Below are 56,364 nucleotides of genomic sequence, written 5' to 3' on the forward strand. Positions count from 1 at the left end.
TGTCGCCAAAACGCTCGTCGCCGGCCATGCCGAAGCCCGCCACCAGCGGATGCCTGCACCGTGCCGCAAACCTTGCTGCCGCTTCCACGCTTTCCACACCGAAATGGCGCACGCCGGTGACGATCATGCGGCTTTCGATGCCGGTCTTCGCCTTGGCGCGCTTCATGCCCTCGCCCAGCGCGTCCGTATAGGCTTCGGGGCTCAGTCCGGCGCGGCGGGCATGGTCGGGCGAGGTGAAGAACTCGGCATAGATCGCACCGTCGCGCGCCACGTTCGACAGGTGATGCTCGGCCAGCCTGGCATAATCATCTTCTGTGCGGAAAAGCTCGGCGGCGGCATCGTAGGCCTGGAGAAAGCCGGTGAAATCGTCCCACACAAAAACGCCGTTGCGGATGAAGGCGGACAGGTCCTTGCCATACTTCTGTGCTTGTTTGACAACCAGATCAGGAGACGCGGCGCCCTCGATGTGACAATGCAACTCTGCTTTCGGGACCATTCGCGCTTTCCTGCCGCCACGTTCGGCGCGTCTCTTCATCGCGCTTCCAAAACGTAGCGCTTCGACTGTGGCTCGGCTATGGTCCGGCCGGTTTAAGGGATAAATTTGATGTCAGACCAACGTGCCACCGCCGCCGGCGAGATGAACCAGTCCTATGGCTTCCAGCCTGTCGGAGACGGTGAAAAGCAGGGCCGCGTCAACGAGGTCTTCCACAAGGTGGCGCAGCGTTACGACGTCATGAACGACCTGATGTCGGCCGGTCTGCATCGCGTGTGGAAGAACGCGATGGTGGCCGCTCTCAACCCTCCGCGTTCCCGCGCCTTCGCCCATCTCGACGTTGCCGGCGGCACTGGCGACATCGCGTTTCGCGTGATCGAAGCGTCGGACGGCCTTGCGCAATCCACCGTGCTCGACATCAACGGCTCCATGCTGGAAGTCGGCCGCGACCGCGCAGCCAAGCGCAACCTGCTCAACAACTGCACCTTCGTGGAAGCCAACGCCGAGAGCCTGCCCTTCTCGGACCGCACGTTCGACGGCTATACGGTCGCCTTCGGCATCCGCAACGTGCCGCATATCGATGTCGCGCTGAAGGAAGCCTTCCGCGTGCTGAAGCCCGGCGGTCGATTCCTCTGCCTGGAATTTTCCGAGGTCGACCTGCCCTTCCTCGAACAGGCCTATGAAGCCTGGTCGTTCAAGGCCATCCCGCCGATCGGAAAGCTGGTGACGGGCGACGGCGAGCCCTATCAGTATCTCGTGGAATCCATCCGCAAGTTCCCCAATCAGGAGAATTTCGCGACCATGATCCGCGCCGCCGGCTTCGAGCGCGTTTCCTACCGCAATTATTCCGGCGGCATCGCAGCGCTGCATTCGGGCTGGAAGCTTTGATCGCGAGCATCCGATGAGCACGCCCGCCGCTTATTTCCGGCTCGCTCGAGCCGGCTGGATTCTGTTGCGCGAAGGCGTTTTCGCGGCCCTTCCCGGACAGGACCTCGAAGGCCTGCCACATCGCGGCTGGCGCGTCGCGCAGGTGCTGGCCCGCCGTCGCGCACCCGATGAGCGCGCGCAACGCCTGATCCGCGCCACGCAGCTGCTTGGACCGTCCTATGTCAAGCTTGGTCAATTTCTGGCGACGCGCCCCGACGTGGTCGGCAGCGATCTCGCGCTCGACCTGACCCAGCTTCAGGACCGCATGCCGACCTTCCCGCGTGAAGAAGCCGCGCTGATGATCGAAGGCTCGCTAGGCCGTCCGGTTTCGGACCTGTTTGCGCGCCTCGATCCGCCGGTGGCAGCAGCCTCGATCGCGCAAGTGCATCCGGCCGAAATCCTCGATCCGCTCGGCGCCCGCAAGGTTGCCGTGAAGGTGATCCGCCCCGGCATCCGCCAGCGCTTTCAGGCCGATCTCGGCAGCTTCTTTCTCGCGGCCCGATTGCAGGAGCGCTTCATCCGCGCCACGCGCCGCCTTCGCCCGGTGGAGGTCGCGCAGACCCTGGCGCAGACTACCAAGATCGAGATGGATCTGCGGCTCGAAGCCGCCGCCCTATCCGAGATCGCGGAAAACACCCGCAACGATCCCGGCTTCCGCGTGCCCAATGTCGATTGGGAGCGCACCGGGCGCGACGTGCTGACGCTGGAATGGATCGACGGCGTCAAGCTCAATGACATTCCGGCCGTGCAGGCGGCCGGTCATAATCTGCCGGCGCTGGCAACCACGCTGATCCAGTCTTTCCTGCGCCATACGCTGCGCGACGGCTTCTTCCATGCCGACATGCATCCCGGCAATCTGTTCGTGGAAGCCGACGGGACGTTGGTGGCGGTCGATTTCGGCATTACCGGCCGTCTCGGCAAAAAGGAGCGCCGCTTCCTCGCCGAAATCCTGTATGGCTTCATCACCCGCGATTATCGCCGCGTGGCGGAAGTGCATTTTGAAGCCGGCTACGTGCCCTATCATCATGACGTCGCGTCCTTCGCGCAGGCGATCCGCGCCATCGGCGAGCCGATCCACGGCCAGCCCGCCGAAACCATTTCCATGGCCAAGCTGCTGACGCTGCTGTTCGAGATCACGGAGATCTTCGACATGCAGACGCGGCCCGAACTCGTGCTTCTGCAAAAGACCATGGTGGTCGTGGAAGGTGTCGCGCGTACGCTCGACCCTGCCTTCAACATGTGGCGCGCGGCCGAACCGGTGGTCGGCACCTGGATCCGCGACAATCTCGGGCCGAAGGGCTTGGCCATCGATGCCCGCGACGGTCTGCACGCGATGGTTTCGCTCGCCCGCCAGGCACCGGAACTCGCCGCCCGCGCCGAGCGCCTGTCGATCGAGGTCGATCGCATGGCCGAAAACGGGTTGCGCTTTGATCCCGAGACGGCCCGCGCCATCGGTCGCGAGGAAGCACGGCGCACCCGGTGGGGCCGTGTGGCGTTGTGGGTCATCGCCCTGACCCTGATCTGGATCGCCATCCAGGTCACCTGAGCCGCCACCATGCGACCAGCCAAGATCGACATGATCCTTGCCGGCACTGTCCTGGTGCTCTGCGCTTTCCTGCTGGCTTTCGCCCATTAGGGGCTGCCCTCGCGCATTCCCCTCCCCCTTGAGGGGAGGGGTAAGGGGTGGGGGTACCTTGGCGCTAACACCGGCGACTGGGTGGCGAGGCACAACAGAGCGGACGCGTCGGCACCAAGCCCGCCCCCACCCCTGCCCCTCCCCTCAAGGGGGAGGGAGGATGTCGCGTCGCCCATCACTTAATCCTCCGCCTTGTGCCCTACTCCTGTCATGCTGCCTGCGCATGACCCCGTGCGGCGGCATCTTCCTCAAGGGAGTGCTAGGCCGCTCCGACGGCCAGGCTCCCACCTCCCCCTTGAGGGGAGGTCGAACCGAAGGTTCGGGTGGGGTCGCAACGTGGCCGACATACACTGCGGCTTGATCCCCCACCCTCCGCCCTTATCTCCGACGTGGTGCCCGCGCACTCCCCGTGCGGGCCGGAAATTTCTGCACGAAAGGAAAATCCATGGAAAAACGTGCGCTCGGCAAAACCGGGCTGGAGATCGCGCCGCTGGTGTTCGGCGGCAATGTCTTCGGCTGGACGGCGGACGAACAAACCAGCTTCGCGGTGCTCGACGCCTTTGTGGATCACGGCTTCAACGCCATCGACACCGCCGATGTTTATTCGAGCTGGGTTCCCGGCAACAAGGGTGGCGAGTCCGAAACGATCATCGGCAAGTGGCTGAAGGCCAACCCAGCCAAGCGCGATCAGGTCGTGCTCTTCACCAAGGTCGGGTCGGATATGGGCGTGCCGAGTCATAAGGGCTTGTCACAGCGCTGGATCGCGGACGCTGCCGAAGACTCGTTGAAGCGGCTGCAGACCGATCATATCGACCTGTACTTCTCGCACTGGCCGGACCCGGACACGCCCTATGAGGAAACGCTGGGCGCCTACCAGACGCTTCTTGAGGCCGGCAAGATCAAGTCCGTCGGCGCGTCCAACCTCGACGCTTCTCAGTTGCAGGAAGCACTGAAGGTGTCCGAAGCCAAGGGCCTGCCGCGCTACCAAGTGCTCCAGCCGGAATACAACCTCTACGACCGGAGCAAGTTCGACGGGCCGCTGCGCGATCTTTGCATGCGCGAAGGGCTCGGCGTCGTCACCTATTTCAGCCTCGCTTCCGGCTTCCTGTCGGGCAAATACCGCTCGAAGGACGACCTGAAGAAGAGCAAGCGCGGTGAAGGCGTCGGCAAATATCTGGACGATCGCGGCCTCAAGATCCTCGATGCGCTCGATCAGGTCAGCGAAAGCCACAATGCCGAGCCGGCGGAAGTGGCACTCGCCTGGATCATCGCGCGTCCCGGCCTCACCGCGCCAATCGCCAGCGCCACCAGCGTGGATCAGGTCGAAAGCTTTGCCAAGGCAGCCAGCCTGAAGCTCAGCCAGGACGACATCGCAGCGCTCGACAAGGCGAGCACCTGATCCTCAAGCCGGCGGTCTAAGCGCCCCGCCCACCTCCCCCTTGAGGGGAGGTCGAACCGAAGGTTCGGGTGGGGGTTAGCAACCTAGCCGGCTTTGCCCACGCTTCACGCACCGCCAGCGACCGGTTCCTCTTCCAGTACGGCATCGGACTGTCGTGAAACGCCGGCGCATCATTCGGCCATGCCCCCTCTCCGCTTCGTCATCCTCGGGCTTGACCCGAGTATCCATGCCCGAACAGTCGAAGCAGTGCCCGGCAGGTAATATCCCCGGCCGGCCCACCAACAGCCGTTCAGGCATGGATCCTCGGGTCTGCGCCTCCGCTTGCGCTACGGCTCCGCCCAAGGATGACGAGGAGTGCGTGAGGCTGGTGCAAGCCTCCCCACCTCCCCCTTGAGGGGAGGCCGAACCGAAGGTTCGGGCGGGGGTAGCAACGTAGCCGGCTTCCCCCACGCCTCACGCCCCGCCAGCGACCGGTTCCTCTTCCAGCACTGCGTCGGACTCGGTTTCGAGCTCTGGCGCGTCCTTGGGCTCGATGCCGAAGCGTGCCGCTACATCCGGCGCATAGCGCAGCAGGTCGGGCCGCAGGCGCATCAGAGCGAGATCCTTGGCCTTGGCTTCCAGCATCACGTCGAAATCCAGCCCCTCGGCAATGCGCATGAAGGTCGCGAACTCGAACGGGCTGCAGAAGTCGGCATGGCCGGTGAAGACCGGCGCGACATGCTTGACGACCTTCTTCTTGGTCTTCTTGTCGACATGGATCTGCTCGCGCAGTTCCGTGCGCGGCGAGGAGAAATGCAGCTTTGGCTGCTGTCCTTCCGGCCAGGTCTTGAGGATGGCTTCCAGCGTCTGGCGCATGTCGGCGCGCTCCGGGTTCAGGCACCAAAAATGCTGGTGGTCGAAGATCAACCGCACACCGGTATGCTCGTGGATCCACAGCACGTCCGCCGCCGAGAATCTGAGATCGTCATGTTCCAGCACCAGGCGGCGCCGCACCGGCTCCGGCAGGGTAGCCCAGGTGTCCACCCAGCGCTGGCGGGCGGCGGGAATGTTGCCGTAGGTGCCGCCGACATGGATCACCATCACCGCTTCCGGCCCAAGCTCCATGCGGTCGAGCATCTCGGCCTGGCTGGTGAGATCCCAGATGCTCTTCTTGATAAGCTCGGGGTCGGGGCTGTTCAGCACCACGAACTGCGAGGGGTGGAAGGACAGGCGGATGTCGAGTTCCTTCGACTTCGCGCCCAGAGCGCGCAACTCCGCGTCGCTCTCGGCCACCATGCCATGGAATTGCGGCATATCGGGATGCGTCGCATAGGGCGCGATGTCCGAGGACATGCGATACATCCGGATGTCGTGCTTCACGAGGTAATCGAGGATCGCGTCGATATATTCGAGCGACACTTTCAGGTGCGGATTGTTGGTCGACCGGCGGCTGTCGCCGCTCTTCAGGTCGTCGCGGCCCATGACCTTGACGGGAAAGCCAAGGCGCGAAATTCGTTTGTTCATGCCATTTCCGAGGATGCGGGCTGCGGCGCGCCGGATGCGTCGAAGCCGAGTGTGTTGAGGAAGAAGGTCCAATCGTCCCATCGCAGCGCGCCGCCGGAGGCCGCGCGGTGGCCATTGCCATATTGCTCATCCGCGCCCGGCGGGCGGTGTTGGGCGAGGAAGGCGAGGATGTCGGTGTCGTTGGAAGAGCGCACCGCAAAATGCACGAAGCCCTCGCGGTAGCCGGTATTGGCGGCAATGATGATCGCGTTCTTCAACCGCCCGCGCCATTGCTGCGCAATCAGCGGATGAACCTGACAGGGTGAGGAAAACTGCACCAGCGCGACATTGCCGGAGAATTTTGGGCCCACCTTGCGCGCGTCATCCAGCGCCTGCTTGACCTCGGCCTTGGCCGCCAGCAGCGCCTCGGTTTCCGCGAACTCACCGGACAGAACCTGCTTCGGCCCCTGTGCCTTCATCAGCAGATCGAAAGCCGGCGTTGCATCGCCCGAGCCGGTCCGACGCGGGGCGTTGATCAGAGAGGCTGCATTGCGCAGCGCGGTCACGCCGTAGGCCGATCGTGCTTCGGCCATTTCGGCAAAGCCGTAATCTTCCGTAAGGTCACCAATGATCCCGAGTGCCGCCAGCCAGAGCAGCCCCTCCTCAACCCCCGCCGCTTTCGCGCAGCGATAGGCAAGCAGGCTGGTTGTCGGCACAGGATCGTCGTTGAAGCCGGATATGACTGTGGCCTTATCAGGCACGCCGGTTGGCGCGTGATGGTCGATGATGATCGTGGGGATGTCAGGCAAATTTACCCGGTTCGAGACGCCGAGGTCGGCGATGATCAGACCGGTGGGCTGAAGCGCTTCCAACTCTCGCATGAAATCGTCGGAATAAGCATTCTCGCCCTTCCCGATGATGCGGATCGTGCTGTCAACGCCGCGCTTCAGCATCACGTTCTGCAGGATCGCGCCGGCAGAAAGCCCATCCGCATCGTTGTGGAACACGAGCAGCGGTCGTTCGCCGAGCTGTTCTACGGCGGCAGGAAAATCCTCGGGGCGATGGAAAGTGTGATCGGGCATGGGGCGAGAACGCAGCTTTGGCTCGAACGATCCGAACCCTGCTGGCTTCCCCTGCCATTCTTCGACGGGCTAAGTCTGGGTCATGAACAAACCGTTGATTCGATGACCGAAACCTCGCTCTACAAGCCGGTGAAGCGCTTCCTGGAAGGGCTTGGCTACCTTGTCAAAGGCGAGATCGGCCATTGCGATGTGGTCGGTTTGCGCGAAGGCGAGCCGCCGGTGGTGGTGGTCTGCGAACTTAAGATGCAGTTCAACATGGACTTGCTGCTACAAGCCGTAGACCGCGCCTCCGCCTGCGACGAAGTCTGGCTCGCCGCCAGGATGTCCAAGCGGGGCAAAGGGAGGGAACACGACGCCCGCTTCCGCAATCTGTGCCGCCGCCTCGGCTTCGGCCTGCTTGGCGTGACCGGTGCCGGCGGCGTCGAACTGCTGCTGAGCCCCGCAGCCCTTGCCCCTCGCCGAGACCCGCGCAAACGCTCGCGTTTGATCGAAGAACACCGCCGCCGCCGCGGGGATCCGGCGGAAGGCGGCATGACACGCCAGCCGATCATGACCGCCTATCGACAGGAAGCGCTTTCTTGCGCCGCCATGCTGGTGGATGGACCAAAGCGCCCTCGCGACCTCAGGCCGGCCAATCCCAACGCGCAGAAGATCCTACATCGTAACGTCTATGGCTGGTTCGTCAGCCCAGAGCGCGGCATCTATGACATTACAGATGCAGGCCGCGCCGCCCTGCTGCGCTGGCCGGTGGAAGCGCCGGCGCCTTAAGCGCGCGCGGCCTTCAGGATCGCTTCGGAGGCTTTCTCGGCGATCATCATGGTCGGCGCGTTGGTGTTGCCGGAGGTGATGGTCGGCATGACCGAGGCGTCCACGACGCGCAGGCCTTGAAGGCCATGAACGCGCAAATCCCTGTCCACCACGGCCATCGAATCTGACCCCATCTTCGCCGTGCCGACCGGATGGAAGATCGTGGTGCCGAGCCGTTGCGCGGCTTTCAGCAGGTCGTCATCGCTGACCGCCTCGGGTCCCGGCTTCAACTCCTTCGGCGTATAGGGCGCCATGGCCTGGGTTTCGAACAGGCGCCGGGCGTAGCGCAGTGATTCCACCGCCACCATCTCGTCTTCCGGCGTCGCCAGATAGTTCGGCGCGATCTTCGGCGTTTGGGCCGGGTCTTTCGAGCGCAGCGTCACCGAGCCACGGCTGGTCGGGCGAAGGTTGCAGACGGAAGCGGTGACGCCTGGAAAATCATGCAGCCGCTCGCCAAGCTTCTCGGTGGACAGCGGCTGGACGTGGAACTCGATGTTGGGCGTCGCATAGCGCTCGTTGCTTTTCGCGAAGATGCCGAGCTGGCTTGGCGCCATGGTGAGCGGCCCGGTGCGGCGCAGCGCAAATTCCAGCCCCATCCGCATGCGGCCGAACAGCGAGTTGGCGAACTGGTTCAGCGTCGGAATGCCGGTGACGCCATAGACTGCGCGGATCTGGAGGTGATCCTGCAGGTTGCGGCCGACGCCCGGCAGGTGATGTACGACATCGATCCCGTGCTCGCCTAGCGTCTCGCCATCGCCGATGCCGGACAGTTGCAGCAGATGCGGCGAGCCGATGGCGCCGGCGCTCAGGATGACCTCGCGCGCGGCCAGCGCCTGCATCTCCTTACCATTCACGCGATAGGCGATGCCGGTCGCACGACCGTCCTTCACCGTCACCTTCTCGACGGTCGCCTTGGTGGTGATCTTGAGGTTCGGCCGTTTGCGGGCGGGGTTGAGGAAGGCGCGCACCGCGCTCCAGCGTAAGCCGCCCTTCTGCGTGACATGAAAATAGCCGACGCCCTCATTGTCGCCGGTGTTGAAGTCGTGCGAATGGGGCAAGCCGATCTCTTGCGCCGCGTCGCGCACGGCATCCAGGACCGCCCATTTCAGCCGCTGCTTGTCGACGCGCAGCTCGCCTTCGGCGCCATGAAATTCGCTGGCGCCATCATAGAAGCGCTCGAACTTCTTGAAGACCGGCAGCACGTCGGCCCAAGACCAGCCGGTGTTGCCGGCCTGCGCCCAGCCGTCATAATCCTCAGCCTGACCGCGCATATAAATCATGCCATTGATGGACGACGATCCACCCAGGACCTTGCCGCGCGCATAGCCGATCGCCCGGTCGCCGAGCCCTTTCTCGACTTCGGTCTGAAACATCCAGTCGGTGCGCGGATTGCCGATCGTGTAGAGATAGCCGACGGGAATGTGGATCCAGTGGTAGAGGTCACGGCCGCCGGCTTCGAGCAAGAGAACGCGGGTGTTGGGATCAGCCGACAGGCGATTGGCCAGCACGCAGCCCGCCGAGCCTGCACCCACGATGATATAGTCGAAGCTCTCGGTTTCCCGCGCAGCCGCCATTCCAACCCTCCCGAACATGTCCTCCGGGTGGAATCATGAACCGGCTGGCACCGAACCGCAACGGGTCATGCGGCTGGATCGGGTTTTTGCAACGCGCTGTACCAGTCGGCATAAGGCGAGTTCACCGCCATCTTGCGGTTGTGATCGGGCGCGCCGTCCGTCCACCAGACGGGACCGCGCTCGCCTAGCGCGATCTTCGCCGCATCGACCCGGCCACGCGCCTGCTTTTCGGCATCGCCATCATGCGAACGGCGCGCCAAGGCTATGTCCCGGCGCGCCGTCATCAATTGTTTGACCAACAGGTCCCGCTCGGCCTCACCGAGATCGGGATTGCTCGTCCGCCAAAGCCTGCCCCGCACCACAAAGTACCGGCCATCCGGCGTGACCGGATACTTCATGGGCAAAACGCGGCCCGCTTATTCAGCCGGTGCAGGAAGGGCCAGCGGCTTGTCGTGCTTGGCCTGGCGTTCGCCATGCGTCTCCTTGTGGGCAAGGAAGGTATAGAACATCGGCACCACGAAGAGCGTGAACATCGTGCCGATCAGGATGCCGGTGACGATCACCAGGCCCATCGCGAAACGCGCTGCGGCACCCGCACCCGACGCGACCAGAAGTGGCGCAATGCCGAGCGCCATAGCGGCCGTCGTCATCAGGATCGGGCGCAAACGAACCTTGGCCGAAGCGATGATGGCCTCGAAGCGGTTCAGCCCGTGTTCCTCACGCTGCTGGTTGGCGAATTCCACAAGCAGAATGCCGTGCTTGGTGATCAGGCCGATCAGCGTGATCAGACCCACCTGCGTGTAGATGTTCAGCGTACCCAGCCCAAGGTTGAGCGGCAGGATCGCGCCGAAGATCGACAGCGGCACCGACATCATGATGATCAGCGGATCGCGGAAGCTCTCGAATTGTGCCGCGAGCACGAGATAGATCACCACGACAGCCGCGAGGAAGGCGATCAGGATCGTATTGCCCTGCTCGACCTCGAGGCGCGACTGGCCGGAATAGTCGATGAAGTAGCCGTCTTGCAGCAGCGGACGCGCAATGTTTTCGAGCGTCGACAGACCTTCACCCGTAGTGACGCTCGGCACAGGCAGGGCCGAGATCGTTGCGGAGTTGAGCTGGTTGAACTGCTCGATCGCCGTGGCCGTGACGCCGGTATTGATCGACACCACCGCCGACAGCGGCACCATCTCGCCGGTGGTGCTGCGAACAAAGAACTCACCCAGCTTCTCCGGATTGTTTCGATAGTCCTGAGGCACCTGCATGATGATGTCGTAGCTGTTGGAATCGCGGTCGAACTGCGCGATCGAACCGCCGCCGACCATCAGGCCAAGCGTTGCGCCGATCTCGCGAACCGAAATGTTCAGCGCAGCAGCGCGGTCGCGATTGATGGTCACGACAACCTGGTTGGCGTCATACTTCAGCGAGTTCTGCACCACGATGAAGCGGCCGGATTCCTGAGCCTGTTTTCGCACCTGCTCAGCCAGTTCATAAAGGCGGCTGGATTCGCCAGTGGTCTGAAGCACCAGCGAGATCGGCAGACCGCCGCCGGCACCCGGCAGAGATGGCGGCGAGAAAACGAGAGCTTCCACGCCGGCCACCTTGGAGATGCGGCCCTGGATGTCCTGCTGGATTTCGGCCTGCGATCGATCACGATCCGCCCAGTCCTTAAAGGCCCAGAGCGCGAAGGCCGAGTTGGTCGCACCACCCATGCCGACCACCGAGAAGTTCGCCCGCAGCTCGGGAATATCCTCGGTCAAACCGCGCATCTGGGTTGTGTAGGTATTGGTGTATTCGGCGGTCGCGTAGGGCGGTGCCGTCACCAGCGCGAAGAGCGCACCCTGATCTTCTTCAGGCGCCAGTTCGCTCGATGTCTTCGTGAACATGAAGCCGGTCAATCCAACCAGCACGATCACGATCAGCAGCGTAACCGGTCGATATTTCAGCGACCCGCTGACGAGACGCTCATAGCGATTTTCCAGCCGCGCGAAGGTGCGATCGACGAACTTCTGGAAACGGCTGTGATTGCCTTTCTTGAGCAGGCGCGCCGACATCATGGGCGTGATCGTCAAGGCGATGATGCCCGAAAGAACCACCGCGCCGGCAAGGGTGAGCGCGAATTCGCGGAACAGCGAACCCGTCAAGCCACCGGTAAAGGCGAGCGGCGCGAACACGGCCGCCAGCGTGATCGTCATGGCGACAATCGGGCCGGTGATCTCACGCATGCCCTTGAAGGCGGCATCACGCGGCTCCATCCCCTCCTCGATATGCCGGTGGATGTTTTCCACCACCACGATGGCGTCATCGACCACGAGGCCGATCGCCAGGACCATTGCCAGCAAGGTCAGGAGGTTGATCGAATAGCCCATCGCCAGCAGCACGGCGCAAACGCCGATCAGCGACAGTGGAATGGTGACGATCGGCATCAGAACCGAGCGGAACGAACCGAGGAACAGAAGGATGACCACGACAACGACGAACACCGCTTCGCCGATCGTCTTGAACACTTCCTCGATGGACGCGCTGATCTGCTCGGTGGAGTCATACATCATCGTCATCGTCATGCCCTCGGGCAGCGATGCCTGGATGGCCGGCAGTTCCTTGATCACCGCACTTGCGGTGTCGAGCGGATTGGCGGCCGGCGTCGGGAATACGCCGATAAAGGTGCCGGGCTGACCGTTGAACGTCACGATCGTGTCAGTGTTTTCGGCCGCAAGCTCGATCGTGGCGACATCGCGCAGCCGCACGACTTCGTCGCCCTCGGCCTTCAGCGGCAAGGCGCCGAACGCCTCAGGGTTCTGCAAGGTCGATTGAACGGTGATGGCGTAGGAAACGAGGTTGTTCTTGGTCTTGCCGGGTGCCGCAAGGAAGTTGGAAGCGGCAATCGCGCTCTGCACTTCAGATGCGGTCAAACCGCGTGCGGCGAGACGGATTGGATCGATCCACACGCGCATGGAGTAATCGGCTGCGCCGAAGATCTGGATTTCGGCAACACCCGGGATGGTCGACATGCGCGGGCGAATGACGCGCTCGATATATTCGGTGACCTGTTCATTGGTCATTTGCGGGTTCTGCATCGCCAGATACATCATGGCGAATTGCTGGCCCGTACCCTTGACGATGACCGGATCCTCGGCCTCCGTCGGCAGGTCGCCGCGCACCTGATTGACCTTGGCGATCACTTCCGTCAGCGCCGAATCCGGATCGGAGCCGAGCGTCATGGTGACGGTGACGACGCTGGCCGAAGGCGTGCTCTGCGACGTCACGTAGTTGATGTTTTCCGTGGTCGCGACGGCGCGCGAGATCGGCGCGGTGATGAAGCCCTGGATCAGGTCTGCCGATGCACCCGGATAGGTCGTCGTCACGGTGATGACCGTTTCCTCGACTTCCGGATATTGGCGCACGGCAAGATTGAACAGCCCCTGGAAACCCAGGAGCAGGATCATGAGGCCAAGCACCGTCGAAAGAACGGGCCGGCGGATGAAGATATCCGAAATGCTCATTGCTGCGACACCTGTGTCGGCTCACCGGACTTGGCCGGGTCGATCGTGTTGTCGATCGCAACCGGCGTGCCGTTGCTCAAGCGGTTCTGGCCGGCCGTGATGATCTGGTCACCAACATTGAGACCACCTTTAACCTCGATCTCCGCACCGTTGCGGCGGCCAAGCTGAACGAAGACCTGGGATGCCTGCTGCGTTGCCGGCGGCGTTTGCGGCTGGCCTGCGGCAGCGGCGGCGTCGCCCTGCTCTTCCTTCTGTTCCTTGTTTTCTTCCGCCTTCTTCTGCTCCATCGGACGAACGACATAGACATAGTCGCCATAAAGCGAGGTCACGACGGCCGTTTGCGGCAGGATGATGATGTCGTTTTCGGCAGGCAGCTGAACCTTGATGCGGGCGAACTGACCGGGGGTCAGGACATTGTCGGGATTCTCGATTGCAGCGCGGATGGAAACCAGGCGGCTGGCCGGGTCGATCTTCGGATCGATGCCGGTGATCTTGCCCTTGAATTCGCCGTCCTGGCCGTCAAGCGTCACGATCACTGGCTGATCGATGCGCATCTGGCCAAGGCGCTGTTCCGGCACGGTGAAGTCGGCGCGCATGGTGCTTACATCCTGCAGCGTCACGACCGCATCGCCTGGCGACAAATAACGTCCAACATCGACACGCGGGATGCCGACGGTGCCACTGAAGGGCGCGCGCAGCTGCTTCTGGGTCAACACGGCATCGAGCTTCTGGACCTGCGCAGTTGAAGTCTGGGCGGCAGCCTGCGCCGTATCCAGCGAAACGTTGGAGCCCACGCCGCGCTGCTGCAGTTCCTGCGCGCGCTTCAGCGACTGCTGGTCGAGTGCTGCCTGCGTCTTGGCGGCTTCGAGGTCGGCGCGCTGCACCGCGTCGTCCAGGCGCAGCAGAACGTCACCCTGTTTGACCTGCTGATTGGCCTTAAAGTTGATCTCGGTGATCACGCCCGCTGTTTCTACCGTCAGATCGACACCCTGATTGGCGCTGATCGTGCCGATCGCCTCGATGTTCGGCGTCCAGCTGCGCTTTTCGACAGCAACGGTCGAAACCGTCGCCGTCGGCACCGGCATATTGGCGAAGAAGTCCGTGATGGCCTTGTCGCGGAACATGTTGAAGCCAACGATCGCTCCTCCGACAAGGGCGAGCAGGACGATGGCAATCAGGAGGCGTTTGATCATGAGAAAAGCTCGGGTGGACGCGGGTTTCAATCAGTGAACTACCGCAAGGGTAGCAGAAAAGAGTTGTGTTGCAGTGCGGGATAGCTGTACCGTCTGGACGGTATTGTCAAGAGGAGCCCATGTCACAATGGTGACAGGACGCAACGAAACGCGTGACCGTATTCTGCAGGCGGCTTCCGAATTGGCCTGGGAAACAGGACCAGGCAATCTGTCGCTCGATGCGGTTGCGGCCAAGGCCGGCGTTTCGAAAGGCGGATTGCTTTACCACTTTCCCTCCAAATCGAGACTGCTGGAAGCCACCGTCGAAACTTTCGTGCAAGAGTATGACCAGACACTGAAGGCACGCGAAGCGGACCGACCGCCCGGGAGTCATGCGGTTGCGCACGCCTATCTCGACCTTTTCGTGGAACAGCACGTCTGCAAGCGTCCTCCGTCGTCGGGCATCCTCGCGGCATTGGCGGAAGACCCGTCCTTCCTCAATCCCGTGCGCCGCTACGAGCGCGAGCTGCTCGACCGCATCAAGGCCGATCTCGGCGATCCCGAACTGGCGATGATCCTATATTGTGCCATCAGCGGCTTGAAGAGCAGCGACCTGCTCAGCCTGGATGTCGCCAAGCCCGACGAGATCAAGAGCCTGATCGAACGGCTACGCGCGCTGATCAGCCAGCGCTAGCGTCAGGTGACTTGGGCGTTGCCCAGCGCTTGTTGGCCACGATGGTCTGCAGCGACACCGGCCGAAACCCTTGCGCGTCCACCCCGACATCGACCTGACGTGGCATTGGCTTCAAGCGCCCGTGTGAATGGCCATGCAGGTTGATCGACCTCTTAGCCATCCCATTCCAGGTGCGGAAGGCGTAGTGGCACAAGACGAGGTGATGCCCGTCGAGCTCAAGTTCGGCATAGTGCTGCACGCTCGCCCAACCCTGCGCAGCGGTTGTGGTTTCCGGATCGTTGTTGCCGATGATGAGGTGCTTGCGCCCGTTCAGTTGCGTGAGAAGCTGTTCGATCGCCGCCTGATCACCCCAGGCGAAATCGCCGAGGTGCCAGACCTCGTCATCCTCGCCCACGACGTTGTTCCAGTTGGCGATCAGCGACGCATCTTGTTCCGCCACAGAGGCAAAGGGGCGGCGGTCGATGCGCAAACCGCGCGCTTCGCGCAAATGCGTGTCACCTGTGAAGTAGATCATCTCGCCTCGCCGCTTGCCTTGCCTCCCCTATATGGATGCTGACGGCGATCGGCGCCGTGGAGAGGGATATTCCATGTCAGTTCTGATCAGCATCCTGATCACCTTCCTTGTCATCATCCTGGTGCTCTGGCTCGTGCAGCGTTTGCCGCTCGATGCCCGCATGCGTCAGATCGTGCAGCTCATCGTGATCATCATCGGCATTATCTCGCTGCTTCGCTATCTGGCTGTGTTTTAGAACCAGGCAGACCTGCGATGGCGCCAAGCAGTGATGCCGCGCGCCATCGCCGAAGCGGCTCCTTATGGAATGTCCCGCTTGAAGGTCACACCTTCGAGCACCACGGTCCCCAGATCGGGCGCGGATATCCTGCGGATCTGGCCGTCGGCGCAGACCGTTTCCGGCCACAGCTGACAAAGCAGTCCATCGCCAGGCAGAACGCATCGAGGCAATTGCCTTGGCGCCAGCGAAAGGAGTTTTCCGCCACGCGCTGAACCGTGCTGCCGTCGTCGCCAACCCATAGCCACCGGGTGCGCATGCTGAGCGGAGGCACGCTTTCTCCCAGCACAACCCATTCCCGGCCGGTCATCGCCGCCGCATAATCTGCCGCGACCTGGTTTGATGAATCGGCCAAGCGGGGACCAAGGAGATGGGAAAGATCAGGCTCGGCACGCGCAGCAAGCGGTGCAAGGGTCAGGCAGCAGGCGATGATCCATCTGCGCTTCATGGTGCCTTTTACCAAGGCTGGACGAACGGAGCAAAGTGTCCGGCGTGTCCCGGTCAAAACAAAAGGCCGGCACAAGGCCGACCTTTTCTAGGCGCCACCTCATTGCCGGCGCCAGTTCATCCGTGGTCGCCGGCGAGGTGACTGATCAGCATCTCACCGGAAGATGGTTAACAAATCATTAACAAAGTGCGTGGCCAGTCTCATCCTTTAGAACAAGCCGCCCACGAACCGCATCGTACTCAGGATCAGACCGTCGTTGATTGCGAAGGTCACGGCTGCTTCCGCCAGCAGGCCCAGCGCAATCACAACAAACAGCGGTAAACGCAAGGCAGCAACGAAACCGGCCAGCACGAAGACGCTGTCACCCAGCGAGTTCACGATCGTATCGCCGGCATAGTTCGCGCCGATTTCGGATTGGCCGAAATGGGCAATGATCCACGGCGTGTTCTCGATCACCTCCCAGCCCATGCTGAACGCGGCTGCGGCGACGATCATCCAGCCCAAAGGCCAGCGTCGCGACGTCCACCACATCACGGCGGCAAACAGCATGCCGGCGATGAGGTGCGAGAGCGAATACCAATCGGCGATCTGCTTGGAGTTTTCCGGACCGGTCGCATCGTTCAGCCACAGCTTCACGCCACAAGCGCAGGTCACGTCATTGCCCATCCAGTAGAGGATAGCAGCCTTGGCGGCGAGGATAGCAAGGACGGTAGCGACATAAACGAGAACAGGTGCCGGGCGCGGTATGAATTTGACCCGGCCAGCCGGTGGCGCGGCAGAAGCAAGATCGTGACTCGTCAAGAACGCCTCGCAAGTGGATGACCGATCGCTTCCATATAGGGCGGCAAGTGCGCCAGTCAGGGTTTGGCTGCCCCTCTTTGCCGTGGCAGGAGATGCGATCACGCTGAGTTCAAAACGGCTTTCCGCGCGATGTTCCAGCCCTATTTCCCATCCAGCCCTATTTCTCGGGGATCAAGCAATCGGCGGCGCGAAGGCTGCACAAGACAAGGGCCATCGGGCTTGCGCATCGCGTTCTTCTCGCCTGGTTTGTCCAGCCACTTGCAGGCCATGGCTGCACTTGGCGCGGCACTCGCAGGTCGCGGCCATCAATGCTTTTACGTCGGCCATCCCGACCTCGCGGCCGTTCTGCCGGAAAGCCTCGAGCTGATCGCGCTCGATCCGGCCCGCTGCGATTGGTCGCCGGCATCGGTGATCCGCAACACGCGCCGCCCATCGCTCCCCTTCGGCATTCGCCGCACGGTAAGCGACATGGCGGCCATCACCCGCACGCTGTGCATGGAGGCGCCGGCCTTGTTGCGCAAGCATGGCATCGAGGCCGTGGTTACCGACCAGATGGAAGCTGGCGGCGCGCTGGTTGCCGAACATCTTGGCCTGCCCTTCGTGTCGCTTGCCGTGGCCGCCCCGATCAATCGCGAGCCGATGGTGCCGCTGCCGGTTCTCGAATGGCCTTATGAAGACAGCGAGGCAGCCGCCAAGCGCAACGCAGTGGGCGAGCGCATCGCGGACTGGCTGACGGCCAGGCATGATCGCACGATAACCGAATGCGCCACGCAGCTTGGTTGTGCGCCCAAGACCAGGCTGATCGACTGCCTGTCGCCACTGGCACAAATTTCACAGCTGACCGAAGGCTTCGACTTTCCTCGTAAGCACCGGCCGGCTGGCTTCCATTATGTCGGCGCGCTGCGGCTTTCGCGGCCCGTCTCTTCCATCCAGCCCATGCCGGAGATTGCCAGGGATCGCCCCTTCGTGTTCGCCTCGCTCGGCACGCTTCAGGGCCACCGCTTCAACCTGTTCCAGCGCATTGCCCGCGCCTGCCGCGCTCTTGATGTACAGCTGATGATCGCTCATTGCGGCGGCCTCACGCCGGCCCAGGCAGGACGTCTCGATGCCGACTGGGTGGTGGACCGGGTCGACCAGAAGGCCGCTCTTGCGCGCGCCGATGTCGTAATCACCCATGCCGGGCTCAACACTGTCGTGGACGCTCTCACCGCAACCGTTCCCATGCTCTGCATTCCCCTAGCCTTCGACCAGCCCGGCATGGCCGCGCGTGTCAGGCATGCCGGCGTTGGCGAGGTCGTGTCGAAGCGCGCCACGCCCAAAATCATCGCCACCGCGCTCAACATCTTGCTGACGGCCAGTGCCGACTACAAGGCGGCTGCCCGGCCGCTGGCAAAAGGTTTTGCATCGGCCGGCGGCGCCAAGCGCGCAGCGCTCCTGATCGAACACGCCTTCTCCAAAGATGCGTCGGTTCAAGGCGCATCGCAGGCGGCGGCATGACGGACGCTGAACTGATCCTTGTTGGCGGCGGATTAGCGAGCGGGCTGCTGGCGCGACGCTTGAAGCAAGCCCGGCCCGACCTGAAGGTTCTCGTGCTGGAAAGCGGCCCGACGCTCGGCGGCAATCACACCTGGTCCTTTCACGACGATGATCTGACTGCCGACCAACACGCGCTGATGGCGCCGCTGGTGGCGCATCGTTGGCCCTCGCAAAGCGTACGCTTCCCCGCGTTCGAAAGGCGTCTCACGGCCGGCTACAATTCCGCGACCTCCGACCGCTTTCATGCGGTGCTGACCGAGCAACTGCCCGACAGGATCAGGCTGAACACGGCCGTGCAATCCATTTCGCCGACTCAGGTCGTTCTTGCCGACGGCACGGTGCTGAAGGCACCCGCCGTCATCGACGCCACTGGCTTCCGCCCTCACGGCGGCCTCCAAATTCGCTTCCAGTCCTTTCTCGGCCTCGAACTGCGCTTTGCCGAGCCGCACGGTCTGGATGCGCCGGTAATCATGGACGCCACGACGCCGCAGGATGGCGGTTACCGCTTCACCTATCTGCTGCCCTTTACGGACACCACGATGCTGGTGGAGGACACCGGCTATGTGGATGACCGGGCGCTTGATCTCGCCGAGCTGGAAGCCCGCATCGCCAACTATTGCGCCCAACGAGGCTGGCGGATTGTGGAAGAAGTTCGCCGCGAACACGGTGTTCTGCCGATCACGCTCGATGGCGACATCGATCGGATTTGGACGGATGTGACGGTGCCGCGCATCGGGTTGGCCGGCAACTTCTTTCATCCGACAACCGGCTATTCGCTGCCAGATGCGGCGCGGGTCGCGGACCTGATCGCCGACCTGCCGCAACTCTCATCACCCGCCATCCTCGACGCTCTGCAAACCCACGCGAAAACGCTGTGGCGCGATCAGCGCTTCTTCCGTGCGCTGAACCGCATGCTTTTCCTGGCTGGCGAACAGGACCAGCGCTGGCAGGTCATGCAGCGCTTCTACCAGCTGCCCGAGCCGCTGATCGAACGCTTCTATGCCGGCCAAACAACGGCGGCCGACAAGCTGCGCATCCTGGCCGGCAAGCCGCCCGTGCCGGTTGCCCAAGCCCTTTCTGCCCTTCTTCGCAAGCCACGACCCAACCCACGCCCCATGGAGCTGTCATGACCGGCACATCTCGCACCGCCGCCGTGATCGGCTCCGGCTTCGGCGGCCTTGCGCTGGCCATCCGTCTTCAGGCCGCCGGCATCCAGACCACGATCTTCGAAAAGCGCGACAAGCCCGGCGGGCGCGCTTATGTCTACGAGGATCAGGGTTTCATTTTCGATGCCGGCCCCACCGTCATCACCGATCCCGACTGCATCCGCGAGCTGTTCACCGCAGCGAACAGGCGCATGGAGGATTATGTCGAGCTCCTGCCGGTCACGCCCTTTTACCGGCTGGCCTGGGAAGACGGCTCGACCTTCGATTATGCCAACGATCAACAGGAACTCGACCGACAGATCCGCCTGCGCAACCCCGACGATGTCGAAGGCTATCGCCGCTTTCTCGATTATTCCCGCGCGGTTTATCAGGAAGGCTACATCAAGCTGGGCGCCGTGCCGTTCCTCAACTTCCGCTCGATGATCTCGGTCGCGCCGCAGCTGACCAAACTGCAGGCGTGGCGCAGCGTGTATTCGATGGTGTCGAGCTTCATCAAGGACGAGCATCTCCGGCAGGTGTTCTCCTTCCATTCGCTGCTGGTAGGCGGAAATCCGTTTTCGACCTCCTCCATCTACGCGCTGATCCATGCGCTGGAACGCGAAGGCGGTGTGTGGTTCGCCAAAGGCGGTACTGGCGCTCTGGTGGCGGGCATGGTGCGGCTGTTCGAGGATCTGGGCGGCACGCTGCGCTTGTCTTCCCCAGTGGAGCGCATCGAGACGAAGGGCGACCATGCGCGCGCAATCGTCAGCCGGGGCGAAACGCTGCCTTTCGACGTGATCGCATCCAATGGCGATGTCGTGCACACATACAGCAAGCTTCTTTCGGATCATCCGCGCGGGGTGAGCCAAGGCAAGAAACTGGCTGCCAAGCGGCATTCCATGTCCCTGTTCGTGATCTATTTCGGGCTGAACAAGCTGCACGATCAACTGGCGCATCACACCGTATGTTTCGGACAGCGCTATCGTCCGCTGATCAACGAGATCTTCAAAGGACCGAAGCTCGCGACCGACTTCTCGCTCTATCTCCACTCGCCTTCGATCACCGACTCCTCGCTCGCACCCGAAGGCTCTGCGAGCTACTACGTGCTGGCGCCGGTTCCCCATCTAGGCAGTGCCGATATTGACTGGGACGTGGAAGGGCCGCGTTATCGCGACACCATCCTGGACTACCTCGAACAGCACTACATGCCGGGCCTTCGCTCGCAGCTGGTAACCGTCCGGCACTTTACGCCATTCGATTTTCGTGACGAACTCAACGCCCATCTCGGTTCGGCCTTTTCGCTGGAGCCGATCCTGACGCAGAGCGCCTGGTTCCGGCCGCATAATCGCGACGACCAGATCGACAATCTATATTTCGTCGGTGCCGGCACCCATCCCGGCGCCGGCGTGCCGGGCGTGATCGGTTCGGCCAAGGCCACGGCGCAGCTGATGATCGACGCGCAGCCATGACCACGGCCTCGACGCAGGATTATGCCGATCAGTCGATCGCGCAAGGCTCGCAGAGCTTTGCGGCGGCGGCCAAACTGTTCGATGCCCAGACAAGGCAGGACGTCACCAAGCTCTACGCCTGGTGCCGCTATTGCGACGATGTCGTGGACGGTCAGGTGCTCGGCCATGGCAGCCGGGTCTCGGAGCAATCGCCGGAAGAACGACTGGCGGAGCTGACCCAAGCCACCCTGAACGCGCTGGATGGCGGACCGGTCGAACATCCGGCTTTTGCCGGCTTGCGCGACATCGCCCAGCATCACGAACTGCCGCGCGCGCTGCCGCTCGCCCATCTCGAAGGTTTTCGCGCTGACGTCGAGCATCGCCGCTACCGGACCTTGGACGACCTGATGACCTATTGCTACGGCGTGGCCGGCGTTGTCGGCATCATGATGGCGGATATCATGGGCGTGCGCGATGCAAAGGTGCTCGACCGTGCCTGTGACCTCGGCCTCGCCTTCCAGCTCACCAACATCGCGCGCGACATCGTCGAAGATGCCGAGAATGGGCGAATCTACGTGCCCCTCGACTGGCTGGACGAAGCCGGCATCCCCGTGGATGAAGTTGCGTCATCACAACATCGTGTTGCGCTGGCAACGGTCGCCAAGCGGTTGGTCGATGCCGCCGAGCCTTATTATGCGTCGGCTCGGGTCGGCATCGGCTCACTGCCCTTTCGGTCAGCGACAGCGATCGCCACCGCGCTTTATGTTTATCGCGCCATCGGTCAGGAGGTCGTGAAACGCGGACCCTCCGCCTGGGACGAGCGCGTGCGAACGAGCACGCTGCAAAAGAGCGGTTTCGCCGCCAAGGGGCTCGCTGAAACCGTCAAATCGCGCGCCAATATGGCCGTTTTGCGCGACGACTCGCTGTGGAAACGGCCCCAGATCTAAGCCAACAAGCTCGCCAGAACCGAGTCCGGCTTCCGACCCCCGCGCCGCCGAATGCCCGCAGCCGGCGTGCCAAACAGCTTGTCCGTGAAAGCCCGCAGATGCGGCGCGCCGTCGGGCAACTGATCGAGCGCACCGGAGGCCGTATCGAGATGTGCCTGGATATGTCTCGCCATTGCCTTCGCGCCAAGCCCTTGTGCCAGAACAGCTTTTCCGGCGTCCTTGTTGTTGCTCTTGCCCATGCGCTGCGCATCACCCGCAACATCCAGGAGATCGTCGAACAGCTGAAACGCCCGGCCGAGCTCGATGCCATAGATCCTGAGCTGTTCGCGCTGTGCCGTTGGGGCATCCGCCAGGATACCGGCCATTTCTACCGCGGCCACAAACAGCGAACCGGTTTTCTGGTCGTTCAACTGAATGACGCTGTTTTCGCTGGTTTGGCCAACATTTCGGAGGTCCGAATATTGTCCGGCGACCAAGCCGCGCATGCCAACTGATTGCGACAGCGAAAGCGTCAGCGCGCTGCGTTGCTCGCCGCTCAGACCGGGCACCGAAGCCGCCAATCCAAAGGCATCGCCCAGCAGCGCAATCGCAGCCAGCACCGCGACATCCTCGCCGAAGCGAATATGCACTGTCGGCTTGCCGCGCCGCGTCAGCGCGTCATCCATGCAGGGGAGATCGTCGAGCAGAAGCGAGGCGGTGTGCACGAGTTCGATGGCGCATCCCGCCTGCAAGGCTGCCGGCTGGTCGTAGCCAAGATCGCGGGCGGCGAGATCCACGAGGATCGGCCGGATGCGCTTGCCCGAGCCTACCAGGCTTTCGCGAACGGCCGTGCGCACCAACGGCTCATCCGGCTCCGGCGCGCCCGCCATTGCGTGAAGCTGCGATTCAATACGCGCCTTGAGCGCGTCCCAGTCATGGCTTGCCGAAGCTGCGAGGTCAGTCATGGCTCTTGGTGTCAGGAACATCAACCTTTGCGTGAAACGGGCTGGCAGTGTTCGGGCGTTGCAATATCTACCTGTTCAATTCGAATTAGGAACTCTTGGATGGATGCCAAGCCGGAAATGTCAGCAGCTTTGAGGATCAGGAAGGAGAGCCATCTCGATCTGGTCCTGGCTGGCGCCGGCATCGTGCCCGCTACACGCAATGGTTTTGATGCCTTTTGCTTCGAGCATTGCGCGCTGCCGGAGCTGGATCTTGCCGACATCGACCTTTCGACGGAGTGGCTGGGCAAGCCCCTCTCAGTTCCCCTGCTGATCAGCTCCATGACCGGCGGAGCGCTGCGCGCCGAGCGGATCAACCATCATCTGGCCGAAGCGGCCGAAGCCCTTCGCATTCCGTTTGGCGTTGGCTCGCAACGCGTATCGCTTGAAGGCGAAAGCGATAGCGGTTTGACGCACAGGCTGCGCGATCTCATGCCGTCCGTGCCGCTGCTATCGAACATTGGTGCGGCGCAACTCATTGATGCAAAAGGGATCGACGTCGCGCGGCGCGCCGTGGAAACGATCCGCGCCGATGCGTTGATCGTTCACCTGAACCCGTTACAGGAAGCACTTCAGCCGGAAGGCGACACGAACTGGCGTGGGATCCTGCCGGCCATCGAGCAACTCGTTCTCGCGCTCGGCGCGCCAGTTGTTGTCAAGGAAGTCGGCGCTGGCCTGTCGCCGTCGGTCGCTCGGCGCTTGGCCGATGCCGGCGTTGCGGCGGTCGATGTGGCCGGCAGCGGCGGCACCAGTTGGGCGGCGATCGAGGCCGCGCGTGGTGCGACCGAACGTCAGCGCGCGATCGCCCAGCCCTTCGCTGACTGGGGCCTCCCTACGCCTCAGGCCATCGCTTCCGTTCGCGCTGCCTTGCCTAACATTTTCGTTATCGGGTCAGGCGGAATCCGCAACGGCGTCGATGCGGCCAAGGCAATCCGCCTTGGCGCCGACCTTGTGGGCCAGGCGGCTGGGATCCTCGGGCCGGCCCTGGACTCGACCGAAGCGGTGATCGAGGCTTACGGTGTCACCATCGAGCAGTTGCGGATCAGCTGCTTCTGCGCCGGCGCTGGGGATCTCCAAGCCTTGCGCCAGGTTCCGCTTCTGCCTGCGAACGGAGTTTTCGCGTCATGAACATCGCTTTGGGGCTCCTCATTTCGTTGGCAGTCGTCGTCCTGATGGAATTCGGCGCCTATGCCCTGCACCGTTGGGTCATGCATGGCTGGGGCTGGGGCTGGCATAAGTCCCACCACGAAGAGCATGATGAGCATCATGGCCCGTTCGAAAAGAACGACCTTTATGCGCTGGTCTTTGCGGTCGCCGCTGTCGCTTTGTTTGCGCTGGGCACCTGGGTGCCGCTGCTGACCTGGATTGCGATCGGCGTGACCGCTTACGGTGTCCTGTACTTCGTCTTCCACGACGGGCTGGTGCATCAGCGCTGGCTGTTCAAGAAGCCGCCGCGCAGTGGTTATCTCAAGCGTTTGTACCAGGCGCATCGCCTGCACCACGCCGTCGATGAAAAGGATGGCGCTGTGTCGTTCGGCTTTCTTTACGCACCGCCAGTGGCCGAATTGTCGAAGACGCTGGGCGAAAGGCGCAGGACGGCGAAGCCCGCCGATCATACGCCACTGTAAAAACAGGGCCGGCGCGCTCACTCTACCAACGAGCCGTCGTCATCTAGGCTTAATGCGTGATAGGTGAAGCTTCGCGACTGACCCTCTCACGCCCAGAGCATCTGACATGGCTGACCTTAAACCCCGCGCCGAGCAGGCAAGCTTCGTTGTCGTGATCGTTCTGGTCACGATCGCGTTTATTTGGCTGCTCCTTCCCTTTTATGGCGCGGTTTTGTGGGCGGTGATCCTCGCCATCCTGTTCAATCCGCTGCAGCGCTGGCTCACGATCAAGCTTGGCGGGCGGCGTGGCTGGGCGGCGGCTTTGAGCGTGCTGGCCTGTATCTGCATCGTGTTGATCCCCGGCGTGATCGTCTTGTCTTCGCTGGCTGCCCAGGCAACCAGCCTTTATGACCGGATCAGTTCAAGCCAGACCAATCCCGCGATCGTGGTGCAGCATGTTCACGATGCGCTTCCCGGTTTCGTTACGGAACTGTTAGAACGGTTCAACCTCGGCACACTGAACGAAATCCAGCAGCGTTTGACCGGTTTTCTCGGCCGCGCGTCGCAGATCATCGCAAGCCGGCTTGTAACAATCGGACAAGGCACCGCCCAGCTCGTGGTGGGCCTCGGCGTGATGCTTTACGTCCTCTTCTTCCTGTTTAAGGACGGCCGCTCGCTTGCTGCCAAGATCCGCAACGCAAGCCCGCTCAGCCTGCATCACACCAATCATATCCTCAACAAGTTCAGCTCAGTGGTGAAGGCAACGGTAAAGGGCAATGTCATCATTGCCCTGATTCAGGGCGCGATCGGCGGCATCACCTTTTACTTCCTCGGCATTCCGGCAGCCCTTCTCTGGGGCGTGTTCATGGTGATCCTGTCGCTCTTGCCGGCTGTGGGCGCGGCCATCGTGTGGGGACCCGTCGCCGCATACCTGTTCTTGTCCGGCGATTATCTCAAAGGCGCGATCCTGGTTGCGGTCGGCGTTCTGGTGATCGGGCTCGTCGACAATCTTCTGCGGCCGCCATTGGTTGGTGCGGGAACGCGGATGCCGGATTATGTGGTTCTCGTTTCTACGCTGGGCGGAATCGCGCTGATCGGGGTCAACGGCTTCGTGGTGGGGCCGTTGATTGCAGCGCTTTTCATCGCGGTCTGGTCGCTCTTCGCCGAAGACCGCAACAACACCACCGCGACACCAACCACCGCCGTGATCGTGAACGACACCCCGCCTTCTTAGGCTGGGTGAACGTTTGATATGGCGGGGGCGCACGTCTCCGCCTTCCGCAACACCGCGGATATGCGCGTGAGAGACGGCAGACCTGTAAAACAGGGAAGAAAGGAGGTTTGGTGGAGCCAAGCGGGATCGAACCGCTGACCTCCTGCATGCCATGCAGGCGCTCTCCCAGCTGAGCTATGGCCCCATCAGATCCGGCAGATCGTCGCCGGGGGTTGCTGGCGTGACTGCTTGCGCCGTCACGGTGGGCGGCTTCTAACCGCGCTTCTCGAAGAGATCAAGCCCTTCCGAGAGCTTCGAGCGCCTTTCTTTGTCGGCGCTCGAAATGGACGCGCTATGCTGAGCGCGCCGAGCTGAAAAGATCAGCCTTCGTCGTCTTCGTCGCCACCGCGAACGATGTCTTCGAGATCGTCGTCTTCGTCTTCCTCGTCTTCAAGGAAGGTGTCTTCATCGTCGTCGCCGAGATCGACATCATCGTCTTCGTCGATGTCGGGCAGGTTGTCGTCGTCCTTGCTGTCCTCATCGGCTTCTTCAAGCGAGATGGTTTCAGCTTCGTCATCGGCCTCTTCGACCTCAGGCGTTTCCTTGGCTTCCTCATCTTCCTCGACACGCGATGCAGCGCGAGTCGGAGCTGCGATGGTTTCGAAGAAGCTCAGCGGATAGGTCTTGCCCGTATATGGCGAGACGATCGGATCCTTGTTCAGGTCGTAGAATTTGCGCCCGGTTTCGGGGCAGACACGCTTGGTGCCAAGCTCTGGATTTGCCACGGTTGCCTCGTGTCTCATGGGAGCCGTGGCACACTCGCCTGAAGCGGGCGACATGCTCCGTCGGTCCTGTTTAGAAGTGCGGACCCCATACAAACAGTTCCCAAGCCTGTCAAAGCCTTTGGCAGTGCTTGTCGCACGCTCTGCCTTGCATGCATGTTGTTCGGGTGCGAACAAGTCGGCGCTGCAGGGATGACCGGGTGGAGAAAGGGTGTTACGGAAGCCCCCGCCGGCAGCGCCCGCTCCCCGGCTCGTTGCTCCTCTTTTTTCTTGTTGCGATGTCCCATTCCCCTCTGCCCCAGCCCGCCACCGCGCATCGCGCCGAAGCCCTGACCGGCCGCGTTCGCGTTCCCGGCGACAAGTCGATATCCCACCGCTCCTTCATGTTCGGGGGTCTGGCATCGGGCGAAACCCGCATCACCGGCCTGCTCGAGGGCGAAGACGTGTTGCGCACGGGCGAAGCGATGAAGGCCATGGGTGCCCGGATCGAGCGCAATGGCGCGGAATGGGTGATCCAGGGCACCGGCAATGGCTGTTTGTTGCAGCCGGAAGCGCCGCTCGATTTCGGCAATGCCGGCACGGGTTCGCGGCTGACCATGGGCCTGGTCGGCACCTATGACATGGAAACGACCTTCATCGGCGACGCATCCTTGTCGAAGCGACCGATGGCGCGTGTGCTCGATCCCCTTCGCGAAATGGGCGTGCAGGTTTTGAACGCAGCGTCGGGCGATCGCATGCCGCTAACCCTGCGCGGTCCCAAACATGCCGCCCCCATCACTTACCGCGTGCCGATGCCGTCGGCGCAGGTGAAGTCGGCCGTTCTGCTCGCAGGCCTCAACACGCCAGGCATCACCACCGTGCTGGAGCCGGTGATGACGCGCGACCATACCGAAAAGATGCTACGCGGCTTCGGTGCGAACCTTGAAGTTGAAACCGATTCAACCGGCCTGCGCACCATCCGCATCGAAGGCGAAGGCAAGCTGACCGGCCAGGTCATTGCCGTACCCGGAGATCCGTCCTCAGCCGCCTTCCCGCTGGTGGCAGCGTTGCTCGTGCCGGGCTCGGACATCACGATCGAAAACGTGTTGATGAACCCGACCCGCACCGGTTTGATCCTGACCCTGCAGGATATGGGCGCCGACATCGAGCTTCTGAACCCGCGCAGTGCCGGCGGCGAAGATGTGGCCGATCTGCGCGTGCGCTCGTCGGACCTGCGCGGCGTTTCCGTTCCGCCGGAGCGCGCACCGTCGATGATCGATGAATATCCGGTGCTGGCAGTCGCCGCTTCATTTGCCGAAGGCACGACTGTCATGGATGGGCTGGACGAGTTGCGCGTGAAAGAGTCCGACCGCCTTGCTGCCGTTGCTGCCGGTTTGAAGGCCAACGGCGTTGAGTGCACGGAAGGTGAGGCTTCGCTGTCGGTTATCGGACGGCCTGGCGGCAAGGGCCTGGGCGGCGGTAGCGTTGAAACGCATCTCGACCACCGCATCGCGATGGCCTTCCTTGTGATGGGACTGGCTTCGGAGAGACCCGTCACAGTGGACGACCGAGCCATGATCGCCACCAGCTTCCCGGAGTTCATGGACCTGATGGCGGGGCTGGGCGCTGTTATAGAATAGGCATGGATTGGCTCTTCCTCATCCAGTTCCTGCTTGAGCCCCTTCTGGGCTACGCCTTCTATGCGGTGGCCTGCGTGCCATTCGTGGTTTGGGCGGGCATGGCGACGCGGCGCAGCACTGCGGCGCGAACAAGCGGCTATCCGGGCCACGCCGTCACGTTCTGGTTTCTGTTTTTGCCGGTCGTGCTGTTTGCGACAGGTCTGATCCGCGGCTTCGACGTTCGCGATCCTGCAACGCCTTACATCGATGACGAATGGGGGCAGGTGCTGACGCTGCTCACCGTCCCGGCACTGGCCTGGCTCGTCGGCTACGTCATCGGCGCGATCGTCGGCAGCAGTGAGCGCGAGCGGGTCTGACGCATCCCGGCTTGCACAGCTTCGCCGCTTTGACCTATCGGTTCTCGATCAACAGCTTCACGGAAAGGACATGCCATGCCCGACAAGGTCGCGATCGTCGTAGGAGGCGGCTCCGGAATTGGCGCGGCGGCCGCACGCAAGCTTCACCTTGACGGCTTCAAGCTCGGCGTGATGTCGTCTTCCGGCAAGGGCGAGGCCTTGGCTAAGGAGCTCGGCGGCTACGGCTTTACCGGATCCAACCAGTCGCCGAATGATCTCAAGCGCTTCGTGGATGGCGCGGTATCGACTTTCGGGCGCATCGACGTGCTGGTGAATGGCGCTGGCCATGGTCCGCGCGCACCCCTGCTCGATATCACCGACGAGCAATGGCACACCGGCTTCGATGTTTACTTCATGAACGTGGTGCGCGCGACGCGGCTGGTGGCGCCGATCATGGCAACGCAAGGCGGCGGCGCGATCATCAACATCTCGACCGCATGGATCGACGAGCCGAGCGCAATGTTCCCGACCTCGGCTGTGGCCCGTGCCGGCCTGTCCGCCTACACCAAGCTGTTTGCCGACGAATATGCAGGCCGAAACGTTCGCATGAACAATGTGCTGCCGGGCTGGATCGACAGCCTGCCCGCAACCGACGAGCGGCGCGAAAGCGTGCCGATGAAGCGTTACGGCAAGGCCGACGAAATCGCCGCCACCATCGCTTTCCTGGCTTCGGAAGGCGCGGCTTACATTACCGGTCAGAGCATCCGGGTCGATGGCGGGTTGTTGCGGTCCGTTTGATGGCTATGCCTTTGATTATTGCCATCGACGGTCCGGCTGCGTCCGGGAAAGGCACGCTGGCGCGGCGGTTGGCGGCACATTACGATCTGCCGCATCTCGATACCGGCCTTACCTATCGCGCGGTGGCGCATCGGCTGCTGGAACTCGGACTGCCGCTTGAGAACGTGTCAGCTGCCGAAACCGCCGCTCGGCAGCTCGATCTCGGCGCGATGGATCGCGAAGTGCTGTCTCAGCATGCCGTGGGTGAAGCAGCATCGAAGGTTGCGGTCATGCCCACCGTCAGGCGCATCCTGGTCGACAAGCAGCGGGTCTTTGCGGCCGATGGCGCGGTGCTGGATGGGCGTGACATCGGCACGGTGGTTTGCCCGGATGCCCGCGTGAAGCTTTACGTGACGGCCTCGCCTGAGGTCCGCGCCCGCCGTCGTCATGACGAGATGACGGCCGCCGGCAGGGATGCTTCCTATCAGACCATCCTCGCCGACATCGAAAAACGCGATGCGCGCGACATGGGCCGGGCCGACTCGCCGCTAAAGCCGGCCGAGGACGCCCACTTGCTTGACACCTCGCAAATGGATATAGAAGCCGCGTTTTCAGCGGCGAAGACGATCATCGACGATAATCTTGCCGTTGGAAGCACGATCTAGATCCAAAAAGTATTTGGTCCGCGTTCAAACGCACCCATATTCCACCGGATCCGATTGAAACCTGCCTGCCTGCATTCCATGCGCCGGACCCGCTGCTCGCAAAGCAGCACAGGGCATTCATTTGTCCGGGATGTTCGGTAGGCAAACGCAACACGAACCTACGGCGCCTGCCGCATCCCATGAGGACGCGGTTTCCAGGAGATTATATGTCACAATCCAATCCATCCCGCGACGATTTCGCCAGCCTGCTCGAAGAGTCGTTTTCTGAGAATGCTTCTTCCGAAGGTGCCGTCGTCAAGGGCATCGTGACTGCCATTGAAAAAGACATGGCAATCATCGACGTCGGCCTGAAGGTCGAAGGTCGCGTTCCGCTGAAGGAATTCGGCGCCAAGGCCAAGGACGGCGAGCTCAAGGTGGGCGATACCGTCGAAGTCTATGTCGAGCGCATCGAAAACGCGCTGGGCGAAGCCATGCTGTCGCGCGACAAGGCTCGCCGCGAAGAAAGCTGGGTCCGCCTCGAAGAGAAGTTCAACGCCAGCGAGCGCGTCGAAGGCGTCATCTTCAACCAGGTCAAGGGCGGCTTCACGGTCGATCTCGACGGCGCCGTGGCGTTCCTGCCGCGCTCCCAGGTCGATATTCGCCCAATCCGCGACGTCACCCCGCTGATGCACAACCCGCAGCCCTTCGAGATCCTGAAGATGGATCGTCGTCGCGGCAACATCGTTGTTTCACGCCGCACCGTTCTCGAAGAGAGCCGCGCCGAGCAGCGTTCCGAGATCGTCCAGAACCTCGAAGAGGGTCAGGTGGTCGAGGGTGTGGTCAAGAACATCACCGATTACGGTGCGTTCGTTGACCTGGGCGGCATCGACGGCCTGCTGCACGTTACCGACATGGCCTGGCGCCGCGTCAACCATCCGACCGAAATCCTCAACATCGGTCAGACGGTCAAGGTGCAGATCATCCGCATCAACCAGGAAACCCACCGTATCTCGCTCGGCATGAAGCAGCTCGAGAGCGATCCGTGGTCCGACATCGGCACCAAGTTCCCGATCGGCAAGAAGATCGCCGGTACGGTCACGAACATCACCGATTACGGTGCGTTCGTGGAGCTGGAACCAGGCATCGAAGGCCTGATCCACGTGTCGGAAATGTCCTGGACGAAGAAGAACGTCCATCCGGGCAAGATCCTGTCGACCACGCAGGCGGTCGATGTTGTCGTGCTCGAGGTCGATCCGTCCAAGCGCCGCATCTCGCTCGGTCTCAAGCAGACCCTCGAGAACCCATGGGAAGCCTTTGCTCGCAACCATCCGGTTGGCAGCCAGGTCGAGGGCGAGGTCAAGAACAAGACCGAGTTCGGCCTGTTCATCGGTCTCGATGGCGATGTCGACGGCATGGTTCACCTGTCGGATCTCGACTGGAACCGTCCGGGCGAGCAGGTCATCGAGGAATACAACCGCGGTGAAATGGTGCAGGCTCAGGTTCTCGACGTCGATGTCGAGAAGGAGCGTATCTCGCTCGGCATCAAGCAGCTCGGCAAGGACTCCGTTGGCGAAGCCGCGACTTCGGGCGAACTGCGCAAGAACGCTGTTGTGACCTGTGAAGTGACCGCGATCACCGATGGTGGCATCGAGGTTCGCCTTGTCGATCACGACATGGAAAGCTTCGTTCGTCGCTCCGACCTGTCGCGTGACCGTGACGAGCAGCGCCCTGAGCGTTTCTCGGTTGGCCAGAAGGTCGACGCTCGCGTCATCGCCTTCGACAAGAAGACCCGTCGCCTGCAGGTTTCCATCAAGGCGCTGGAAATCGCCGAAGAGAAGGAAGCCGTCGCACAGTACGGTTCGACCGACTCGGGCGCTTCGCTCGGCGACATCCTGGGCGCCGCCCTCAAGAACCGCGGCAACTAAGCCTCAGGTTCAACGAATACGAAAAAACCCCGCCGGAGCGATCCGGCGGGGTTTTGCTTTGAGCGGTAATTCAAACGGAGAGCTTAGAACTCGCGGCCGATCTTTGCGTCCACCGAATGGCGGTTGCCGCCGCGGATAACGAAGAAGAGCGTGATGGCAGCCCAGAGGATCGACTTTTCCGCACCGGAGAAGCCCTGCGCCTGCAGGATCCAGTGGAAGTACACCGTGACCAGCAGGATGAAGGTGGTGACCGCCGCTGCCGGACGCGTCAGCAGGCCGATCATCAGCAGAAGCCCACCGCCGAACTCGCCGAGCGCAAGCATCAGTGCCCAGAAGGTAGGCGGATAGAAGCCGATCGATTCGACCATACCTGCTGCACCGAACGGGTTCATGATTTTCGGGAAACCGTGGATGACGAGGAAACCGCCGGCGATGACGCGCAGCAGCGTTTCGGCGCCTTCATACGCGGAAGCATAGAGCCCGCCGAGTGCGGGAATGATCAAGCGGCGGTTCGGGTTGATGGGTTGGACCATAAGGGGAGGACTCCGATCAGGTTTCAGAACAATGGCTGGCATGAAGTCAAAGGGCGTGCCAGCGTCAAGTCGCTCCGGCCTTGAAACACTGTTCGCAAATCAAGAAGCACGACTTGGTGATCGCCCCCTTGATGATCCTGATGACGTGCCCAGCCGGATCATCATCTGTCGTCCTGCCGATGCATTTTGGCGCCGAACGCGGCAAAGCGCATCTTTGCCTTGCTCGCTAAAGCGAATATATCGCTTCCAACAAACAGGCATCCGCGCCGGAGACCCGATCATGACGACCATCAAGGCAAGCCCGAAGCTCGTAACCGTGTTCGGAGGCTCAGGCTTTGTCGGGCGCCATATCGTGCGTGCGTTGGCCAAGCGCGGTTATCAGGTGCGCGTGGCTTGCCGCCGTCCGGAACTCGCCAACCATACGCAGCCGATGGGTACGATCGGCCAGATCCAGCCGATCCAGGCCAATCTGCGCTATCGCTGGTCGGTGGACCGAGCGGTGGAAGGCGCAGACTATGTGGTCAATGCGGTCGGCATCCTGTTCGAAAGCGGTCGGCAGAGCTTCAACACGGTGCAGGATTTCGGCGCGCGCTCGGTGGCGGAAGCTGCCCGCGCGGCCGGTGCACCTCTGACGCATATTTCCGCGATCGGCGCCAATGACGGCTCCGAGTCGATTTATGCTCGCAGCAAGGCGCGCGGCGAACAGGCCGTTCTGGAGACATCCCCGGACGCCGTGATCCTGCGGCCCTCGATTGTTTTCGGGCCGGAAGACAGCTTCTTCAACCGGTTCGCCGACATGGCGCGCTACTCCCCCATGCTTCCGCTGCTTGGCGGCGGCAAGACGCGGCTGCAGCCGGTCTATGTCGGCGATGTCGCCGAAGCCGCTGCTATGTCGGTGGATGGGCGGGTTGCTGGCGGCCGCGTTTACGAACTCGGCGGGCCTGAAGTTCTGACCTTCCGTGAGTGCATGGAGCACATGCTGGATGTGGTGGATCGCCGCCGCCCGCTCGTGTCGGTGCCTTGGCCGATTGCCAAGCTGCAAGGCGCGATCCTCGGCATGCTGCCGGGCCACCTGCTCACCAGCGATCAGGTCACATTGCTGAAGTCCGACAATGTCGTTTCGGAAGAAGCAATCAGGGATGGCCGGACGCTGAGCGGTCTCGGCATTACGCCCGAAACCGTGGACGCTATCCTGCCGAGCTATCTATGGCGCTACCGCGTCGCCGGCCAATACACCCGCGTCGGCCGCCACGCCTGATTTGACGAAGCCTTTCGCCTTCTCACCGCATGGCCAGAAGGCCAATGAGGCCGAGCGTTCCTACGACAATGCGCCACCAGCCAAAGATGGCGTAGCCGCGCTTCGATACGAAATCGAGCAGCGACCGCACCACCAGCACCGCCACGATAAAGGCGGTGATGAAGCCGGCGCCGATGATCGGCAGATCCGCCGCGCTTAGCACATTCCAGTTCTTGATGAGGTCGAGCGTGAAGGCGCCGGCCATTGTCGGCATGGCCAGGAAGAACGAGAACTCCGCTGCCGAACGCTTGCTGGCGCCCATCAGCAAGGCGCCGACGATGGTCGAACCGGATCTCGACGTGCCGGGGATCATCGCCAGGCACTGGAACAGGCCGATTTTGAAGCAAAGCGACAGCGGATAATCGATGAGGTCCTTGTAGACCGGCGTTTCCGCGCGGCGATCCACCCACAACAGGACGATGCCGCCAAGGATGAGCGCAATGCAGATCGTCACGGGGGCTTCAAACAGCACGGCCTTGATGAAGCCATGCGCCAGCGCGCCGATCACGGCTGCGGGCAAAAAGGCGACGAGAACGCCAAGCACGAAGCGCTGCGTTGCTCGAGAGCGTGGCAGATGCACGATCAGGTCCTTCAGCCGCGTGAAATACACGGTCAGGATTGCCAGGATCGCGCCGAGCTGAATCAGCACTTCAAAGGACTTGCCGGTCGATTCGAAGCCCAGGAAGTGACCGACCAGCAGGAGGTGGCCGGTTGACGACACCGGCAGAAATTCGGTCAGACCTTCCAATGCGCCGAGAAGAAGCGCTTCAACGATTGTCTGGTCTGCCATGAACTTACCTTCGGAGCGGTGGGGGTGCGGCGGAGCCGGCACCATTGCGCATGAACCTTGTCCGAGTCATGACCCAACGCAGCGCTTGCTTGTCAGGACCGCGATCTGCTCCTATAGGACCAGCCTTGACCGCGACTTCGTATAATGCCGCGGCCTGTAGCGGCACAGCCGGCTGATTGCCAGCCTCTCAGTTCAGAAGCGGATATGCTGACCCTTTTCCATCACCCCATGTCCGCAGCCAGCCGGTTCATTCGCCTCATCTTCGGAGAATATGGCGAGGAGATCGCGCTGATCGAGGAACGGCCTTGGGCCCGGCGCAAGGAATTCCTATCGCTCAACCCGGCGGGCTCCATTCCCGTTCTGCTGGCAGAGGGCGATGTGCCGATCGTCGGTGGCACCGTCATTTCGGAGTACATCGACGAAACGCGCGGCGTGCTGAAGCGCGAACGGCGCTTGTTCGCCGACACATCCGTCGAGCGGGCGGAAATCCGCCGACTGGTGGACTGGTATCTTGGCAAGACCGAAAACGAAGTCACGCGCCACCTCGTGCGCGAACGGGTTTACAAGCCGCTGATGCCGGCTGGCGAAGGCGGTGGTTCGCCGGATTCGGCCGTAATCCGCACGGCGCGCTCCAACCTCAAGCAACATCTGAAATATACGAACTGGTTGGCCGGCACGCGCAACTGGCTGGCGGGCGACCGGATCACCTATGCCGACATGGCGGGTGCGGCCGCGCTTTCGACGCTGGATTATCTCGGCGAGATCAACTGGAGCGAATATCCGGCCGCCAAGGACTGGTACACGCGCATGAAATCGCGCCCCGCCTTCCGCTCGGTTCTGGCCGACCGCGTGCGTGGCGTTTCGCCTGTGTCGCATTACGCGGATCTGGATTTCTGAGATGATGCCGGCTTCCGGGAGGGCAGCGCGGTTGCGGGCTTTCCTCGAAGTCGAGGCGAGAGCGGTCGGGTTCGATGCCGTCGGCATCACCCTACCGGATGCCATCCCCAGCGCGCCTGAGCGGCTGCAGATCTTCCTGGGCGATGGCTGTCATGGCTCCATGGACTGGATGGAAACGCGTTCCGACGAACGCGCTGATCCTCAGACCCTTTGGGGAGAAGTGCGCTCCGTGATCATGCTCGGCATGAATTACGGTCCCGACAGCGATCCGCGCAGCGTTCATGCCCGGAAGGATCGCGCGGCCATCTCGGTTTACGCGCAGAACCGTGATTATCATGATGTCGTCAAAGGCAAGCTGAAGACGCTTGCCGGCAAGTTTGCATCTCGCGCAGGCGCCGACGTGAAGGTGTTCGTCGATACAGCACCGGTGATGGAAAAGCCGCTGGCAGAACAGGCCGGGCTGGGATGGCAGGGCAAGCATACCAATCTGGTCAGCCGCCACTTCGGCTCCTGGCTGTTCCTCGGCTCGATCTTCACCACCGCCGAACTCGAGCCGGACGATGCGGTGATCGATCATTGCGGCCGCTGCAATGCCTGTCAGACCGCCTGCCCGACCAACGCGTTTCCGGCTCCTTATCGGCTCGATGCACGCCGCTGCATCTCCTACCTGACGATCGAGAACAAGGGCCCAATCCCGCAGGAATTTCGGACCGCGATCGGCAACCGTATCTATGGCTGCGACGATTGCCTCGCCGCTTGTCCTTGGAACAAGTTCGCAAGAGTTGCGGCCGAAGCGAAGTTCGCCGCGCGGGATGATCTGCGTGCGCCGAAGCTGGCCGATCTGCTCGCGCTTGATGATGGGGCGTTCCGAACGCTGTTTAGTGGATCGCCGGTGAAACGGATCGGGCGCGATCGCTTCCTGCGCAACGTCCTGATCGCGGCAGGCAATTCCGGCGACGCTGTGTTGATCCCGCCATGTGAAGCGCTCCTTGCCGATCCGAACCCGCTTGTGCGCGGTGCCGCCGTGTGGGCGCTATCCCGGTTGATGCCGCGCGCTGTGTTTGTTCGTCTCAGCGAGCGTCATGCGGATGAGGCCGACTCGGGTGTGCTCGAGGAATGGCAAACTGCCTTACCGGTATTTGAGGAAGCATACCCATGCGCGTTTTGATCTTCGGCGCCGGCTTTTCCGGCCGCGCGATAGGGCGTCGCTTTGCGCAAGCCGGTATCCCCGTTGCAGGCACGACGCGCTCGCCAGACAAGTTCGCGCATCTGGAGCGCGCGGGCATCCGGCCCTTCCAGTTCGATGGATCGATTTCCGCTGAACTCGCCGCTGAACTGAAGCAGGTCACACATCTCATCCTCTCCGCCGCGCCCGATGCTTCAGGCGATCCCGTACTGAACGCCGCCGCCGGTCTGCTGCATGGTCACACACCGGCGCTCGAATGGATTGGCTATCTTTCCACCGTCGGCGTTTATGGTGACCGAGGCGGCGGCTGGGTCGTGGAAGAGGATGCAAAGGACCCGACCTCCACGCGTGGACGCCAGCGCGTTGCTGCTGAACAAGCCTGGACGGATTTCGGTGACGAGCGCGGTGTACCGGTGGCGCTGCTCAGGCTGGCCGGCATCTATGGTCCGGGCCGCAACACCTTCCTCAACCTCGAACAAGGAAAGGCCAAGCGCGTCATCAAGCCGGGTCAGGTCTTCAACCGCATCCACGTCGAGGATATTGCCGGTGCAACGGAGCTGCTGGCGCGCGAAAAGATCGGCGGGGCCTTCAACATCGCCGATGACGAGCCGGGGCCGCCGCAGGATGTCGTTGCCTTAGCCGCTGATCTCATGGGGATGGCGCCGCCGCCGGAAACCCCGTTCGACGAAGCCGACATGTCGCCGATGGCGCGCAGTTTTTACGGCGACAACAAGCGCGTTTCCAACGCCAAGCTGCGTCACGCCGGATACACGTTCCGCTACCCAAACTACCGCATGGCGCTCCAAGCGATGATGCAGGCCGGCAACTGGCGCGACGCTGGGTAAGCCACATCCCGCGACACGACTCGGTACCGGATGCACGCTGTTAAGCTCCGGTTAACCTTGACGGCGGAAGGATCAGCGCCAAAGCCGGCCAAAAGCGCCGTTGGAGATCACCCGATGCGCACACCCTCCCGATGGCTCCGCGCGGTCTTTGCCTGCGCCACCCTGCTCGCGCTTGTCCCCGCCATTCCGCAGGTCAACGCCGCCGAGCCGCTCGCAAAGGACCTGTTCGGTTCCAAGTCCCTGCCCGCTGTAATGCCAGCGAAGTCCTACGGCTTTTATTCCAAAGGCTGCTTCGGCGGCGGCATCGCCATGGCGGTGGATGGTCCGCATTGGCAGGCCATGCGCTTGTCGCGCAATCGCCGCTGGGGCCATCCGCAACTTATCAAGACGCTTGAAAAGCTTTCTGATGATGGTGCGGAGAAGGATGGATGGAACGGCCTGATGCTGGGCGACATTTCGCAACCCCGCGGCGGGCCGATGTTGTCGGGACACGCTTCTCACCAGGTCGGCCTTGATGCCGACATCTGGTTCACGCCGATGCCGAAGCGGCGCTTGTCTGGGCCGGAGCGCGAAAGCTTCGAGCCGAAATCCATGATCAAGGACGGCGGTCTGACGGTCGACGATCGGCTTTGGACGCCAGCGCATGCTGCGATCCTCAAACGCGCCGCCGGCTATCCTGAAGTCGAGCGCATCTTCGTGCATCCCGGCATCAAGAAGAAGCTCTGCGACACAGTGAAGGGCGACCGATCCTGGCTGAACAAGGTGCGGCCATTCTGGGGACACGACTATCATTTCCACGTGCGCATCGGCTGCCCGCCCGGCTCTGTCGGCTGCAAGGCTCAGGAGTCCACCGGCACCGGCGACGGCTGCGACAAGTCGCTGGCCTGGTGGTTCACCGAAGAACCCTGGCGTAAACCTACCGGCCCGCAAGCACCCCGCGCCCGCGATGTCATGACCATGAAGGCGCTGCCTAAGGAATGCCGCATGGTGCTGGAAGCGCCATCGCCGCAGTCCGAAGCTTCGGTAACGGTCGGCGGCGGCAGCAATCGCGTGGCCGATGTCATCCCGACCGCTTCACCGGTTGAGCCGGAACTGCCGAACGCCATTCCGGTGCCGTCTCCCCGCCCATCCGGACAATAAAGAGACCGCCAAGCCTTGGCGGCGGGCGCGAACCGGATTAGGTCTCAATCGATTTAGTTCGGTCCGCCCATGTCCCGCCGCATCGCCCTCATCGCGCATGATTTGAAGAAGGACGACCTCGTCGCCTTCGTTTCTGCGCATGCCGCGTTTTTCGAGACCTGCAGCCTGGTTGCCACCGGCACGACGGGCAGCCTGGTGAAGGCAGCCTGCCCGCAGCTCGATGTCACGCTTCTGAAAAGCGGGCCGCTTGGCGGAGATCAGCAGATCGGCGCGCTGATTGCGGAAGGCGCGATCTACATCCTCATCTTCTTCGTCGATCCGCTGACGCCGATGCCGCATGATGTCGACGTGAAGGCACTAATGCGGCTCGGCATCGTTTACGACATTGCAATGGCGCTCAACCGGGCTTCCGCGGAAATGATCCTCCGCAGCGAGGAAGCCGGCTTGAATGGCGCATGACCGAGCGGATTGGATAGAAACGACATGGCCCAGCTTTTTGAAGACACGGTGTTGAAGTTCCCGGTTCTGATCGGCGACATCGGCGGCACCAATGCGCGCTTCGCGATCCTGACCGGGCCCCATGCCGACCCCAAGGAATTCCCGATCGTGCAAACGGCGGATTTCGCCACGATCGATGATGCGATCCAGACCTCGATCCTCGACCGCACCTCGTTGCGCCCGATGTCGGCGGTGCTGGCCGTTGCAGGCCCGGTGGAAGGCGACGAAATCCGCTTGACCAACTGTCCGTGGGTTGTGCGGCCGAAGACCTTCTTCGGCGAACTCGGCTTTTCCGAACTGATCGTTCTCAACGATTTCGAGGCGCAGGCGCTTGCCGTCGTGGCCTTGGGCGAGCCGCATATGGAAAAGATCGGCGGCGGGACAGGTGAAGCGCTCGCCAGCCGTGTCGTGCTTGGGCCGGGAACCGGCCTCGGCGTCGCCGGCCTCGTGCATGCCGTTCATACCTGGATCCCCGTTCCGGGCGAAGGCGGGCACATGGATATCGGGCCGCGCACGGAGCGCGACTACGCGGTGTGGCCGCATATCGAGCAAATCGAAGGCCGTGTGTCAGGCGAACAGCTGCTCAGCGGCCGCGGTCTGGTGAACCTTTATCGCGCCATCGCCAGGACCGACGGCAAGGAAGCCGTGCTGACCACACCGGCCGAGGTCACTGCACATGCGCTGGACAAGTCCGACGCAATCGCCGTGGAAGCCGTCGAGATGTTCGTGACGGCGTTGGGCCGCACGGCCGGCGATCTGGCGCTGGTGTTCATGAGTAAGGGCGGCGTATTCTTGACCGGCGGCATTGCGCAAAAGATCATCCCGGCATTGAAAACCGGCGCTTTCCGCAGGGCGTTCGAAGACAAGGCGCCGCATAGCCACCTTCTCAGCACCATGCCGGTTTATGTGATTACCCATCCGCTGGCCGCGCTCGCCGGTCTGGCCGCCTTTGCCCGCACGCCCGCTTTGTTTGGCGTCGAAACGCATGGCCGCAGCTGGAGCGCGTGACATCGCGCGTCAGCTTGGGGCAACCATCCGCGATTCGCCGATAGAAATGTGGCCGCGATGCCTTTATGAAGGCGCCAACAGCCGGCCGCATGCTGCGTCGGCTGTTCAACGGACTGGACGAGCGGTTGACGGCCATCAAGCAGAACGAGGCGGTTAAAGCCAAGCGCGGCATCTTCAGGGGCGAGACGTTCTCCATCCTGAAGCGGATGCTGGCGGAAAACAGCCGGGATTATGTCGGCTCCTACACGGTTGCCATCCTGTGCCTGCTGGCAATTGCCGCCACCACCGCATTCAGCGCCTGGATCATGCGCGACGTCATCGACGAGATCTTCGTCAATGCCCGCGCCGACCTGATCGCGCTGATCTCTGCTTCGATCTTCGCCGCTTTCCTTATCCGCGGCGTGGCCGGTTATGCGCAGTCGGTGATCCTGGCGCGCGTCGGCAACAATCTCGTGGCGCGTTATCAGAAGCGTATCTTCGATCACCTGATGAAGCTCGGCATCGGCTTTTTCAGCGACCAGCGCTCCGGTCAGCTGGCCGCGCGCATCACCGAAAACGTCAACGGCGTACGCGACCTCTTGTCGATGACGCTGACCTCCATTGCGCGCGATCTGGTTTCGCTGCTCGCGCTGGTGGGCGTCATGATCTACCAGGACCCGTTCCTGGCCATGATCGCGCTGCTGATCGGCCCGCCGTTGATCTTTGCGGTGAACACGCTGATGCGTCGTCTGCGCAAGGCTGCGCGCAAGGCTGTCGTGGTCAATTCCCGTCTTGTCGGTGCGATCCAGGAAGCAACGCAGGGTGTGGCCATCGTCAAGGCCTTCACCATGGAAGACCAGCTGTCGCGGCGCATCGGCGCGCTGATCGACGATGCCGAACAGCGCGCCAACAAGATCGCCCAGGTGTCCGAGCGCACTACGCCGATCGCGGAAATTCTGGCCGGCGTCGCCGTTGCCGGTGTGATCGCTTATTCCGGCTATCGCGCGGCCTACGAACAGCTGCCGCCCGGCGCCGTCTTCGCCTTCATCACCGCGCTGATGCTGGCTTACGACCCCGCGCGCCGCTTGGCCCGCGTCCAGGTCAATCTTGAAAAGTCTCTCGTCAATGCGCGCATGATCTATGAAATTCTCGACATCGAGCCGCATCAGCGCGATGCCGCCGGTGCCACCGAGTTGAAGGTGCAATCCGGCGCCGTGCGGTTCGAAAATGCCAGCTTCGCTTACGACGAAACGCTGCCCGTGCTGCGTGCCGTCTCTTTCGAAGCAGGTGCCAACCAGACAACAGCCATCGTCGGTTCGTCAGGCGCCGGCAAATCGACGCTGATCTCGCTTCTGCTGCGCTTCTACGATCTCCAGTCCGGCCGCATCACTGTGGATGGTCAGGATATCGCACGGGTCACCAAGCAGTCGCTGCGCAGCCAGATCGCCTATGTTTCGCAACAGCCTTATCTGTTTGAAGGCACGATCCGCGACAACATCCGCTATGGCCGCCCGGACGCGACCGACGCCGAAGTCGAGGAAGCCGCCGGCATCGCCTATGCCGATACTTTCATCCGGGCCCAAACCGAAGGCTACGATACGCTGGTCGGGGAAAGCGGCGCCACGCTTTCCGGCGGCCAGCGCCAACGCGTGTCGATCGCCCGTGCCATCCTGCGCAATGCACCGATCCTCGTGCTCGACGAAGCCACGTCGGCGCTCGACAATGAATCGGAAGCGCAGGTGCAGGCGGCGCTCGAGCGCGTCATGCAGGGCCGCACCACCATCGTTATTGCTCATCGCATGTCGACCGTGGTCAGTGCCGACAAGATCGTGGTGATGGATTCCGGCGAAGTCGTCGAGCAAGGCACGCATGACGAATTGCTGGCCGACAAGAACGGCATCTATGCCCGCTTCTATCGCCTTCAAACGCAGAAGGGTCTGGAGCTCGTGGAAGACCGCGCTTCATCCGAAACCTCGACCGTGCAGCGAAAGACACTGCCATGATGAGCGAGAACGCATCGAAGCCGATGCGACTGGTTGTGGTTGGTGCCGGCGGCCGCATGGGTCAGGCGCTGATCCGCGCAATCGGCGAGACCAAGGATGCTGTTTTGTCGGGCGCGGTCGAGCGGCAAGGCTCCGCTGCGCTCGGCCGTGATGCAGGTGAGCTTGCCGGCGTCGGGTCGCTCGGCGTCCTCGTGACAGATGATCCGTTGCCGGTATTCGCCCAGGCCGACGGCGTGCTCGACTTCACCTCGCCGGCGGCAAGCGTGGAGTTCGCAGGTTATGCCGCGCAGGCCCATATCGCGCATGTGATCGGCACCACCGGATGCTCGGCAGAGGATGACGCCAAGATTCTGGCTGCCGCGCGTCACGCGACGATCGTGAAGTCCGGCAATATGAGCCTCGGCGTCAATCTTCTGGCGGCGCTGGTGGAACAGGCGGCTCGCGCCCTTCCCGCAGCCGATTTCGACATCGAGGTGCTGGAAATGCACCATCGCCACAAGGTGGATGCGCCGTCCGGCACGGCCTTGCTGCTCGGCCAGTCGGCGGCAGAGGGTCGCGCCATCGAGCTTGAAGAAAACAGCGTACGCAGTCGCGACGGCCACACCGGTTCGCGGGAAGCAGGCACGATCGGCTTCGCCACCTTGCGAGGCGGTTCTGTTGTCGGCGAGCATTCCGTGATCCTGGCTGGCGCCGGCGAACGCATCACGCTTTGCCATATGGCCGAAGACCGCTCGATCTTTGCGCGCGGCGCTGTGCGTGCGGCCTTGTGGGCGCGCGGACGCAAATCGGGCCTTTATTCCATGCGAGACGTCCTTGGCCTGGCTTGAGCGCCAGCGCTGCCTCTGATCATCAGAACGAACTGGGAGAGATAAATGTCCGGTACCCTCGTGCTCGTGCGCCACGGCCAGAGCGATTGGAACCTCAAGAACCTGTTCACCGGCTGGCGTGATCCAGAGCTGACCGAACAGGGCGTTACCGAAGCCAAGGCAGCAGGCACCAAGCTTGCCGCCCGCGGGCTGAAGTTCGATCTCGCTTATACGTCCGACCTGAAGCGGGCGCAGAACACCTGCGCACTGATCCTCGGCGAATTGGCTCAGGACAGCCTCAAGACCATCCGCAACCAGGCGCTGAACGAGCGCGATTACGGCGACCTGTCTGGCCTCAACAAGGACGATGCGCGTGCCAAGTGGGGCGAGGACCAGGTTCATATCTGGCGCCGCTCCTATGACGTGCCGCCGCCCGGCGGCGAAAGCCTGCGTGACACCGGCGCACGCGTCTGGCCCTACTACATGCACGAAGTCCAGCCGCATGTGCTCCGCGGTGAGACCGTTCTGGTCGCCGCCCACGGCAACTCGCTGCGCGCCCTCATCATGGCGCTGGATGGCCTGACCGGCGAGGAGGTCGTCTCCATGGAACTCGGAACCGGCGTGCCGATCGTCTACAAGCTCAATGCAGATTCCACCGTCGCATCCAAGGAAACGCTGTAAACTCCGCTTGGCCGGCAGCCCATGCCGGCTCACGATCTTCGCAGACGGACGCATCTGCGAAGATTGCTGGAAACAGCGAAGATTGTGCGTTGACAGAATCCAGCGCCGCACGTACATCGGCGGCGCACACCTGCCCAGGTGGCGGAATTGGTAGACGCGCACGGTTCAGGTCCGTGTGCCGCGAGGCGTGGAGGTTCGAGTCCTCTCCTGGGCACCATCATCTCACAAGATGTGGTTTGCAAGCTAATCAGCCAAAACCCAATCCTTAGCTTGCGGCGTCAGCGCTCACGACGAGCGATCCTTACCTATTCTATATCGAGTTCGTGCCTGCTCAAGCTTGCTTCGACGCAGGTCGTACAGCTGTGAGGCGTTCTTGAACGCGATAGAGCACCGGACTCACAGCCAATAGTGGCGCCGGAACATCGCCACTCATCAAGCCGCAAGGATGCGATCTTACTTGCCAAAAGCGGACTTGATCGCTTTCCAGCCAGGCGAAATCACCGTGCTGGCGATCGGGATCAGAACCGTGCCCAGTGCCAATCCGAAAAGGCCGAAGCCGGCTGTTTCAGCAAACCAGGCGACGATCGGTCCGGCCGCATGATCGGCTAATTCATGCACATGCTCGATCGCAGCGGCCGGCCCATGCCAGCCGAAACCGCCCGCGCCGTGCGCGACGATGCTGCCGCCTACCCAGATCATGGCGGCCGTACCGATCACGCCAAGCACCAGCATGACCGTCGGCATGCCCTTCACCATGGCGCGTCCGAGAGCGCGACCGAAGCCAGTCAGCGCATGGCGTGCGAGATACATGCCCATGTCGTCCAGGCGCACGATCAGCGCCACGGCGCCGTAAACCAGCAGCGTGATGCCGGTGCCGACAAGCGCCAGAACCGCCGCTTGCATGATGAAGCTGTTGGCGGGAATGGCCGCCAGCGCGATGGTCATGATCTCGGCCGACAGAATGAAGTCGGTCTTGATCGCGCTCGCGACCTGCTCGTCCTCACGGCTGGCAGCGTTCATCGCCACCGGCGTCAGCTTTTCCTCGTGTCCTTCCGCATGGCTCGGTGCCAAGGCGTGAAACACCTTCTCGGCACCTTCGTAAGCGAGATAAGCGCCGCCCAGCATCAGCAGCGGCGTGATGGCGGAGGGCAGAAAGAAGCTCAGCACGAGGGCGGCCGGCAGCAGGAACAAGAGCTTGTTCTTGAGCGAGCCCAGCGCAATCTTGCCGACAATCGGCAGTTCCCGCTTGGCCGCAAACCCGTCCAGATAACGCGGCGTGACGGCCGCATCGTCGATCACGGCCGCACTTGCCTTCACGCCGGCCTTCGTCGCCATGCCCGCAACATCATCGACCGACGAGGCCGCGACCTTGACGATGCCTGCTATGTCGTCAAGCAGCCCCAACAGTCCGATGCTCATGCACGTCTCGCTCTCTTATTGTTCTCGCTCAGCCCAACTTGGACAAGCAGGCCAACAAGGCAAGGCGGCAGTTGTTCCTTTCCGCGACTTGCCGCATACAAGCGGCTCGAAAGATAAGAGCAGGGAACAGGCATGGTGCAGGGTCAAAAGGCAGGCGAGCGGATCGCGATCATCGGCAGCGGCGGGATCGGCGGGTATCTGGCAAGCCAGCTCCACGCTGCCGGGCATGACATCACCTTGTGTGTGCGCACGCCCTTCGACAAGCTGGTGATCACCGAAGCCGACGGCGGCTCGGAAACCACCGTACCCGTTCGGATCGCTACCGACCCTGCGGCGGAAAAGCCTGCCAAATGGATCCTCGTAACCACCAAGGCGCAGGATGTGCCGAGTGCTGCAGCATGGTTGGAAAAGCTCGCAGGACCCGACAGCGTCGTGGTTGTCACGCAGAACGGCATCGAGCACGAAGAGCGTGTTCGGCCCTTTTTGCCTGCTGAAACACAGGTCCTGCCGGCCATCATGATCTGCGCCGTCGAGCGCTTGGCACCCGGACACATCCTCCATCACGGCCATGCCAAGATCAGTGTGCCGCAAGGGCCCGTGGGCGATGATTTTGCCGAGCTGTTTGCCGGAAGCGCCTTCGAGATCAACGGCGAGGATGACTTCCGGACCGTGGCCTGGGGCAAGCTGCTGACCAATGCCATGGCCAACCCTGTCACCGCGCTGACCGTGCGCCGTGGTGCGGTGTTTTCGGACAGCCAGGTTGCAGAATTGGCCCGCAGCATCGGGCGTGAAGTGGTTGCCGTGGCGAAGGCCGCCGGCGCAAAGCTCAGCGATTCCGACATCGAGGGACCGCTGGCACGCAACGCCAAGTCGCCAAACAGCGGATCATCAATGCTTTATGATCGTCTGGCCGGCCGGCCTCTGGAATATGCCTTCATCACCGGCGCGGTTGTGGAAGCCGCTGAACGACATGGCATCGACGTTCCGGTCAACCGCACAATCCTGGCACTGTTGAAGGGCGCCAGTGGTTACAGCCTTGATGGCGCAAACTGACCCTGGCGCATTGCCCCGTCGGCCCAAGACAAGTCTGAACCGCCATGCGCAAGACGCTTTGTGACATTCGTCGGCCCGAGATCGTGCAGGCCGCCATCAAGGCGATCTCGGAGAACGGCTTGCCGATGCCGTCCTATGACAGGATCGCGGAACAGGCCGGCATGTCGCGCCAGTTGATCCGGCATTATTTCCCTGAGCCGGAAGCCTTGATGGTCGCAGTCTGCGAAGCTTTGGCTTCGGCACATCGCATGCTGCTGATGCGCGGCATCCATCAGGCCAACTCGGCTGAGCGTCTGCCCTTATTTCTCGACTACTACTTCAACCTCCTCACCAAGGAGGGACTGGCGAAACCGGCCGATACGGCCGTCTACGACGCCGTGATGTCGCTTGCCACGGGATCAAAGGCGGTGCGCAACAAGCTGCGTGAGCATTACAACATCCTGCAGCACACGATCGCGCATGAAGTGCAGATCAGCAATCCCGAACTCAGTCAGCGCGCCTGTGCGGAAATCGGCTTTCTGTTCTCGACCCTGATCCAGGGACACTGGAAACTGGTGGCCACGCTCGGCTTTTCGGAAAGCTATAATCGCGTCACGCGCGAGGCCGTCGACCGCCTGATCCAGTCCTATAAAGACCGCTATGACGATCCCGATCTGGCCGAGCCTCCACCCGCTGTCTAAGCCTAAAGTTGCACTGCCGACTCAAGTCCTGCGTCGATTTTCGAATTGAAAGCCTAATACTTTTTCTGCCAGTGTGCCTTGTAGATGGCTGTGCGTTCTTTGAACGCGGCAGGAGGAAACATGCGTATTCGTAGACACGCCCGCGACCGGCGAATGGAGCGACGACTTGCTCGCAAAGTGACAAAGACCGGTGAGAAGTGCGCGCCTGAAGTCTACCAAGCCTATCTGGCCGGAATGCAGCGCGGCATGGAAATCCAGGAAGAACAACAGGCTGCGCAGGAATGCATGTCGTACCGGGACATCTTCGGCAATGAGATTCCGTCCATGAAGATGCGCGACGTCAAAGCCGATGATGCCCTTTGCGTCAGATCAGCAATGGGCCCATCGGTAAGCCTCCATTAACGCAACCCTGAAGAAGCAGAGACACTCCTCGTAAAGCGCGTCAAAATTGAATCGCAATTTACGTATCGGAAACTGCTGAAGACTAAGCCCGGAGTGTGAACTCAATCAGGGCCGCGAACATGAAGTTCGATGTGGACGGACCAGAGCCCAGATACGAAGTGTGGGGGCTCTGCTTCGTCGCTATTATCGCAAATTACGTTTATTGGTCGGTTCTCGCCTGAGGCCGGCTGCACGTCTTTCCTTCGCGCCCGGCGCGTCAAAGATCTCGAACGCCGCGCATTAACGGCGTTCCAGCCAGTGCCAAATAGTGGTCGCTAGTGGCGCTTCGATGTGAAGCCGCGCACAATCAGGGCTTGTGCGATGAAGCAGAGCTGGCTGGCCGCACACCAGCGTCGCGGCTGAGGGACTTCTGCCCTCCAGATCGACAAAACTCATTTCCGCGATGAGTTCTCGCAGCTTCGGCCCCTGGATCTCGACTGTGCGATAAGCATCATCGGCAAGGCTGACGGCGTAACCGTCGGCGTTCCAACCAGGATTGGCAGCGAGCGGTTCAACGGAGGTTATCAGCATCCGGTCACGGCCGATCCGCAGCGCATGGATCTCCCTTTCGGCGATCTGCCACAGTCCGATGCTCGGCGCTCCCGGTGCCAGGCTCGCGACGGCTGCTTCAAGGTTGCCGCTGACAAGCACACGATGAAGGTCCGGGACGGCACGCGCGCTCCAACCATCGCCGTGCAGCCTCGCAGACGTCCAGTCCGGTACAGGCGTCCAGAAGGTGCCGCGGTCGAGCATGGTCTTCGGCAGGAAGTCAGGCATTGAGGCGCGCTCCTTCCGGGTCGAAGGCGCAGGGTTCGGCGATGCGCGCGCGGAAGGTTTGCCCAAGGTGGACCAAATCGATCACCTCGCCCTTCCGTTCCATGCCGCGCTCGATCAGACCAAGTGCGATCGGACGATTGAGGGTCGGACTGTCATAGCTGGATGTCACGAAGCCGATCGACCGGCGCTTGCTATTCAGCGTCTCCACACCGTGCGCGCCGACCGGCAGCGTGGTGTCTCCCTCAACCGTCAGGCCGACGAAGTGCGAGCGATCAGGTCGTTGCGCGTTATCCGTCAACAGCGAGCGCCGTCCGACATATTCGTTCTGCCGCTTCTGCATCGGCCCGATGATGCCGAGATCCTGCGGCATGGTCGTGCCGTCCGTGTCCTTGCCGGCGATGACGTAGCCCTTTTCGGCGCGCAGCAGGAGCAGCGCTTCTGACCCCATCAGCACGGCATCGAGCGGCTTGCCCGCTTCCTGCATAGCGGCGAGCAGACTGGCCGCCTTCGCCGAGGGAACCGCGATTTCATAGGAGCGGTCGCCGGTGAAGGACACGCGCGACACCCGCGCCGGCGCGGCTTGGAACTGGCCATCAGCGAAAGCCATGTGCGGCAGCGCGGCATCATCCAGATCGACACCGAGGCCAAGGGCGGCAACGAGCGCCTTGGAATTGGGACCGCTCGCCGTCAGCGTCGCCCATTGCGGCGTGGAGTTGTGCACGAAGACGCGCGCGGGATCAAAGCGATCCTGCCGCCATTCTTCCAACCGCGCCACGACGCCGGCGACATGGCCCGACGAGCAGGACACGACGTAGTGCTCGTCGGAAATCTTCGACGTCACGCCGTCATCATAAATTACGCCGCTTTCGGTCAGCATGAAGCCGTAGCGGATGCGGCTAGGCTTCAGGTTCGACAGCGTGTTGTAGGAATTGTAGTCGACAAGCGCGCCGGCATCCGCGCCGATCACCTCGATCTTGCCAAGCGGCGAGCCATCGAGAATGCCTACGGTGGTGCGGGCGGCAATTGCTTCGCGGCGGATGTTGGCGGCGGCATTGGCACCGCCGAACCAGGCCGGTCGCAGCCAGCCGCCATATTCGCGGAACACCGCGCCGGCGTCGCGATGCTCGCGTTCCAGCACCAGACGGCGAACAGGGTTGAAAAACTCCCCGCGCCGCCGCCCGGCCACCACACCGAACGGCACGGGCACGAAGGGCGGGCGATAGGTCGTGGTGCCGGTCTGCGGGATGGTCTGCCCGGTCAGCGCCGCCATGGTGGCAAGGCCGTTCATGTTCGACGTCTTGCCCTGATCGGTCGCCATGCCAAGCGTGGTGTAGCGCTTGAGATGCTCGACGGAGCGGAAGTTTTCCCGCTCGGCCAGTGCGATGTCTTTCACCGTCACGTCGTTCTGGAAGTCGACCCACTGCCGCCCCTTGGCGTCGCGCTGAGGCCAAGCCGGAGCGATCGCGTAAGGATGCGGCTCGCCACCCAGGCTAAGGATTTCCGTCAGCGCGTACTGACCGGCCGCTGCGCCAACGACCCGGATACCAGGAAGATCGTCGCGCGGAACGAAGGCCGCAATGGTCTCGTCATAGGTCAGCTTGCCGCCCGCCTGGCAATAAAGATGCACGCTCGGCGTCAGCCCGCCTGCCATAAGCAGGGAGTCGGCTGCAATGCGCTGACCGGAGATGGTGACGGCTTCGACGCCCTTAGGTCCATGCACGGCTTCAATCTTGGCACTGGCTAGCGCGCCATCACTCGCTTGTGGCCGAAGATCCGCGATTGTCACCGCAGCGCCCGCTCGCCGCAGCGCATCGGCCACGGGATAAGCGCGATCATTGTTGGTCGCGAGCACAATACGGCGCCCGACCAGGACCTTGTGCCGGGCAAGGTAGCTCAGCGCGGCATCGGCCAGCATCACACCAGGGCGATCATTGTCGGGGAAGATCAGCGGCCGTTCGATCGCACCGGCCGCCAGCACGATCTCTTTCGCCCGGACGCGCCATTGCGCATCCGACTGGCCGGCCCTGCGCTGCCAAAGCGCGACGAGGTTGTGATCATAGATGCCATAAGCCGTGGTGTCGGTGAGGACACGGTGGCCATTCGCCTGGAGATCGGCGCTGACCGTGGCGGCCCATTCCAAGCCGGGTTTGCCGTCGATCTCCGCGCTGCGCGACAGCAGTGAACCACCGATAACCGGCTGGTCGTCCACCAGCATCACAGACTTGCCTTCGCCCATGGCCTGTTGTGCAGCGTGCAGACCGGCGGGGCCACCGCCGATCACCAGCACGTCGCAATGGGCCGCGATCTGCGGGTTCTGCGCTGGCGGCTGGTTGCGGGGATCAAGCCGTCCCAGCCCAGCCATGGCACGGATGGACGGTTCGAAGCGGTGCCAGTCCGGCCAGATGAAGGTCTTGTAGTAGAAGCCGGCCGGCAGGAACTGTGCGAAGCGGTCCAGGAAGCCTTTGCGGTCATCAGCCGCCGTCGGGCTGGCATTGACCGAGCGCACGATCATGCCATCGACCAGCGCTTCGGTGGTCGCGCGCAGGTTCGGCGTGGTGATGCCGTTCAACGTGACATCGACCAGCGCGTTCGGCTCCTCGACACCGTAGCCCATGATGCCGCGCGGGCGGTGATATTTGAACGAACGCCCGACGACGCGCACGCCGTTAGCAAGCAGCGCCGAGGCGATCGTGTCGCCGGGGCGGCCGTGATAGCGCGTGCCGTCGAAGGTGAAGTGCAGCGTTTCCGCGGCAAGCGAGCCGATGCGGTGGCTGGTCATGCGCCACCTCCACGCAACGATTGCGTGCCAGCCACGACATGGCTGACCGTGTCGCGTTCCATCAAGAAATACTCGCCGCAGGTGTGGTGGACCCAGATTTCGCGCGTTCTTCCCCGCGGATTGCCGACGCGGTGGAGATATTTCGACCAGTCTTCCGCCGACACATCTGGAGCAGGCTCTGGCCTTTCCTTGCCGGCCTCGCCGCCAAAGGTGAACTCGGTTTCATCGCGCGGACCGCAGAACGGGCAGGAGAAAAGCTGCATCTCAGGTCCTAATGCGCGATGCCGGAGCCGGCCGCTTCATCGATCAACCGGCCGGTGCGGAACCGATCGAGATCGAATGGGCGGCTGATATCGTGATGCTCGCCGGTCGCCATGAGATGCGCCAGAAGCACGCCGCCGGCCGGAATGGCCTTGAAGCCGCCTGTGCCCCAGCCGCAATTCAGATAAAGACCCGGCACAGGCGACGGGCCGATGATCGGCGAGCTGTCCGGCACGACATCGACCACGCCGGCCCATTGCCTGAGCATCTTCAACTGGCCAAAGCTTGGAAACATTTCCAGCATGCCCGACAGAACCGTTGCTTGCACCGGCGGGTTGCCGCGCTGGGCATAGGACGGAATGCGGTCGATGCCGCCGCCCACCACGATCTCGCCTTTGTCGGACTGGAACAGGTAGGTGCCCGTTCCAAGGTAAAGCACCACCGTGTCGAGGCACGGCTTCACCGGCTCGGACACCATCGCCTGCAGGGAATAGGATTTGATCGGCAGGTTGAAGCCAGCCATTCCCGCCACTACGCCGGAATTGCCGGCGGTGGCGATCCCGACAGCGCCGGCGCGAATCTCACCCTTCGAGGTCTCGACGCCCACGCAGCGGCCGTTCTCGATAAGGAAGCCGGTGACGGCGCAATCCTGGATGATGTCGACGCCGAAGCCATCCGCCGCGCGGGCATAGCCCCAGGCAACAGCATCATGGCGCGCAACGCCCGCCCTGCCCTGCCAAACGCCCCCGAAGATCGGGTAGCGCGCCTGATCGCCACTGTTTAGCAAGGGCGCCTTTTCCAACACCTGGTCACGCGAAAAGAGTTCGGCGTCGGTATCGTTGATCTGCATCGCATTCACGATGCGCGCGGCGATCTCCATCTCCGCATCGGAATGCGCGACGGTGACGACGCCGCGCTGCGAGAACATGATGTTGTAGTTCAGCTCCTTGCCCAGCGTCTCGTAGAGCTTCAGCGAGTAATCGTAGAGTGCGACGCTTTCGGGATAGAAGTAGTTGGAGCGGATGGTGGAGGTGTTGCGGCCGGTATTTCCGCCGCCGATCCAGCCTTTTTCCACCACGGCGACCTTGGTCATGCCGTGGTTCTTGGCGAGATAATAGGCGGTTGCTAGACCCTGACCGCCGCCGCCGATGATCACTGCATCATAAGCCGCTTTCGGTTCGGGCGAGCGCCAGGCCTGTTGCCAGCCGGAATGACCGCGCAGGCCCTCGCGAACGAGGCTCAGCGCCGAATAGCGATTGGCGGTACGCGAGTGAGCCAAGCAAACCTCTTCGTGTCAGTCGCAATGCCGACCGTCACCCTGATTGCCACGGATGGTCAAACCCCGACCGCGAGGGAACCGACATTCACTCCAGTTCCTGCGCCATATGCAGCTTGGCATAAAGGCCGTCAGCCGCCAGCAATTCGCGATGCGTGCCGGTTTCCACGACGCCGGAGCGGTCGACGACGACGATCTTGTCGGCGTTGCGGATGGTGGCCAGGCGGTGCGCGATCACCAGCGTCGTGCGGCCTTGGCTTAGTTCGGCGAGCGACTTCTGGATCTCGCGTTCAGTCGCTGTATCCAGCGCCGAAGTGGCTTCGTCGAGGATCAGGATCGGCGGGTTCTTCAGGAACATGCGGGCGATCGCCAGACGCTGCTTCTGGCCGCCCGACAGCTTCACGCCGCGTTCACCGATGATCGTGTCATAGCCGTTCGGCATCTGGGCGATCACGGCATCGAGGCGGGCAAGACGCGCGGCTTCGGCGATCTCGGCGTCGGTCGCTTCCAGCCGGCCATAGGCGATGTTTTCGCGCACGGTGCCGCCGAACAGGAAGACATCCTGCTGCACGATGCCTATCTGGCCACGAAGCGACGCCAGAGTCATGTCGCGGATGTCGATGCCATCCACGGTGATTGCGCCGCCCTGCGTTTCGTAGAAGCGCGGCAGAAGCGAGCAGATCGTGGTCTTGCCGGCACCCGATGGACCGACGAAGGCGACCGTCGTGCCCGGCTCGATCGTCAGGTTGACGCCGGAAAGCACCGGCGCGCCGCCATAGCCGAAGCTGACATCGCGATAGTCCACGAACCCCTTCAAGGCAGGCGCATCCTCTGCGTTCGGGCGGTCGGCGATATCCGGCTCGGTATCGAGCAGTTCGGTGTAAAGACGGAAGCCGGCGATGCCTTTCGGATAGGTCTCGATCACGGAATTGATCTTCTCGATCGGACGGAAGAACACGTTCACCAGCAGCAGGAAGCCGACGAAGCCACCAGCCGACAATTCGCCTTCCAGCACGAAATACGCCCCGGCCACCATGACCACGAGCTGGATCAGCCGCATGCTCATGTAGGACAGCGAGGTGGAGGCAGCCATCAGCTTGTAGGCTTCGAGCTTGGTTGAGCGGTAGCCGGCATTGTCGCGGGCAAACAGCATGCGCTCGTGGTCTTCGTTGGCGAAGGCCTGAACGACTCGCATTCCGCCGACATTTTCTTCGATACGCACGTTGAAGTCGCCGACACTGCGGTAAAGAGCGCGCCAATTGCGGGTCATGCGGGCGCCGTAGCGGCTGGTGACCCATGCCATGAAGGGCACGATCACGACGGCAATCAGCGCAAGCTTCCAGTTCACCGCAAACATCAAGGCGAAGGCGCCGATCAACGTCATGATGGCGATGAAGAGGTCTTCCGGGCCGTGATGCGCGACCTCGCCGATTTCCTCGAGATCCTTGGTGACACGGCCCACGAGATGGCCGGTCTTGTGGTTGTCGTAGAAGCGGAAAGACAGCTTCTGCAGGTGGTCGAAGCTCTTTCGACGCATCTCGGTTTCGATGTTGATGCCGAGCATGTGGCCCCAATAAACCACGACAGCCATCAGGCCTGCATTGATGGCGTAGATCACGAGGAGGGCTGCGGAAGCGAGCAGGATCAGGGTCCAGTTCTCGGTGGGCAGCAGGTCGTCGATAAAGGCGCGTACCGCCATGGGGAAGCCGAGTTCGAACAGGCCGGCCAGGACTGCGCAGCCAAAATCGAGCATAAACAAGCTCTTATACGGCGCGTAGTAGCTGAAGAAACGCTTCAGCATGGGCATGGACAAGGCAGATTGCCGCGTTTCTTGGCGGGTGGCGAGCATGACAGAAGTCCGGATTCACGTGAAATCAGCGGCCGGCCTGGCAACAGCTGATGCGGCAACGCTGGCGCCTTCTAGCCGCGTTGTATCGAAGGGGCAACGATTGAAGACCCCGGCGCTCCCTCCTCAAGCGGGTTTGATCGGGCGCGCATTGCATGAATGGCAGCGCCATTCGATGATATGGCAACGCAAATTGCTGTAATAAATGGACGCTAGAAACCCTCGATCATGGATATGACAGCTTCCCAAGACACCCCGCAGACGCCTCGCCCGGCTTGGGCGAACGATGTCCTCACTTTCTGGTTCGACGAGCTGAGCTGGAACGACTGGTTCGCCGGCGGCAGCCATGTCGACGATCGGATCCGCGAGCGATTTTCCGAGCTGCACGATCAGCTCCGCGCCGAGATACCGGACGCCGCTCTGGACGATCCGCGAACGGCGCTGGCGGCGATCATCGTGTTCGATCAGTTTTCGCGCAATCTGTTCCGGGGAACGGCGCGGGCTTTTGCTACCGACGATCGAGCTCTGGCGATTGCACGGCGGGTGATCGATGGCGGGCTGGATCAGGACATGAGCAAAGATGAGAGGCTGTTTCTTTATCTGCCGCTCGAACATTCCGAAATGCTGGCCGATGGCGAGCGGTGCGTGTCCTTGTTCGAAGGCCTTGGCGAAGAGGCTGGATTGAAGGCAGCGATCGAGCATCGCGACATTCTCGCGCGGTTTGGCCGTTACCCGCATCGCAACAAGGCGCTGGGTCGTGAAAGCACGGCGCAGGAAACGGCGTTCCTTGCCGAACATAAGGGCTTCGGCCAATAAGGCTCAGAGAGCTTATGAGCAGTTGATCTTGCTTCCCTTCCGGCGCTGCCGATAAACTGCTCTTAACGACAGAAGCGGCGAAGGGACCCGAGATGGCGAAAGCGGTTAAAGCGGCGCAGGCAGAACAAGGACCGGAAGCGGCAGCTGCGGACAAGCCGAAGCGCGTCCGCAAGACGGCTGCTGCTGACCAGGCTGCCCCTTCGAAAACCGCTGCCAAGCCGAAGACCGCCAGCCGTGCCAAGGCTGAAGAGGCCAGTCCGGCAGCCGGCCTCGCTGCAACGAGCGATGCCGCCAAGCCGGCGCCGAAGCCACGCGCAAAGGCGAAAGCGGCCGAGACAACCGGTCCTGACAGAGCGGCCAAGCCGCGCACGCGCAAGGCGACGACCGGCGCTGCCGTGAGTGCGGCTGCAGCAAGCACTGAAGCCGAGGCGACCGCGGCACCACCGGCTACCAGAACCAACAGCGTCAATCCCGCTTCCGAGCCGCCCATTACGTCCGAAGCCGTATCGCCGGCGGCGGACGCAAGCGTCGAAAGCGAAGCGAAGCCTGCCGCAGCGCCCGCCAAGCGCGCGCGCAGGGCGGCAGCATCTGCGAAGACCCATGAGCCTCAAGCGGAGGCTGTGCCAATTGCCCAAGACTCGGCGCCAGAGGTAGAGCCGGTCGCGGAAGAGCGATCTGCCAACGCCCCAAAGAAGCCCCAGGCCAAGCCCATAAAGGCCGCGCCGGCACCTAATGCAAAAGCGGTGACGAAGCCGCGGACGCGCAAGACTGTGCCTACCGTCGATCAGGCTACACCTGATCAGGCTTTCGACGATGCTGCCGTTTCCACCTTCAGCAGTGCTGATGTGAAGAACAGCGCCCCCGTCGAAGATCCCGCCGAGGTCGTTTTACAGCCTGCAGATACGGTTGAACCAGCTTCCCCCTCACCGGTTGAAAAACCCGCGCCCGCCGGCGACATTGCTGAGCCAGCGGCAGCCGACGAGGTCGCGCAGCCGGAACCGCAGACGGCGACACGAAAATCCGCTTCGGCCGACAAGCCTTGGCTCGCCAGCTATCCGCCGAATGTGCCGACTTCCATTCCGGCCCTTCCCGCCGACTCGCTCGGCGACCTGATGGTCAATGCCTGCAAGCGCTATGCCGGGCGCATTGCCTTTTCCTGCATGGGGCGGGACATGAAGTTCGTGGAGCTGGAAGAGGCATCCGCGGCTTTTGGCGCTTACCTGCAAGCGCAGGGCCTCGCCAAGGGCGCGCGCATCGCCTTGATGATGCCGAACGTGCTGCAATATCCGATCGCGCTGATGGGTGCCTTGCGGGCGGGTTATACGGTGGTCAACGTCAACCCGCTTTATACCGCAAGGGAGCTCGAGCATCAGTTGAAGGATGCTGGCGCCGAAGCGATCGTGATCCTGGAAAACTTCGCCCATACGCTGGAAGCGGTGATCGGCAGCACGCCGGTCAAGCATGTGGTGGTGGCGAGCCTTGGCGATCTGCTGGGGCTCAAGGGGCTGGCGGTGAATCTGGTTGTGCGGCGCGTGCGCAAGATGGTGCCGAACTGGACGCTGAAGGGTCATATCCGCTTCAATGCCGCG

General features: G+C 62.4%; 52 protein-coding genes and 2 tRNA genes (2 of these 54 running past the window's edge). 34 read left to right on the plus strand and 20 right to left on the minus strand.

The window, feature by feature from the left end; genetic code table 11:
• Positions 1-496 carry the 5' portion of an adenosine deaminase gene (locus tag IE166_RS11785; RefSeq protein ID WP_189504059.1) on the minus strand. The gene continues 479 nt to the left of window position 1, outside the view, so only the first 496 of its 975 coding nucleotides appear in the window; its start codon is at positions 494-496; its stop codon lies beyond the left edge, outside the window.
• Positions 497-604: 108 nt separating this feature from the next.
• Here IE166_RS11785 and ubiE point away from each other — a divergent pair, with 108 nt between their 5' ends.
• The 3 genes from ubiE to IE166_RS11800 all read left to right on the plus strand — a co-directional run bounded on the left by ubiE (position 605) and on the right by IE166_RS11800 (position 4,455).
• Complete coding sequence (gene ubiE / locus IE166_RS11790) at positions 605-1,381, plus strand: bifunctional demethylmenaquinone methyltransferase/2-methoxy-6-polyprenyl-1,4-benzoquinol methylase UbiE (RefSeq protein WP_189504061.1); 777 nt, start codon at positions 605-607, stop codon at positions 1,379-1,381.
• Positions 1,382-1,394: 13 nt separating this feature from the next.
• Positions 1,395-2,966 (plus strand): 2-polyprenylphenol 6-hydroxylase, encoded by a 1,572-nt coding sequence (gene ubiB, locus IE166_RS11795; RefSeq protein ID WP_189504062.1) that lies wholly within the window; start codon positions 1,395-1,397, stop codon positions 2,964-2,966.
• A gap of 535 nt (positions 2,967-3,501) precedes the next feature.
• Positions 3,502-4,455, plus strand: coding sequence for an aldo/keto reductase (locus IE166_RS11800; RefSeq protein WP_189504065.1), 954 nt, complete (start codon positions 3,502-3,504; stop codon positions 4,453-4,455).
• A gap of 453 nt (positions 4,456-4,908) precedes the next feature.
• Here the strand turns inward: IE166_RS11800 and uvsE are convergent, their stop codons facing one another.
• Positions 4,909-5,958 carry a UV DNA damage repair endonuclease UvsE gene (gene uvsE, locus IE166_RS11805; protein ID WP_189504067.1) on the minus strand — a complete coding sequence of 350 codons (1,050 nt, stop codon included), beginning with the start codon at positions 5,956-5,958 and terminating at the stop codon, positions 4,909-4,911.
• Positions 5,955-7,019 (minus strand): DHH family phosphoesterase, encoded by a 1,065-nt coding sequence (locus tag IE166_RS11810; protein WP_189504069.1) that lies wholly within the window; start codon positions 7,017-7,019, stop codon positions 5,955-5,957. Before IE166_RS11810 ends, uvsE begins: the two co-directional genes overlap by 4 nt.
• A 102-nt stretch (positions 7,020-7,121) precedes the next feature.
• On the opposite strand from IE166_RS11810, the gene IE166_RS11815 reads away from it, so the two are divergent.
• A complete protein-coding gene (locus tag IE166_RS11815; RefSeq protein ID WP_189504072.1) occupies positions 7,122-7,787 on the plus strand; it encodes a DUF2161 domain-containing phosphodiesterase in 666 nt (221 codons plus the stop codon).
• On the opposite strand, the gene IE166_RS11820 is transcribed toward IE166_RS11815, so the two are convergent.
• The 4 genes from IE166_RS11820 to IE166_RS11835 form a co-directional block, all read right to left on the minus strand.
• On the minus strand, positions 7,784-9,400 hold the full coding sequence (locus IE166_RS11820) for a GMC family oxidoreductase (RefSeq protein WP_189504074.1): 1,617 nt from the start codon (positions 9,398-9,400) through the stop codon (positions 7,784-7,786). The two genes, IE166_RS11815 and IE166_RS11820, sit on opposite strands and share 4 nt — an antisense overlap.
• Before the next feature lie 65 nt (positions 9,401-9,465).
• Positions 9,466-9,798, minus strand: coding sequence for a hypothetical protein (locus tag IE166_RS11825; RefSeq protein WP_189504076.1), 333 nt, complete (start codon positions 9,796-9,798; stop codon positions 9,466-9,468).
• Positions 9,799-9,816: 18 nt separating this feature from the next.
• A complete protein-coding gene (locus IE166_RS11830; protein ID WP_189504078.1) occupies positions 9,817-12,903 on the minus strand; it encodes an efflux RND transporter permease subunit in 3,087 nt (1,028 codons plus the stop codon).
• Positions 12,900-14,096, minus strand: a complete 1,197-nt coding sequence (locus IE166_RS11835; RefSeq protein WP_189504080.1) for an efflux RND transporter periplasmic adaptor subunit — start codon at positions 14,094-14,096, stop codon at positions 12,900-12,902. The genes IE166_RS11830 and IE166_RS11835 overlap by 4 nt, the downstream gene beginning before the upstream one ends.
• A 127-nt stretch (positions 14,097-14,223) precedes the next feature.
• Here IE166_RS11835 and IE166_RS11840 point away from each other — a divergent pair, with 127 nt between their 5' ends.
• Positions 14,224-14,769 (plus strand): TetR/AcrR family transcriptional regulator, encoded by a 546-nt coding sequence (locus IE166_RS11840; RefSeq protein WP_189504082.1) that lies wholly within the window; start codon positions 14,224-14,226, stop codon positions 14,767-14,769.
• Here the strand turns inward: IE166_RS11840 and IE166_RS11845 are convergent.
• Positions 14,756-15,283, minus strand: coding sequence for a metallophosphoesterase family protein (locus IE166_RS11845; RefSeq protein WP_189504084.1), 528 nt, complete (start codon positions 15,281-15,283; stop codon positions 14,756-14,758). The two genes, IE166_RS11840 and IE166_RS11845, sit on opposite strands and share 14 nt — an antisense overlap.
• Before the next feature lie 73 nt (positions 15,284-15,356).
• Here IE166_RS11845 and IE166_RS11850 point away from each other — a divergent pair, with 73 nt between their 5' ends.
• Complete coding sequence (locus IE166_RS11850) at positions 15,357-15,518, plus strand: Thivi_2564 family membrane protein (protein WP_189504086.1); 162 nt, start codon at positions 15,357-15,359, stop codon at positions 15,516-15,518.
• Between the two features lie 694 nt (positions 15,519-16,212).
• Here the strand turns inward: IE166_RS11850 and IE166_RS11855 are convergent.
• On the minus strand, positions 16,213-16,806 hold the full coding sequence (locus tag IE166_RS11855) for a DUF2585 family protein (protein WP_189504088.1): 594 nt from the start codon (positions 16,804-16,806) through the stop codon (positions 16,213-16,215).
• Positions 16,807-17,073: 267 nt separating this feature from the next.
• Between IE166_RS11855 and IE166_RS11860 the strand changes: the two genes are divergently transcribed.
• From IE166_RS11860 to IE166_RS11875, 4 genes are read left to right on the plus strand one after another with little or no spacing between them, the layout of a single operon-like run.
• Positions 17,074-18,303 (plus strand): glycosyltransferase, encoded by a 1,230-nt coding sequence (locus IE166_RS11860; protein ID WP_210312965.1) that lies wholly within the window; start codon positions 17,074-17,076, stop codon positions 18,301-18,303.
• Positions 18,300-19,472: a lycopene beta-cyclase CrtY gene (gene crtY / locus IE166_RS11865; RefSeq protein ID WP_189504092.1), complete on the plus strand. Its 1,173-nt coding sequence runs from the start codon at positions 18,300-18,302 to the stop codon at positions 19,470-19,472. Before IE166_RS11860 ends, crtY begins: the two co-directional genes overlap by 4 nt.
• Positions 19,469-20,956, plus strand: a complete 1,488-nt coding sequence (locus tag IE166_RS11870; RefSeq protein ID WP_189504094.1) for a phytoene desaturase — start codon at positions 19,469-19,471, stop codon at positions 20,954-20,956. Before crtY ends, IE166_RS11870 begins: the two co-directional genes overlap by 4 nt.
• A complete protein-coding gene (locus IE166_RS11875; RefSeq protein WP_189504096.1) occupies positions 20,953-21,882 on the plus strand; it encodes a phytoene/squalene synthase family protein in 930 nt (309 codons plus the stop codon). The genes IE166_RS11870 and IE166_RS11875 overlap by 4 nt, the downstream gene beginning before the upstream one ends.
• On the opposite strand, the gene IE166_RS11880 is transcribed toward IE166_RS11875, so the two are convergent.
• Complete coding sequence (locus IE166_RS11880) at positions 21,879-22,826, minus strand: polyprenyl synthetase family protein (protein ID WP_189504098.1); 948 nt, start codon at positions 22,824-22,826, stop codon at positions 21,879-21,881. The genes IE166_RS11875 and IE166_RS11880 overlap by 4 nt on opposite strands.
• Positions 22,827-22,925: 99 nt before the next feature.
• Between IE166_RS11880 and fni the strand changes: the two genes are divergently transcribed.
• The 3 genes from fni (at position 22,926) to IE166_RS11895 (ending at position 25,703) form a co-directional block, all read left to right on the plus strand.
• Positions 22,926-23,990 (plus strand): type 2 isopentenyl-diphosphate Delta-isomerase, encoded by a 1,065-nt coding sequence (gene fni / locus IE166_RS11885; RefSeq protein ID WP_244641452.1) that lies wholly within the window; start codon positions 22,926-22,928, stop codon positions 23,988-23,990.
• Positions 23,987-24,490, plus strand: a complete 504-nt coding sequence (locus tag IE166_RS11890) for a sterol desaturase family protein (protein ID WP_189504100.1) — start codon at positions 23,987-23,989, stop codon at positions 24,488-24,490. The genes fni and IE166_RS11890 overlap by 4 nt, the downstream gene beginning before the upstream one ends.
• A 106-nt stretch (positions 24,491-24,596) precedes the next feature.
• A complete protein-coding gene (locus IE166_RS11895; RefSeq protein WP_189504102.1) occupies positions 24,597-25,703 on the plus strand; it encodes an AI-2E family transporter in 1,107 nt (368 codons plus the stop codon).
• 108 nt (positions 25,704-25,811) lie between these two features.
• Here the strand turns inward: IE166_RS11895 and IE166_RS11900 are convergent.
• Both IE166_RS11900 and IE166_RS11905 read right to left on the minus strand, forming a co-directional pair.
• Positions 25,812-25,887, minus strand: a tRNA-Ala gene (locus IE166_RS11900).
• 175 nt (positions 25,888-26,062) lie between these two features.
• Entirely contained in the window at positions 26,063-26,467 is a 405-nt protein-coding gene (locus IE166_RS11905; protein WP_189504104.1) for a TIGR02300 family protein, read from the minus strand.
• Positions 26,468-26,742: 275 nt separating this feature from the next.
• Between IE166_RS11905 and aroA the strand changes: the two genes are divergently transcribed.
• The 5 genes from aroA (at position 26,743) to rpsA (ending at position 31,764) form a co-directional block, all read left to right on the plus strand.
• The gene (gene aroA, locus IE166_RS11910) at positions 26,743-28,083 is read left to right on the plus strand and encodes a 3-phosphoshikimate 1-carboxyvinyltransferase (protein ID WP_189504106.1); all 1,341 of its coding nucleotides are present in this window, start codon (positions 26,743-26,745) and stop codon (positions 28,081-28,083) included.
• A 2-nt stretch (positions 28,084-28,085) separates the two neighbouring features.
• Entirely contained in the window at positions 28,086-28,439 is a 354-nt protein-coding gene (locus tag IE166_RS11915; protein WP_189504108.1) for a hypothetical protein, read from the plus strand.
• 75 nt (positions 28,440-28,514) lie between these two features.
• The gene (locus tag IE166_RS11920; RefSeq protein WP_189504110.1) at positions 28,515-29,216 is read left to right on the plus strand and encodes an SDR family oxidoreductase; all 702 of its coding nucleotides are present in this window, start codon (positions 28,515-28,517) and stop codon (positions 29,214-29,216) included.
• 5 nt (positions 29,217-29,221) lie between these two features.
• Positions 29,222-29,860: a (d)CMP kinase gene (cmk, locus tag IE166_RS11925; RefSeq protein ID WP_189505889.1), complete on the plus strand. Its 639-nt coding sequence runs from the start codon at positions 29,222-29,224 to the stop codon at positions 29,858-29,860.
• A gap of 206 nt (positions 29,861-30,066) precedes the next feature.
• A complete protein-coding gene (gene rpsA, locus IE166_RS11930) occupies positions 30,067-31,764 on the plus strand; it encodes a 30S ribosomal protein S1 (protein WP_189504112.1) in 1,698 nt (565 codons plus the stop codon).
• An 83-nt stretch (positions 31,765-31,847) separates the two neighbouring features.
• Here rpsA and IE166_RS11935 read toward each other — a convergent pair whose 3' ends face one another.
• Positions 31,848-32,297: a DoxX family protein gene (locus IE166_RS11935; protein WP_189504113.1), complete on the minus strand. Its 450-nt coding sequence runs from the start codon at positions 32,295-32,297 to the stop codon at positions 31,848-31,850.
• A gap of 280 nt (positions 32,298-32,577) precedes the next feature.
• Between IE166_RS11935 and IE166_RS11940 the strand changes: the two genes are divergently transcribed.
• Positions 32,578-33,555 (plus strand): complex I NDUFA9 subunit family protein, encoded by a 978-nt coding sequence (locus IE166_RS11940; protein ID WP_189504115.1) that lies wholly within the window; start codon positions 32,578-32,580, stop codon positions 33,553-33,555.
• 22 nt (positions 33,556-33,577) lie between these two features.
• Here the strand turns inward: IE166_RS11940 and IE166_RS11945 are convergent, their stop codons facing one another.
• Positions 33,578-34,384: an undecaprenyl-diphosphate phosphatase gene (locus IE166_RS11945; RefSeq protein WP_189504117.1), complete on the minus strand. Its 807-nt coding sequence runs from the start codon at positions 34,382-34,384 to the stop codon at positions 33,578-33,580.
• A gap of 204 nt (positions 34,385-34,588) precedes the next feature.
• Here IE166_RS11945 and IE166_RS11950 point away from each other — a divergent pair, with 204 nt between their 5' ends.
• From IE166_RS11950 to IE166_RS11995, 10 genes are all read left to right on the plus strand, one after another.
• Complete coding sequence (locus IE166_RS11950; protein ID WP_189504119.1) at positions 34,589-35,281, plus strand: glutathione S-transferase family protein; 693 nt, start codon at positions 34,589-34,591, stop codon at positions 35,279-35,281.
• A gap of 1 nt (position 35,282) precedes the next feature.
• Positions 35,283-36,449 (plus strand): tRNA epoxyqueuosine(34) reductase QueG, encoded by a 1,167-nt coding sequence (gene queG, locus IE166_RS11955; RefSeq protein ID WP_189504121.1) that lies wholly within the window; start codon positions 35,283-35,285, stop codon positions 36,447-36,449.
• A complete protein-coding gene (locus IE166_RS11960) occupies positions 36,437-37,312 on the plus strand; it encodes an SDR family oxidoreductase (protein WP_189504123.1) in 876 nt (291 codons plus the stop codon). Before queG ends, IE166_RS11960 begins: the two co-directional genes overlap by 13 nt.
• A 114-nt stretch (positions 37,313-37,426) precedes the next feature.
• Positions 37,427-38,452, plus strand: coding sequence for a penicillin-insensitive murein endopeptidase (gene mepA / locus IE166_RS11965; protein ID WP_189504125.1), 1,026 nt, complete (start codon positions 37,427-37,429; stop codon positions 38,450-38,452).
• 69 nt (positions 38,453-38,521) lie between these two features.
• Positions 38,522-38,911 carry a methylglyoxal synthase gene (locus tag IE166_RS11970; RefSeq protein ID WP_189504126.1) on the plus strand — a complete coding sequence of 130 codons (390 nt, stop codon included), beginning with the start codon at positions 38,522-38,524 and terminating at the stop codon, positions 38,909-38,911.
• Positions 38,912-38,935: 24 nt separating this feature from the next.
• Positions 38,936-39,958, plus strand: coding sequence for a glucokinase (locus IE166_RS11975; RefSeq protein ID WP_189504128.1), 1,023 nt, complete (start codon positions 38,936-38,938; stop codon positions 39,956-39,958).
• A 206-nt stretch (positions 39,959-40,164) separates the two neighbouring features.
• The gene (locus IE166_RS11980; RefSeq protein ID WP_244641514.1) at positions 40,165-41,940 is read left to right on the plus strand and encodes an ABC transporter ATP-binding protein; all 1,776 of its coding nucleotides are present in this window, start codon (positions 40,165-40,167) and stop codon (positions 41,938-41,940) included.
• Positions 41,940-42,767: a 4-hydroxy-tetrahydrodipicolinate reductase gene (dapB, locus tag IE166_RS11985; protein WP_189505893.1), complete on the plus strand. Its 828-nt coding sequence runs from the start codon at positions 41,940-41,942 to the stop codon at positions 42,765-42,767. Before IE166_RS11980 ends, dapB begins: the two co-directional genes overlap by 1 nt.
• Positions 42,768-42,812: 45 nt before the next feature.
• Positions 42,813-43,427 (plus strand): 2,3-bisphosphoglycerate-dependent phosphoglycerate mutase, encoded by a 615-nt coding sequence (locus IE166_RS11990; RefSeq protein WP_189504130.1) that lies wholly within the window; start codon positions 42,813-42,815, stop codon positions 43,425-43,427.
• Between the two features lie 132 nt (positions 43,428-43,559).
• Positions 43,560-43,644 (plus strand) — tRNA-Leu (locus IE166_RS11995).
• A gap of 236 nt (positions 43,645-43,880) precedes the next feature.
• Here IE166_RS11995 and IE166_RS12000 read toward each other — a convergent pair.
• Positions 43,881-44,846 (minus strand): DUF808 domain-containing protein, encoded by a 966-nt coding sequence (locus tag IE166_RS12000; protein ID WP_189504131.1) that lies wholly within the window; start codon positions 44,844-44,846, stop codon positions 43,881-43,883.
• Between the two features lie 132 nt (positions 44,847-44,978).
• Here IE166_RS12000 and IE166_RS12005 point away from each other — a divergent pair, with 132 nt between their 5' ends.
• The 3 genes from IE166_RS12005 to IE166_RS12015 all read left to right on the plus strand — a co-directional run bounded on the left by IE166_RS12005 (position 44,979) and on the right by IE166_RS12015 (position 46,981).
• A complete protein-coding gene (locus IE166_RS12005; protein ID WP_189504133.1) occupies positions 44,979-45,899 on the plus strand; it encodes a 2-dehydropantoate 2-reductase in 921 nt (306 codons plus the stop codon).
• A 44-nt stretch (positions 45,900-45,943) separates the two neighbouring features.
• On the plus strand, positions 45,944-46,579 hold the full coding sequence (locus IE166_RS12010; protein WP_189504135.1) for a TetR/AcrR family transcriptional regulator: 636 nt from the start codon (positions 45,944-45,946) through the stop codon (positions 46,577-46,579).
• Between the two features lie 120 nt (positions 46,580-46,699).
• Positions 46,700-46,981, plus strand: a complete 282-nt coding sequence (locus tag IE166_RS12015; protein WP_189504137.1) for a hypothetical protein — start codon at positions 46,700-46,702, stop codon at positions 46,979-46,981.
• Positions 46,982-47,260: 279 nt separating this feature from the next.
• Here the strand turns inward: IE166_RS12015 and IE166_RS12020 are convergent, their stop codons facing one another.
• The 5 genes from IE166_RS12020 to IE166_RS12040 all read right to left on the minus strand — a co-directional run bounded on the left by IE166_RS12020 (position 47,261) and on the right by IE166_RS12040 (position 53,914).
• Positions 47,261-47,797, minus strand: a complete 537-nt coding sequence (locus IE166_RS12020; protein ID WP_189504139.1) for an aminomethyltransferase family protein — start codon at positions 47,795-47,797, stop codon at positions 47,261-47,263.
• Positions 47,790-50,576 (minus strand): 2Fe-2S iron-sulfur cluster-binding protein, encoded by a 2,787-nt coding sequence (locus IE166_RS12025; RefSeq protein ID WP_189504141.1) that lies wholly within the window; start codon positions 50,574-50,576, stop codon positions 47,790-47,792. The genes IE166_RS12020 and IE166_RS12025 overlap by 8 nt, the downstream gene beginning before the upstream one ends.
• The gene (locus tag IE166_RS12030) at positions 50,573-50,839 is read right to left on the minus strand and encodes a sarcosine oxidase subunit delta (protein WP_189504143.1); all 267 of its coding nucleotides are present in this window, start codon (positions 50,837-50,839) and stop codon (positions 50,573-50,575) included. Before IE166_RS12030 ends, IE166_RS12025 begins: the two co-directional genes overlap by 4 nt.
• An 8-nt stretch (positions 50,840-50,847) precedes the next feature.
• Complete coding sequence (locus IE166_RS12035) at positions 50,848-52,116, minus strand: sarcosine oxidase subunit beta family protein (protein ID WP_189504145.1); 1,269 nt, start codon at positions 52,114-52,116, stop codon at positions 50,848-50,850.
• Between the two features lie 85 nt (positions 52,117-52,201).
• Entirely contained in the window at positions 52,202-53,914 is a 1,713-nt protein-coding gene (locus IE166_RS12040) for an ABC transporter ATP-binding protein (protein WP_189505895.1), read from the minus strand.
• Positions 53,915-54,193: 279 nt separating this feature from the next.
• On the opposite strand from IE166_RS12040, the gene IE166_RS12045 reads away from it, so the two are divergent.
• Both IE166_RS12045 and IE166_RS20680 read left to right on the plus strand, forming a co-directional pair.
• Complete coding sequence (locus IE166_RS12045; RefSeq protein ID WP_189504147.1) at positions 54,194-54,775, plus strand: DUF924 family protein; 582 nt, start codon at positions 54,194-54,196, stop codon at positions 54,773-54,775.
• 845 nt (positions 54,776-55,620) lie between these two features.
• Positions 55,621-56,364 carry the 5' end (the start) of a long-chain-fatty-acid--CoA ligase gene (locus tag IE166_RS20680; RefSeq protein ID WP_385966164.1) on the plus strand. It continues 1,104 nt past the right edge of the window, so 744 of the gene's 1,848 nt are visible here — the first part of the coding sequence; it begins with the start codon at positions 55,621-55,623; the stop codon falls past the right edge of the window.

The organism is Tianweitania populi (genome assembly GCF_014652875.1).
In the GTDB taxonomy this organism is placed as follows: domain Bacteria; phylum Pseudomonadota; class Alphaproteobacteria; order Rhizobiales; family Rhizobiaceae; genus Tianweitania; species Tianweitania populi.

Bases quoted from the DNA above. Each gene is read 5' to 3' on its own strand.
- IE166_RS11940 (WP_189504115.1), top strand. From the start codon at position 32,578: ATGACGACCATCAAGGCAAGCCCGAAGCTCGTAACCGTGTTCGGAGGC.
- IE166_RS12010 (WP_189504135.1), top strand. From the start codon at position 45,944: ATGCGCAAGACGCTTTGTGACATTCGTCGGCCCGAGATCGTGCAGGCC.
- ubiB (WP_189504062.1), top strand. From the start codon at position 1,395: ATGAGCACGCCCGCCGCTTATTTCCGGCTCGCTCGAGCCGGCTGGATT.
- uvsE (WP_189504067.1), bottom strand. From the start codon at position 5,958: ATGAACAAACGAATTTCGCGCCTTGGCTTTCCCGTCAAGGTCATGGGC.
- IE166_RS11845 (WP_189504084.1), bottom strand. From the start codon at position 15,283: ATGATCTACTTCACAGGTGACACGCATTTGCGCGAAGCGCGCGGTTTG.
- fni (WP_244641452.1), top strand. From the start codon at position 22,926: ATGGATGCCAAGCCGGAAATGTCAGCAGCTTTGAGGATCAGGAAGGAG.
- mepA (WP_189504125.1), top strand. From the start codon at position 37,427: ATGCGCACACCCTCCCGATGGCTCCGCGCGGTCTTTGCCTGCGCCACC.
- dapB (WP_189505893.1), top strand. From the start codon at position 41,940: ATGAGCGAGAACGCATCGAAGCCGATGCGACTGGTTGTGGTTGGTGCC.
- IE166_RS11920 (WP_189504110.1), top strand. From the start codon at position 28,515: ATGCCCGACAAGGTCGCGATCGTCGTAGGAGGCGGCTCCGGAATTGGC.
- crtY (WP_189504092.1), top strand. From the start codon at position 18,300: ATGACGGACGCTGAACTGATCCTTGTTGGCGGCGGATTAGCGAGCGGG.
- IE166_RS11880 (WP_189504098.1), bottom strand. From the start codon at position 22,826: ATGACTGACCTCGCAGCTTCGGCAAGCCATGACTGGGACGCGCTCAAG.
- IE166_RS11975 (WP_189504128.1), top strand. From the start codon at position 38,936: ATGGCCCAGCTTTTTGAAGACACGGTGTTGAAGTTCCCGGTTCTGATC.
- IE166_RS12005 (WP_189504133.1), top strand. From the start codon at position 44,979: ATGGTGCAGGGTCAAAAGGCAGGCGAGCGGATCGCGATCATCGGCAGC.
- IE166_RS12025 (WP_189504141.1), bottom strand. From the start codon at position 50,576: ATGACCAGCCACCGCATCGGCTCGCTTGCCGCGGAAACGCTGCACTTC.
- ubiE (WP_189504061.1), top strand. From the start codon at position 605: ATGTCAGACCAACGTGCCACCGCCGCCGGCGAGATGAACCAGTCCTAT.
- IE166_RS11835 (WP_189504080.1), bottom strand. From the start codon at position 14,096: ATGATCAAACGCCTCCTGATTGCCATCGTCCTGCTCGCCCTTGTCGGA.
- IE166_RS11950 (WP_189504119.1), top strand. From the start codon at position 34,589: ATGCTGACCCTTTTCCATCACCCCATGTCCGCAGCCAGCCGGTTCATT.
- IE166_RS11960 (WP_189504123.1), top strand. From the start codon at position 36,437: ATGCGCGTTTTGATCTTCGGCGCCGGCTTTTCCGGCCGCGCGATAGGG.
- IE166_RS11915 (WP_189504108.1), top strand. From the start codon at position 28,086: ATGGATTGGCTCTTCCTCATCCAGTTCCTGCTTGAGCCCCTTCTGGGC.
- cmk (WP_189505889.1), top strand. From the start codon at position 29,222: ATGCCTTTGATTATTGCCATCGACGGTCCGGCTGCGTCCGGGAAAGGC.
- rpsA (WP_189504112.1), top strand. From the start codon at position 30,067: ATGTCACAATCCAATCCATCCCGCGACGATTTCGCCAGCCTGCTCGAA.
- IE166_RS11820 (WP_189504074.1), bottom strand. From the start codon at position 9,400: ATGGCGGCTGCGCGGGAAACCGAGAGCTTCGACTATATCATCGTGGGT.
- IE166_RS11970 (WP_189504126.1), top strand. From the start codon at position 38,522: ATGTCCCGCCGCATCGCCCTCATCGCGCATGATTTGAAGAAGGACGAC.
- IE166_RS11810 (WP_189504069.1), bottom strand. From the start codon at position 7,019: ATGCCCGATCACACTTTCCATCGCCCCGAGGATTTTCCTGCCGCCGTA.
- IE166_RS11850 (WP_189504086.1), top strand. From the start codon at position 15,357: ATGTCAGTTCTGATCAGCATCCTGATCACCTTCCTTGTCATCATCCTG.
- IE166_RS11945 (WP_189504117.1), bottom strand. From the start codon at position 34,384: ATGGCAGACCAGACAATCGTTGAAGCGCTTCTTCTCGGCGCATTGGAA.
- IE166_RS11890 (WP_189504100.1), top strand. From the start codon at position 23,987: ATGAACATCGCTTTGGGGCTCCTCATTTCGTTGGCAGTCGTCGTCCTG.
- IE166_RS12015 (WP_189504137.1), top strand. From the start codon at position 46,700: ATGCGTATTCGTAGACACGCCCGCGACCGGCGAATGGAGCGACGACTT.
- IE166_RS11840 (WP_189504082.1), top strand. From the start codon at position 14,224: ATGGTGACAGGACGCAACGAAACGCGTGACCGTATTCTGCAGGCGGCT.
- IE166_RS12020 (WP_189504139.1), bottom strand. From the start codon at position 47,797: ATGCCTGACTTCCTGCCGAAGACCATGCTCGACCGCGGCACCTTCTGG.
- IE166_RS11980 (WP_244641514.1), top strand. From the start codon at position 40,165: ATGCTGGCGGAAAACAGCCGGGATTATGTCGGCTCCTACACGGTTGCC.
- aroA (WP_189504106.1), top strand. From the start codon at position 26,743: ATGTCCCATTCCCCTCTGCCCCAGCCCGCCACCGCGCATCGCGCCGAA.
- IE166_RS11830 (WP_189504078.1), bottom strand. From the start codon at position 12,903: ATGAGCATTTCGGATATCTTCATCCGCCGGCCCGTTCTTTCGACGGTG.
- IE166_RS12030 (WP_189504143.1), bottom strand. From the start codon at position 50,839: ATGCAGCTTTTCTCCTGCCCGTTCTGCGGTCCGCGCGATGAAACCGAG.
- IE166_RS11895 (WP_189504102.1), top strand. From the start codon at position 24,597: ATGGCTGACCTTAAACCCCGCGCCGAGCAGGCAAGCTTCGTTGTCGTG.
- IE166_RS11875 (WP_189504096.1), top strand. From the start codon at position 20,953: ATGACCACGGCCTCGACGCAGGATTATGCCGATCAGTCGATCGCGCAA.
- IE166_RS11860 (WP_210312965.1), top strand. From the start codon at position 17,074: ATGGCTGCACTTGGCGCGGCACTCGCAGGTCGCGGCCATCAATGCTTT.
- IE166_RS11935 (WP_189504113.1), bottom strand. From the start codon at position 32,297: ATGGTCCAACCCATCAACCCGAACCGCCGCTTGATCATTCCCGCACTC.
- IE166_RS11990 (WP_189504130.1), top strand. From the start codon at position 42,813: ATGTCCGGTACCCTCGTGCTCGTGCGCCACGGCCAGAGCGATTGGAAC.
- IE166_RS11815 (WP_189504072.1), top strand. From the start codon at position 7,122: ATGACCGAAACCTCGCTCTACAAGCCGGTGAAGCGCTTCCTGGAAGGG.
- IE166_RS11800 (WP_189504065.1), top strand. From the start codon at position 3,502: ATGGAAAAACGTGCGCTCGGCAAAACCGGGCTGGAGATCGCGCCGCTG.
- IE166_RS12045 (WP_189504147.1), top strand. From the start codon at position 54,194: ATGACAGCTTCCCAAGACACCCCGCAGACGCCTCGCCCGGCTTGGGCG.
- IE166_RS11870 (WP_189504094.1), top strand. From the start codon at position 19,469: ATGACCGGCACATCTCGCACCGCCGCCGTGATCGGCTCCGGCTTCGGC.
- IE166_RS12040 (WP_189505895.1), bottom strand. From the start codon at position 53,914: ATGCTGAAGCGTTTCTTCAGCTACTACGCGCCGTATAAGAGCTTGTTT.
- IE166_RS12000 (WP_189504131.1), bottom strand. From the start codon at position 44,846: ATGAGCATCGGACTGTTGGGGCTGCTTGACGACATAGCAGGCATCGTC.
- queG (WP_189504121.1), top strand. From the start codon at position 35,283: ATGATGCCGGCTTCCGGGAGGGCAGCGCGGTTGCGGGCTTTCCTCGAA.
- IE166_RS11825 (WP_189504076.1), bottom strand. From the start codon at position 9,798: ATGAAGTATCCGGTCACGCCGGATGGCCGGTACTTTGTGGTGCGGGGC.